55 protein-coding genes, 7 tRNA genes and 1 rRNA gene (1 of these 63 running past the window's edge) are annotated in these 57671 nt (G+C 50.6%); 33 read left to right on the top strand and 30 right to left on the bottom strand.

The features are described 5' to 3' along the window. Together prfA and hemA are read right to left on the bottom strand one after the other, a co-directional pair. On the bottom strand, nt 1–976 hold the 5' portion of the coding sequence (prfA, locus tag E4L36_RS15100) for a peptide chain release factor 1 (RefSeq protein ID WP_127694759.1). Its footprint begins 107 nt before the window's first position; only the first 976 of its 1083 coding nucleotides appear in the window; it begins with the start codon at nt 974–976; the stop codon falls past the left edge of the window. A 3-nt stretch (nt 977–979) separates the two neighbouring features. After that, the gene (gene hemA / locus E4L36_RS15095; protein WP_136681295.1) at nt 980–2242 is read right to left on the bottom strand and encodes a glutamyl-tRNA reductase; all 1263 of its coding nucleotides are present in this window, start codon (nt 2240–2242) and stop codon (nt 980–982) included. Nucleotides 2243–2437: 195 nt separating this feature from the next. Between hemA and E4L36_RS15090 the strand changes: the two genes are divergently transcribed. The 13 genes from E4L36_RS15090 to E4L36_RS15030 all read left to right on the top strand — a co-directional run bounded on the left by E4L36_RS15090 (nt 2438) and on the right by E4L36_RS15030 (nt 11204). After that, on the top strand, nt 2438–4144 hold the full coding sequence (locus E4L36_RS15090) for a tetratricopeptide repeat protein (protein WP_136681294.1): 1707 nt from the start codon (nt 2438–2440) through the stop codon (nt 4142–4144). Beyond that, nucleotides 4141–4755 (top strand): lipoprotein insertase outer membrane protein LolB, encoded by a 615-nt coding sequence (gene lolB, locus E4L36_RS15085; RefSeq protein ID WP_136681293.1) that lies wholly within the window; start codon nt 4141–4143, stop codon nt 4753–4755. The genes E4L36_RS15090 and lolB overlap by 4 nt, the downstream gene beginning before the upstream one ends. 97 nt (nt 4756–4852) lie before the next feature. Beyond that, nucleotides 4853–4927, top strand: a tRNA-Gln gene (locus E4L36_RS15080). A gap of 77 nt (nt 4928–5004) precedes the next feature. After that, nucleotides 5005–5937, top strand: a complete 933-nt coding sequence (locus tag E4L36_RS15075) for a ribose-phosphate pyrophosphokinase (protein ID WP_276606074.1) — start codon at nt 5005–5007, stop codon at nt 5935–5937. A gap of 118 nt (nt 5938–6055) precedes the next feature. Further along, complete coding sequence (locus E4L36_RS15070) at nt 6056–6649, top strand: 50S ribosomal protein L25/general stress protein Ctc (RefSeq protein WP_127694754.1); 594 nt, start codon at nt 6056–6058, stop codon at nt 6647–6649. Between the two features lie 23 nt (nt 6650–6672). Beyond that, complete coding sequence (gene pth, locus E4L36_RS15065) at nt 6673–7260, top strand: aminoacyl-tRNA hydrolase (RefSeq protein ID WP_127694753.1); 588 nt, start codon at nt 6673–6675, stop codon at nt 7258–7260. A gap of 13 nt (nt 7261–7273) precedes the next feature. Beyond that, nucleotides 7274–8365 carry a redox-regulated ATPase YchF gene (gene ychF / locus E4L36_RS15060; protein ID WP_136681291.1) on the top strand — a complete coding sequence of 364 codons (1092 nt, stop codon included), beginning with the start codon at nt 7274–7276 and terminating at the stop codon, nt 8363–8365. A 127-nt stretch (nt 8366–8492) separates the two neighbouring features. Beyond that, nucleotides 8493–8569: transfer RNA gene (locus tag E4L36_RS15055), tRNA-Met, on the top strand. Between the two features lie 12 nt (nt 8570–8581). Then, nucleotides 8582–8656 (top strand) — tRNA-Gln (locus E4L36_RS15050). Nucleotides 8657–8682: 26 nt separating this feature from the next. After that, a tRNA-Met gene (locus tag E4L36_RS15045) sits at nt 8683–8759 on the top strand. 11 nt (nt 8760–8770) lie between these two features. After that, nucleotides 8771–8845 (top strand) — tRNA-Gln (locus tag E4L36_RS15040). 35 nt (nt 8846–8880) lie between these two features. Continuing rightward, a tRNA-Gln gene (locus E4L36_RS15035) sits at nt 8881–8955 on the top strand. A 128-nt stretch (nt 8956–9083) separates the two neighbouring features. Next, complete coding sequence (locus E4L36_RS15030) at nt 9084–11204, top strand: EAL domain-containing protein (RefSeq protein ID WP_136681290.1); 2121 nt, start codon at nt 9084–9086, stop codon at nt 11202–11204. A 31-nt stretch (nt 11205–11235) separates the two neighbouring features. Here E4L36_RS15030 and serB read toward each other — a convergent pair whose 3' ends face one another. The 7 genes from serB to queA all read right to left on the bottom strand — a co-directional run bounded on the left by serB (nt 11236) and on the right by queA (nt 20659). Continuing rightward, on the bottom strand, nt 11236–12465 hold the full coding sequence (gene serB / locus E4L36_RS15025) for a phosphoserine phosphatase SerB (protein WP_136681289.1): 1230 nt from the start codon (nt 12463–12465) through the stop codon (nt 11236–11238). Nucleotides 12466–12557: 92 nt separating this feature from the next. Then, nucleotides 12558–15152 carry a ribonuclease R gene (gene rnr / locus E4L36_RS15020; protein WP_136681288.1) on the bottom strand — a complete coding sequence of 865 codons (2595 nt, stop codon included), beginning with the start codon at nt 15150–15152 and terminating at the stop codon, nt 12558–12560. A 101-nt stretch (nt 15153–15253) separates the two neighbouring features. Beyond that, complete coding sequence (gene secF, locus E4L36_RS15015) at nt 15254–16180, bottom strand: protein translocase subunit SecF (protein WP_136681287.1); 927 nt, start codon at nt 16178–16180, stop codon at nt 15254–15256. A gap of 12 nt (nt 16181–16192) precedes the next feature. Next, nucleotides 16193–18046: a protein translocase subunit SecD gene (gene secD / locus E4L36_RS15010; RefSeq protein ID WP_136681286.1), complete on the bottom strand. Its 1854-nt coding sequence runs from the start codon at nt 18044–18046 to the stop codon at nt 16193–16195. 63 nt (nt 18047–18109) lie between these two features. After that, nucleotides 18110–18445, bottom strand: coding sequence for a preprotein translocase subunit YajC (gene yajC / locus E4L36_RS15005; RefSeq protein WP_127694745.1), 336 nt, complete (start codon nt 18443–18445; stop codon nt 18110–18112). Nucleotides 18446–18476: 31 nt separating this feature from the next. Then, nucleotides 18477–19616 carry a tRNA guanosine(34) transglycosylase Tgt gene (gene tgt / locus E4L36_RS15000; RefSeq protein WP_206064597.1) on the bottom strand — a complete coding sequence of 380 codons (1140 nt, stop codon included), beginning with the start codon at nt 19614–19616 and terminating at the stop codon, nt 18477–18479. Beyond that, nucleotides 19613–20659: a tRNA preQ1(34) S-adenosylmethionine ribosyltransferase-isomerase QueA gene (queA, locus tag E4L36_RS14995; RefSeq protein WP_136681285.1), complete on the bottom strand. Its 1047-nt coding sequence runs from the start codon at nt 20657–20659 to the stop codon at nt 19613–19615. Before queA ends, tgt begins: the two co-directional genes overlap by 4 nt. A 123-nt stretch (nt 20660–20782) precedes the next feature. Between queA and E4L36_RS14990 the strand changes: the two genes are divergently transcribed. The 5 genes from E4L36_RS14990 (at nt 20783) to E4L36_RS14970 (ending at nt 23783) form a co-directional block, all read left to right on the top strand. Beyond that, nucleotides 20783–20869 (top strand) — tRNA-Leu (locus tag E4L36_RS14990). Between the two features lie 282 nt (nt 20870–21151). After that, the gene (locus E4L36_RS14985) at nt 21152–21943 is read left to right on the top strand and encodes a transporter substrate-binding domain-containing protein (protein WP_136681284.1); all 792 of its coding nucleotides are present in this window, start codon (nt 21152–21154) and stop codon (nt 21941–21943) included. 296 nt (nt 21944–22239) lie between these two features. Beyond that, a complete protein-coding gene (locus E4L36_RS14980) occupies nt 22240–22824 on the top strand; it encodes a hypothetical protein (protein WP_136681283.1) in 585 nt (194 codons plus the stop codon). A gap of 245 nt (nt 22825–23069) precedes the next feature. Continuing rightward, nucleotides 23070–23273, top strand: coding sequence for a hypothetical protein (locus E4L36_RS14975; RefSeq protein ID WP_136681282.1), 204 nt, complete (start codon nt 23070–23072; stop codon nt 23271–23273). Between the two features lie 204 nt (nt 23274–23477). Beyond that, nucleotides 23478–23783 (top strand): c-type cytochrome, encoded by a 306-nt coding sequence (locus E4L36_RS14970; protein ID WP_136681281.1) that lies wholly within the window; start codon nt 23478–23480, stop codon nt 23781–23783. Nucleotides 23784–23843: 60 nt separating this feature from the next. On the opposite strand, the gene E4L36_RS14965 is transcribed toward E4L36_RS14970, so the two are convergent. Next, nucleotides 23844–24788 carry a flagellar motor protein MotB gene (locus tag E4L36_RS14965; RefSeq protein WP_127694732.1) on the bottom strand — a complete coding sequence of 315 codons (945 nt, stop codon included), beginning with the start codon at nt 24786–24788 and terminating at the stop codon, nt 23844–23846. A 16-nt stretch (nt 24789–24804) separates the two neighbouring features. Then, nucleotides 24805–25563: a flagellar motor protein PomA gene (pomA, locus tag E4L36_RS14960; protein WP_127694731.1), complete on the bottom strand. Its 759-nt coding sequence runs from the start codon at nt 25561–25563 to the stop codon at nt 24805–24807. A 178-nt stretch (nt 25564–25741) separates the two neighbouring features. Here pomA and E4L36_RS14955 point away from each other — a divergent pair, with 178 nt between their 5' ends. The 9 genes from E4L36_RS14955 to E4L36_RS14915 all read left to right on the top strand — a co-directional run bounded on the left by E4L36_RS14955 (nt 25742) and on the right by E4L36_RS14915 (nt 36458). Beyond that, nucleotides 25742–25981 (top strand): exodeoxyribonuclease VII small subunit, encoded by a 240-nt coding sequence (locus E4L36_RS14955; protein WP_127694730.1) that lies wholly within the window; start codon nt 25742–25744, stop codon nt 25979–25981. Nucleotides 25982–25985: 4 nt separating this feature from the next. Beyond that, a complete protein-coding gene (locus E4L36_RS14950) occupies nt 25986–26864 on the top strand; it encodes a polyprenyl synthetase family protein (RefSeq protein WP_136681280.1) in 879 nt (292 codons plus the stop codon). Continuing rightward, nucleotides 26864–28615, top strand: coding sequence for a 1-deoxy-D-xylulose-5-phosphate synthase (gene dxs, locus E4L36_RS14945; protein WP_136681279.1), 1752 nt, complete (start codon nt 26864–26866; stop codon nt 28613–28615). The genes E4L36_RS14950 and dxs overlap by 1 nt, the downstream gene beginning before the upstream one ends. 261 nt (nt 28616–28876) lie before the next feature. Further along, the gene (locus E4L36_RS14940; RefSeq protein ID WP_169051557.1) at nt 28877–29779 is read left to right on the top strand and encodes a FlgT C-terminal domain-containing protein; all 903 of its coding nucleotides are present in this window, start codon (nt 28877–28879) and stop codon (nt 29777–29779) included. Between the two features lie 27 nt (nt 29780–29806). After that, entirely contained in the window at nt 29807–32491 is a 2685-nt protein-coding gene (locus E4L36_RS14935; protein WP_136681277.1) for a CsgG/HfaB family protein, read from the top strand. A 58-nt stretch (nt 32492–32549) separates the two neighbouring features. Next, the gene (locus E4L36_RS14930) at nt 32550–34094 is read left to right on the top strand and encodes a hypothetical protein (protein WP_136681276.1); all 1545 of its coding nucleotides are present in this window, start codon (nt 32550–32552) and stop codon (nt 34092–34094) included. A 10-nt stretch (nt 34095–34104) separates the two neighbouring features. Next, nucleotides 34105–34563 (top strand): DUF1425 domain-containing protein, encoded by a 459-nt coding sequence (locus tag E4L36_RS14925; RefSeq protein WP_127694724.1) that lies wholly within the window; start codon nt 34105–34107, stop codon nt 34561–34563. A 21-nt stretch (nt 34564–34584) separates the two neighbouring features. Next, nucleotides 34585–35115 carry a hypothetical protein gene (locus tag E4L36_RS14920; RefSeq protein WP_136681275.1) on the top strand — a complete coding sequence of 177 codons (531 nt, stop codon included), beginning with the start codon at nt 34585–34587 and terminating at the stop codon, nt 35113–35115. A 245-nt stretch (nt 35116–35360) separates the two neighbouring features. After that, nucleotides 35361–36458, top strand: coding sequence for a hypothetical protein (locus tag E4L36_RS14915; RefSeq protein WP_136681274.1), 1098 nt, complete (start codon nt 35361–35363; stop codon nt 36456–36458). A gap of 66 nt (nt 36459–36524) precedes the next feature. Here the strand turns inward: E4L36_RS14915 and ribA are convergent, their stop codons facing one another. From ribA to glyA, 14 genes are all read right to left on the bottom strand, one after another. Continuing rightward, nucleotides 36525–37142 carry a GTP cyclohydrolase II gene (ribA, locus tag E4L36_RS14910; RefSeq protein WP_127694721.1) on the bottom strand — a complete coding sequence of 206 codons (618 nt, stop codon included), beginning with the start codon at nt 37140–37142 and terminating at the stop codon, nt 36525–36527. 67 nt (nt 37143–37209) lie between these two features. Further along, entirely contained in the window at nt 37210–38553 is a 1344-nt protein-coding gene (locus E4L36_RS14905; protein WP_136681273.1) for an ATP-binding protein, read from the bottom strand. Beyond that, a complete protein-coding gene (locus E4L36_RS14900) occupies nt 38550–39218 on the bottom strand; it encodes a response regulator transcription factor (protein WP_136681272.1) in 669 nt (222 codons plus the stop codon). Before E4L36_RS14900 ends, E4L36_RS14905 begins: the two co-directional genes overlap by 4 nt. Nucleotides 39219–39231: 13 nt before the next feature. Further along, nucleotides 39232–39567, bottom strand: a complete 336-nt coding sequence (locus E4L36_RS14895; RefSeq protein ID WP_136681271.1) for a hypothetical protein — start codon at nt 39565–39567, stop codon at nt 39232–39234. 77 nt (nt 39568–39644) lie between these two features. Next, entirely contained in the window at nt 39645–39944 is a 300-nt protein-coding gene (locus tag E4L36_RS14890) for a hypothetical protein (RefSeq protein ID WP_136681270.1), read from the bottom strand. Between the two features lie 96 nt (nt 39945–40040). After that, nucleotides 40041–40517, bottom strand: coding sequence for a phosphatidylglycerophosphatase A (locus tag E4L36_RS14885; RefSeq protein WP_136681269.1), 477 nt, complete (start codon nt 40515–40517; stop codon nt 40041–40043). Further along, the gene (gene thiL, locus E4L36_RS14880) at nt 40514–41497 is read right to left on the bottom strand and encodes a thiamine-phosphate kinase (RefSeq protein WP_136681268.1); all 984 of its coding nucleotides are present in this window, start codon (nt 41495–41497) and stop codon (nt 40514–40516) included. The genes E4L36_RS14885 and thiL overlap by 4 nt, the downstream gene beginning before the upstream one ends. Before the next feature lie 8 nt (nt 41498–41505). Then, nucleotides 41506–41985 carry a transcription antitermination factor NusB gene (nusB, locus tag E4L36_RS14875; RefSeq protein ID WP_127694714.1) on the bottom strand — a complete coding sequence of 160 codons (480 nt, stop codon included), beginning with the start codon at nt 41983–41985 and terminating at the stop codon, nt 41506–41508. Then, nucleotides 41982–42464, bottom strand: a complete 483-nt coding sequence (ribE, locus tag E4L36_RS14870; protein WP_127694713.1) for a 6,7-dimethyl-8-ribityllumazine synthase — start codon at nt 42462–42464, stop codon at nt 41982–41984. The genes nusB and ribE overlap by 4 nt, the downstream gene beginning before the upstream one ends. Nucleotides 42465–42478: 14 nt before the next feature. Beyond that, nucleotides 42479–43600 carry a bifunctional 3,4-dihydroxy-2-butanone-4-phosphate synthase/GTP cyclohydrolase II gene (ribBA, locus tag E4L36_RS14865; protein WP_127694712.1) on the bottom strand — a complete coding sequence of 374 codons (1122 nt, stop codon included), beginning with the start codon at nt 43598–43600 and terminating at the stop codon, nt 42479–42481. A gap of 23 nt (nt 43601–43623) precedes the next feature. Continuing rightward, nucleotides 43624–44295 (bottom strand): riboflavin synthase, encoded by a 672-nt coding sequence (locus E4L36_RS14860; RefSeq protein WP_127694711.1) that lies wholly within the window; start codon nt 44293–44295, stop codon nt 43624–43626. A gap of 5 nt (nt 44296–44300) precedes the next feature. Then, nucleotides 44301–45404: a bifunctional diaminohydroxyphosphoribosylaminopyrimidine deaminase/5-amino-6-(5-phosphoribosylamino)uracil reductase RibD gene (gene ribD / locus E4L36_RS14855; protein WP_136681267.1), complete on the bottom strand. Its 1104-nt coding sequence runs from the start codon at nt 45402–45404 to the stop codon at nt 44301–44303. Continuing rightward, complete coding sequence (nrdR, locus tag E4L36_RS14850; protein ID WP_136681266.1) at nt 45405–45884, bottom strand: transcriptional regulator NrdR; 480 nt, start codon at nt 45882–45884, stop codon at nt 45405–45407. Between the two features lie 111 nt (nt 45885–45995). Continuing rightward, nucleotides 45996–47252 (bottom strand): serine hydroxymethyltransferase, encoded by a 1257-nt coding sequence (gene glyA, locus E4L36_RS14845; RefSeq protein WP_136681265.1) that lies wholly within the window; start codon nt 47250–47252, stop codon nt 45996–45998. A gap of 210 nt (nt 47253–47462) precedes the next feature. Between glyA and E4L36_RS14840 the strand changes: the two genes are divergently transcribed. The 3 genes from E4L36_RS14840 to E4L36_RS14830 all read left to right on the top strand — a co-directional run bounded on the left by E4L36_RS14840 (nt 47463) and on the right by E4L36_RS14830 (nt 50063). Then, a complete protein-coding gene (locus E4L36_RS14840) occupies nt 47463–47837 on the top strand; it encodes a glutaredoxin domain-containing protein (RefSeq protein WP_136681264.1) in 375 nt (124 codons plus the stop codon). A gap of 74 nt (nt 47838–47911) precedes the next feature. Next, nucleotides 47912–49570 carry an energy-dependent translational throttle protein EttA gene (gene ettA, locus E4L36_RS14835; protein ID WP_127694706.1) on the top strand — a complete coding sequence of 553 codons (1659 nt, stop codon included), beginning with the start codon at nt 47912–47914 and terminating at the stop codon, nt 49568–49570. A 118-nt stretch (nt 49571–49688) separates the two neighbouring features. Next, complete coding sequence (locus E4L36_RS14830; protein WP_240770784.1) at nt 49689–50063, top strand: PilZ domain-containing protein; 375 nt, start codon at nt 49689–49691, stop codon at nt 50061–50063. A gap of 151 nt (nt 50064–50214) precedes the next feature. Here the strand turns inward: E4L36_RS14830 and E4L36_RS14825 are convergent, their stop codons facing one another. Together E4L36_RS14825 and radA are read right to left on the bottom strand one after the other, a co-directional pair. Next, nucleotides 50215–51030 (bottom strand): hypothetical protein, encoded by an 816-nt coding sequence (locus tag E4L36_RS14825; RefSeq protein ID WP_136681263.1) that lies wholly within the window; start codon nt 51028–51030, stop codon nt 50215–50217. Between the two features lie 133 nt (nt 51031–51163). Next, nucleotides 51164–52531, bottom strand: a complete 1368-nt coding sequence (radA, locus tag E4L36_RS14820; RefSeq protein ID WP_136681262.1) for a DNA repair protein RadA — start codon at nt 52529–52531, stop codon at nt 51164–51166. A 140-nt stretch (nt 52532–52671) separates the two neighbouring features. Between radA and E4L36_RS14815 the strand changes: the two genes are divergently transcribed. Further along, a complete protein-coding gene (locus tag E4L36_RS14815) occupies nt 52672–53946 on the top strand; it encodes an aminotransferase class I/II-fold pyridoxal phosphate-dependent enzyme (protein ID WP_127694703.1) in 1275 nt (424 codons plus the stop codon). A gap of 82 nt (nt 53947–54028) precedes the next feature. Here the strand turns inward: E4L36_RS14815 and E4L36_RS14810 are convergent, their stop codons facing one another. After that, nucleotides 54029–54478: an acyl-CoA thioesterase gene (locus tag E4L36_RS14810; protein WP_127694702.1), complete on the bottom strand. Its 450-nt coding sequence runs from the start codon at nt 54476–54478 to the stop codon at nt 54029–54031. Nucleotides 54479–54582: 104 nt separating this feature from the next. On the opposite strand from E4L36_RS14810, the gene E4L36_RS14805 reads away from it, so the two are divergent. After that, the gene (locus E4L36_RS14805; protein WP_136681261.1) at nt 54583–55461 is read left to right on the top strand and encodes a LysR family transcriptional regulator; all 879 of its coding nucleotides are present in this window, start codon (nt 54583–54585) and stop codon (nt 55459–55461) included. Between the two features lie 53 nt (nt 55462–55514). Here E4L36_RS14805 and hemE read toward each other — a convergent pair whose 3' ends face one another. Next, a complete protein-coding gene (gene hemE / locus E4L36_RS14800; RefSeq protein WP_136681260.1) occupies nt 55515–56582 on the bottom strand; it encodes a uroporphyrinogen decarboxylase in 1068 nt (355 codons plus the stop codon). A 176-nt stretch (nt 56583–56758) separates the two neighbouring features. Here hemE and E4L36_RS14795 point away from each other — a divergent pair, with 176 nt between their 5' ends. Next, on the top strand, nt 56759–57487 hold the full coding sequence (locus tag E4L36_RS14795; RefSeq protein WP_136681259.1) for an AraC family transcriptional regulator: 729 nt from the start codon (nt 56759–56761) through the stop codon (nt 57485–57487). 102 nt (nt 57488–57589) lie between these two features. Here the strand turns inward: E4L36_RS14795 and rrf are convergent. Then, nucleotides 57590–57671, bottom strand: a 5S ribosomal RNA gene (gene rrf, locus E4L36_RS14790); the annotation flags it as partial.

Genomic DNA, 57671 nt, shown 5'->3' with positions numbered 1-57671 from the left:
AGTTGATGCGGTGATCGGTAACCCGCCCTTGCGGATAGTTGTAAGTGCGAATACGTTCTGAGCGGTCGCCACTACCGACAAGGCTCTTACGCGTGCTCGCTTGCTCAGCCGCCGCTTTCTCTAACTCAGCCGCTTGCAAACGTGAAGCTAACAGCGCCATCGCTTTCGCGCGGTTCTTGTGCTGTGAACGCTCCTCTTGGCACTCCACCACCACCCCAGTTGGGATATGTGTAATACGGATCGCCGAATCGGTTTTGTTAACGTGCTGACCACCTGCACCCGATGCACGGTAGGTATCGATACGCAGGTCTGCCTTGTTGATCTCAACCTCGGCGCTCTCATCCATCTCTGGCATCACCGCAACAGTGCACGCAGAGGTATGGATGCGGCCTTGAGATTCGGTTTCAGGAACACGTTGTACGCGGTGCGCACCCGATTCAAACTTCAAGCGCGAGTAAACAGCATCACCCACCACGCGGGCGATCACCTCTTTGTAGCCGCCGTGCTCGCCTTCGCTCGCACTGACAACTTCAATACGCCACCCCTGATTCTCCGCATACTTTGAGTACATACGGAACAGGTCACCCGAGAAGATAGCAGCCTCATCACCGCCCGTTCCGGCACGGATCTCGAGAAAGACGTTGGCGCCATCATTTGGATCTTTTGGCAACAAGTGGATTTGCAGCGCTTGCTCGAGCTCTTCGATCTGCGCCTGCGCACTGGCATGCTCATCTTTTGCCATTTCACGCATATCAGGATCGCTGTCCTGCATCATCAGCTGTGCTTCTTCAAGATCACCCTCAGCTTGCTGAAAGGCACTGTAAGATTGCACAACCGGCTCAAGCTCGGCGTACTCTTTGGAGTAATCACGGAATTTTTGCTGATCAGAAATGACATCAGCATCGCTCAGCAGAGCAGCAAGCTCTTCAAAGCGATCGGCTAGCTTTTCCAGCTTAGCGCGAATCGAATCTTTCATAATTTAATCGTCCGAATCAGACAGCTGGAAGAGCGTTGTGGCAGCGTCAATGAGCTCCACCTGCCCCTCGGCACTGGCTTTTCTTAATTGTATCGTCGGGTGGTGCAGGACTTTATTGGTCAGGCGACGCGCCATCTGCTCAAGCACGGCTTCAGGGTCTTTACCACTGCGCATCTGTTTAAGCGCTGCTTCTACTTCATCATCACGCAGCGTTTCGTAATGGCCGCGCAGTTTCGTGAGCGTAGAGACAGCACCGCGCGAGCGCAGCATGCCCATAAACTCATCAGCGCCACGCTGAATAATCTGCTCTGCCTCACGGGCAGCGGATTCACGGCTGCGCTGATTCTCTTCGATCACCTCGCGCAGGTCATCAACCGTATAGAGGTAAACATCATCGAGTTCAGACACTTGCGGTTCAATGTCGCGCGGCACCGCGATATCCACCATAAAGATCGGCTGATGGCGACGTTGTTTCAACGCCTCTTCGACGGCACCTTTACCCAAAATGGGTAACGGGCTTGCAGTGGAAGCGATCACGATATCGGCGTTCGGCAGCGCATCTGGAATATCACCCAACAGGATCGCTTGCGCATCAAACTCTTCAGCGACGCCCAATGCTCTGTCTAACGTGCGGTTAGCGACAGTCATTTGCTGTACGCCCGCATTGCGCAGGTGACGCGCAACGAGTTCAATCGTTTCACCAGCACCGATCAGCAGCGCACGGCTATCACGTAGATCAGAGAAGATGTGCTGCGCTAAGTTTACCGCTGCGTAGGCCACCGATACGGGGTTTTCACCGATCGCCGTTTCCGTGCGTACTTTTTTTGCCACAGAAAATGCTTGTTGAAACAACCTGCCGAGCTCTGCGCCCAGCACACTGTTTTCAAGCGAGACGGAATAAGCGGATTTCAGCTGTCCGAGAATTTGCGGCTCACCCAATACGAGAGAGTCGAGGCCACTGGCAACACGCATCATATGCTGCACAGCATGTTCATCAGCGTGAGCATAGATGTTTTGGTGTAACTCATCGGTGGGAATATCGTGGTAATCAGCAAGCCACTCCAACACCGTTTGTAGCTGTGGGCCATCGGAGGAGCAATACAGCTCCATCCGGTTACAGGTTGAAAGTATGGCAACCTCTTTGAGCTGCGCGCGAGCCTTCACCTCATCTAGCGCACTAGTGAGCTGGTCAGGACTAAACGCGACTTTCTCCCGTACTGCAACGGAAGCCGTCTTGTGATTGATGCCCAAAGCAAGGAGAGACATGAAACGAGACACTTCACCTGATAACAAATAAGCGCGTAATAATACACGCTTTTCAGCGCAAACGAAAAACCGCCAATAGTACTGATAAACTAATTTGAACCAATTCAGTCGCGGTTACACTAACTTTCCATAGTTTAGGCGGTGACAAGCCTGTCACGCCTCCTCTATATTGGTACCAAAGAGTCGTTTTCTAGGATGAAATCCATCGTGTTTAAAGTTTATATCCCACTGTTGATATCAGGTACGCTTCTCGCTGGCTGCAGTGGCCCGATGACGAGTCTAGTTCCCGCTGCACCTGAGCCGGAGCCTGTCGTATACAAAGAAGGGGAGCTAAACCGCGAAACCCTGTTCGATATCCTGACCGCAGAGATTGCTGGGCACCAAAAACGCTTCGATCTGGCACAAGAGAAATATTTAAAACAAGCAGAGCTGACAGGCGACCCAGCTGTCATAAGACGTGCAGTGCGCATCGCTCAGTACAACAAAGATCAGGTTGCACTCCAAAAAGCCGCTGATATTTGGATCAAGTACGAGCCTGACAACTTAGAGCCATTTGAGATCATGGCGAGCATCCTGCTTCACGAGCGCCAGTTTGAAGCCGCTCAGCCTTATATTCGCAAAGCTCTAACACGCCAAAGCCAACGTATATTACTGCTGATTAACGCCCAAGCCCCGCGCCTGCCAAGCGATACCGCGAAGGGGTACTTAAACGAGATCGGTGAGCTGTTGCGCGATAACCCTGAGCGGGCCGATCTTTGGATGACCAGTGGCCTGCTACAGCAAAAATTAGCCCGCAACGATGACGCCCTTGCCAGCTTTTCGAAAGCGATTCGTTACAACCCGAGTAACTACGACGCATACCTGCGCAAAGCCGATCTGCAGCGCGAAATGAAACGCTTTGATGAAGCACTCGTCACGCTCAAACCGGTCAAAAAACGAGCACCGCGTAACAAACAGGTGCTGCTCTCTGAGATGCAAGTGCTGTATGCAGCAGAGCGGAACAAAGAAGCGGCCGCGAAGGGAGCAAAGCTGATTGCTCAGTTCCCTGAAGATGATCAACTACAGCTTTACATCGCACTACTGGCTTTAGATCACGGCCAACTTGAACAGAGCGAGGAGCTGCTCAAAGCACTCCAGGCGCAGAAAGAGCGCTCTGACCTTAATTTCTATCTTGGCCTAATAGCTGAACAGCGCGACCAAAAAGAGACTGCGCTGGCGTACTACACCGCGACAGCCGAGGGCAACAATATTATGCAGGCATACGGTCGAGCCCTTGCCTTGCAAACCTCAATTCAACGACGTGATGATGTCGCCAACGCTATCAATAACGCCATTAAGCGTCATCCCGAATTGGCACCAGACCTTTACAATCTGCATGCTGATTGGCTGCGTACACGCGGCGACAAACAGGGCGCGATTAACGTACTCGATAAAGGCCTAAGTACTTACAGCCAAAACCCGACTCTCGTCTACGCGCGCGCTATGCTCAGGCCCCCTGAAGAGTTCTCAACGACCGAGAAAGAATTTCGCCTTGTGCTCGCACAGGATCCAGATAATGCATCGGCGTTAAATGCTTTGGGTTACACCCTAACCATCTACACAGAGCGTTACGACGAAGCCTTTGCGCTGCTTGACCGCGCTATCGTTTTGAAACCGGATGACCCGGCTGTGATCGACTCTTATGGCTGGATCCTCTACAAGCTGGGTCGCTACCAAGAAGCCCGCCAATATTTAGAAAAAGCATTCGGCATCTTAGAAGACCCAGAAGTGGGCGGGCATCTTGTCGTGGTGCTCATCGCGCTAGAAGAGCATGAGGCAGCACAACAACTCTATAACAAGTTACAAGCACAGTTCCCCGATAGTAGCCATCTAGAGGAAGCGAAGGAATTATTAGCATCATGAAACTTTCGCTTACACGAGTCATCGGCACCCTTTTAGTCGCCACCGTTTTTGCAGGATGTAGCTCGGCACCACCGCAAGTCACGGAGCCAAGTGTCAGCACTCCGCCACCGGGCTGGCAGCAGCAGTATGATCAGTTGTTAGCACTGGAGAGCTGGGCTTTACAGGGGAAAATAGGTATCCGCACAGCGGATGATAGTGCGTCTGCAGGCGTCAGTTGGAAACAGCAGCAAGACCGCTTCAATATCACACTCGCAGGCCCTTTTGGCCAAGGCGCGACCATCTCTGGTAGCCGCCGCGACGCAACGCTTGAAGTATCAGGCCAGCAGCCTATTTCGGCCGGCTCTCCTGAGGAGTTGCTGGCGTACCAGTTTGGCTGGGAGTTCCCCGTACAAGCAGCGCGTTACTGGGTAAAAGGAGCTCCCGCACCGGAGTCGAGCTACCAAGCTAAGTTTAATAGCCAAGGACTAGCGGAGTTAGACCAAAATGGCTGGCATATTCAATACCGCAACTATGTCGACAACGGCCAGTTAAAGCTTCCAACCAAAGTTGTTCTAACGCGGGATGAGCTAAAATTAACCCTTCTCGTGAGAAACTGGCAAAAAGGTCTCTGACACTGCGCCGCAATGGCGATTTTAACTTGACCAATTGACCACTTTTTAAGAGAATACGGGCCTCTTTTTTGGGAGATAGACCTTCCAGAGGATATACAGGGGTATAGCCAAGCGGTAAGGCAACGGGTTTTGATCCCGTCATGCGTTGGTTCGAATCCAGCTACCCCTGCCATATAATCAACGATGAACTCCCAGTCGAACATGAACCCCAATGCCGAACAATCCGAGAAGGTGCTCACCATGTCCAAAATGATGGTTTTCACTGGCAATGCGAACCCAGAGCTGGCTCTGAAAGTCGTCGAACGTCTTGATATTCCGATGGGTAAAGCCCATGTTGCTCGCTTTAGCGATGGCGAAGTGAGTATCGAAATTCAAGAAAACGTACGGGGCAAGGATGTTTTCATCATCCAGCCAACATGCGCACCTACTAACGACAACCTAATGGAGCTTATCGTTCTTGCAGACGCGCTGCGCCGAGCATCTGCTGCGCGTATCACCGCGGTTGTTCCTTACTTTGGCTATGCGCGCCAAGACCGCCGCCCACGTTCTGCACGTGTTGCGATCAGTGCCAAAGTGGTTGCAGATATGATGACTGCCGTTGGCGTCGACCGCGTACTGACCGTGGACCTGCACGCTGACCAAATTCAAGGCTTCTTCTCGGTGCCAGTAGACAACGTTTACGGCTCTCCTGTTCTTTTAGATGATATCGTCGATCAACAGTACGAGAACCCGATTGTTGTTTCTCCTGATGTTGGCGGTGTTGTACGTGCACGTGCTGTTGCAAAACAGCTAGACACTGACCTTGCGATCATCGATAAGCGCCGCGAACGCGCCAACGAATCACAAGTAATGAACATCATCGGTGATGTACAAGACCGTACTTGCTTGCTGGTTGATGACATGTGCGATACAGCTGGCACGCTTTGCAAAGCCGCTCAAGCGCTCAAAGATAGCGGCGCAGCTCGCGTTGTTGCATATGCAACGCACCCCGTACTTTCTGGCCCAGCGATCAATAACATTACATCGTCACAGCTTGATGAGCTGGTTGTTACGGATACGATTCCGCTATCACCACAAGCAAAAGAGTGCAGCAAAATTCGTCAGCTAACGCTGGCACCAATGCTGGCAGAAGCGGTCCGTCGCGTCTGCAATGAAGAATCTATCAGTGCGATGTTCCGTTAAGAACAACGCGCTGTAGCCTGCAAAGGCACATATCAGCTCAACTTTGTTGAGCTTTTTCAAAATACTGTAAAATCCTGGTCGCGGGGTTTTGCAGTTTTATTTATTAAAGGTAAGAAAAATGTCTAAATTTGTTGTAAATACTGTTGCCCGCGAAGATCAGGGGAAAGGTGCGAGCCGCCGCCTGCGTCGTGAAGGCCTAGTTCCTGGTGTTGTATACGGTGGTGACAAGCGCAAGAAGCCTGTTGCGATCTCTATGCAGAACCGTGAACTGGTTAAACTGATCGAAGACGAGAAGTTTTTCTCTTCTATCCTGACACTGAAAAACGGTGACAGCGAAGATCAGGTTATCATCAAAGACCTGCAACGCCACCCAGCAAAAAACCAAGTGCTGCACGCTGACTTCCAGCGCATCACTAAGTCCAACAAGATCAGCATCTCTGTTCCTCTACAATTCGTTAACTTCGAACAATCTGCAGTTGCAAAAGCTGCGGCTAAGTTCGCTGTTGAAGCTAACGTTGTTGAAGTTCTTTGTTTGCCAGAGAACCTGCCTGAAACTCTAACAGTAGACCTTTCTGCTGTAGAAGCAGGTCAGATCATGCACTTGTCTGACATCGAAACACCAGAAGGCGTTGAAATCGCTGCTCTACGTCGTGGCGCTGACCATGACCAAGGTATCGGTTACGTATACTCGCCACGTGGCGCGAAGAAGTAAGACGTTTTAGGACGTTTCCCAGCATGAAAGACTCGATTCAATTGATTGTTGGTCTGGGCAATCCAGGTAGCCAATATATGAATACGCGCCATAATGCTGGGGCTGATTTTGTCGAGCAGCTAGCTGCTCGACAAAATGCAGTTTTACAGCCAGAGAAAAAGTACTTTGGTTTGTACACCAAAACCCTGATCGACTCCCAACCAGTGCACCTACTCATTCCCACAACTTATATGAATCTCAGTGGTCAATCGGTAGCTGCACTAGCTAATTTTTTCAAAATCCCAGCAGAGCAGATCTTGGTCGCTCATGATGAGCTAGACCTCCCTCCGGGCATTGCACGCTTCAAGCAAGGCGGCGGGCACGGCGGCCATAACGGCCTGCGAGATATCATCAGCAAGCTGGGTAATAACAAACAGTTTTACCGCTTACGCCTCGGTATTGGCCACCCCGGCCATGCAAGCGAGGTTGCTAATTTCGTGCTCAAGAAAGCCCCCTCTAGCGAGTACACCAAAACTCAGGCGGCAACAGACGAAGCACTGCACCACCTGCCACTGGCGCTTTCAGGTGACTGGGCAAAAGCGATGAACAAACTTCACAGTTTTAAAGGCTAAAGGTAACCATACTATGGGTTTTAAATGCGGTATCGTTGGGCTTCCTAACGTTGGTAAATCAACGCTATTTAATGCACTGACTAAGGCAGGAATCGATGCAGAAAACTTCCCTTTCTGTACGATCGAGCCAAACTCCGGTGTGGTACCGATGCCAGATCCTCGCTTGGATAAACTATCCGCAATCGTGAACCCAGAGCGCGTTATCCCTACGACGATGGAGTTTGTGGATATTGCAGGCTTGGTAGCTGGTGCCTCAAAAGGTGAAGGCCTTGGTAACAAGTTCTTGGCGAACATCCGTGAAACGGATGCAATCGCACACGTGGTGCGTTGCTTTGAAAATGAAAACGTTATCCACGTTGCTAACCGCATCGACCCTATTTCTGATATCGAGACGATCAACCTAGAGCTTGCTTTAGCGGATCTAGAGTCTTGTGAGAAGCAGCTACAGCGTTTGCAGAAGCAAGCAAAAGGTGGAGACAAAGACGCCATCAAAGCCAAAGAGCTCCTTGAGCGCTTGATTCCTCACCTTGAAGAGGGGCAGCCGGCGCGCTCAATCGGCTTTGACGCTGATGACCTAAAGATTGTGAAGACATTCCACCTGCTGACGATCAAGCCAACGATGTATATCGCCAATGTGGATGAAGATGGCTTTGAAGACAATCCTCACCTAGATAAAGTACGCGAGCTAGCAGCCAGTGAAGGCGCAGAGTTAGTGGCAATCTGCAACAAGCTGGAAGCAGAAATCGCCGAACTAGATGACGAAGAGCGCACTGAATTCCTAGAAGACCTCGGCATGGAAGAAGCAGGCCTTGACCGCGTTATTCGCGCAGGATATGACCTCCTCGGTCTGCAAACCTATTTCACCGCAGGTGTAAAAGAGGTACGTGCTTGGACTGTGCGTATCGGTGCTACTGCTCCAAATGCAGCGGGTGTCATTCACACGGACTTCGAGAAAGGCTTCATCCGCGCAGAAGTTATCGCTTATAACGACTATATCGAATACAACGGTGAGCAAGGTGCGAAAGACGCCGGAAAATGGCGTCTAGAGGGCAAGGAATATATCGTTCAAGATGGCGATGTAGTCCACTTCCGCTTCAATGTGTAAAATCTAAGCTATTGAAAAGCCGGCAGATTAAGCCGGCTTTTTTATCGCCTATCGATGCGAAAACTTTCCCTTAACGGGTTGACATAAAAAAGAATAAAGAGAATAATACGCGCCTCAAATGCAGCGCGGCAATGTAGCTCAGTTGGTTAGAGCAACGCATTCATAATGCGTGGGTCGCAGGTTCGAGTCCCGCCATTGCCACCATTTGAAAGATACAGGGGTATAGCCAAGCGGTAAGGCAACGGGTTTTGATCCCGTCATGCGTTGGTTCGAATCCAGCTACCCCTGCCATCTCTCAAACGCTTGCACACTATGTTGGCAATGTAGCTCAGTTGGTTAGAGCAACGCATTCATAATGCGTGGGTCGCAGGTTCGAGTCCCGCCATTGCCACCATTTACAGATACAGGGGTATAGCCAAGCGGTAAGGCAACGGGTTTTGATCCCGTCATGCGTTGGTTCGAATCCAGCTACCCCTGCCATCTCTATATGCTCAATGCATCATATCTTGCTCTGTAGGGGTATAGCCAAGCGGTAAGGCAACGGGTTTTGATCCCGTCATGCGTTGGTTCGAATCCAGCTACCCCTGCCATCTTTGCGCTTACCATTGTCGCCTAAAACGACCGTTTATTTTCCCTGTAACTTTTCCCTAAACCCGTTACACTTATAGTGTTTTACTGACGTTCGTTTGAGCGGTGGATTGGCTTAAGGGGAAGCTTGATGGAAGAAGCAATAACGACATCTGACGCGCTACTACAGCGCTTATCAAATCGCAGAAAACAACGTCTCCGTAAAAATGTCCATCTTCTGTTCTTAGGGCTAAATCCTGAGGAAACAGACCCGATTATCTCACTGCTTCGCGGTGCTTTACTGGCACCTAGAGGACGCCAGATAAACTCTGAAGCTGAGTTTATCAACGCCCTTACCGAGCGTTCATGGGATCTGATCGTTTGCTCATCCGAGCGCCAAACATTTACCGCTAAGCAAGCGATGCATCAGCTCAAGCGTCTGGATAAAGACATTCCCGTTATTCAGCTAGTACCGCATGCCGATAGCCTATCTCTTCTTCAAGGACTTAAAGGGCAAATGCAGGCCGTTGTGCCTTTAGAAGAGAAGGAACTGCTGTTAATTACGATTCGTCGCGAGCTAGAGCACTTAGAAAATCGCCGCCGAATGCGTCAAGCAGAGTCACTTCTCGTTGAAATGGAAAAACGAGTCCAGCTGTTGATGGAGCGCTCCACGCTCGCGATAGCTTACTTTGATTCCAAACAGCTGCTACTTGCCAATACGGCATTTGCAAACCTCTACGGCTACGACAATGCCGAGCGTATACAAGGGCGTGGTCTGGAGCACTTTTTTGTTCAAGAAGATAAGGAAGAGCTGCGCGAACAGGTACAAACGTTCGCGACGGAAAACCTCAAAGATCTAATGTTTCAACTGACCGGTCGCCGTGCTGATAACTCAAACTTCACTGCCAATATCGAGATCCAAGAGAGTGTCTACCAAGGCAACCCTTGTATCCAATTTACAGTGCGGGCGGAGAGTTCACAGGCGAGCTTGAAAGGCTTTACAGAGCACGACCCCATTACCGGTCTATATAACACTGCATTTTTAACACGCCGTTTAGATGAAACAACACAGCTCGCCCTTAGCGGCGGGAACGATTGTAACTTTTTCCTTATTAGTATCGATAATTACGATACTATTCGCGCAACACATGGTGCAGATACCTGTGACCACATTGCTCGCGACATCGCTGATATCCTCAAGGCGAAGCTCAACCCAGTGCACATCAAAGGCCGTATCAGCGACTCAACCTTTGGCGTCATTTTCCATGACCCAAGCCCTGATAAAGCAGTCGCTTTTGCCGAAACACTGCGTGCAGCCATTGAAAGCACAGAGTTTGCCGATAATGTCATTAAAACCACCTGCTCTATTGGTGTCGCTAGCATTAACGACGCTACGCCAGGCTCATCGGAATTAATTGAACGGGCACAGTCCGCGGCAGAAAATGCAGGCTCGAAACAGGGCCCTGGCAACGCGGTTTTACTCTTCGTGCCAGAGAAAGAACCGAGCGACGAAGATCACGCCAAAGCGGTAGAAGCTCTGCGCTTAGCCGTTGAGAACGACCAGCTTAAGCTGCTCTTCCAACCCATTGTACCGCTGTCATATAACAGTAAAGTCTGCCACTACGAAGCCCTCGTGCGAATGCTGGATGATGATCAGAAAGAGATCACCCCAGATACCTTCATGAGTACCATGGAGATTGGCGACCTCACCTCAACACTCGACCGCTGGGTGATTAAGAAGAGTATTCGCAATCTACGCAATGAAATTAAGAAAGGCGCGAAGCACCGCTTGTTCTTAAATATCTCCAGCCAAACATGGCGCGATGAAAGCATATTGCCTTGGTTGTCTGATACGTTGCGAGAGTACCGTATTCCAGCCGATCACCTGGTCTTCCAAATGAGTGAAAGTGAATGCTCAAGTAACATGCTTAATGCCCAAGCCTTCGCTGACGGCTTAAAAGAGCTGCATTGCTTGGTTTGCGTCAAACACCATGGCGCTTCCAGCAATGCCCGCCAAGTGCTGCGCCAGATCCCAACAGATTACGTAAAAATAGATGGCTCTTATGTACAAGATCTGGCCAACCATACCAGCGACGAGAGCTTCATTGAGATGGTAGAAGACCTAAAGGCACAGGGTAAGATCACCATCGCTCCACACGTTGAGAGCCCTAAAGTGATGAGTAGTTTGTGGAAAACAGGGGTCGGCCTCATTCAAGGCTACTACTTACAGCCCCCTGCTGAAGAGATGAACTACGACTTCTTCGACCAATAATAAAAAAGGCTCCGTATGGAGCCTTTTTTATTTAGCGTGACTCGTTGAGCGCATCGCGATCTCTAAAACCGATAAGGTACAAGATGCCGTCTAAACCTAGCGTTGATATCGCTTGCTTCGCGCTCTGGCGTACCAGCGGCTTCGCACGGAACGCGATGCCTAAACCCGCAATAGACAGCATAGGGAGGTCGTTCGCACCATCCCCGACCGCAATCGTTTGTTCCAATGCGATCCCCTCTTTCGCTGCGATCTCGCGTAGCAATTCAGCTTTACGCTCGCCATTCACGACAGTGCCTTTAACTTCGCCAGTGACACGCCCCTCGGCATCGATATCCAATTCGTTCGCGTACACGTAGTCAAAGCCGAGCTTATTCTGTAGGTGCGAGGCAAAATAGTTGAAACCGCCCGAGAGGATGGCGGTTTTAAAGCCCAATGCCTTGAGGTTAGACACCAGCTCTTCACACCCCTCAGTCATCGGCAGGCGTTCAGCGATTTGATCAAGCACTTTAACATCCAAGCCTTTCAACAACGCCATGCGGCGCTTAAAGCTCTCGTTGAAGTCGATTTCGCCACGCATCGCCGCTTCTGTGATCTCTGCTACCTGATCGCCGACACCCGCTTCTTTCGCAAGCTCATCAATCACTTCGGCTTCGATCAATGTTGAGTCCATATCAAACACAACCAAACGGCGGTTGCGGCGGAAGATATTATCCTCTTGGAAAGCAATATCGACATCTAAGTCACTCGCCGCACGCAAGAACTCTTCACGCAACGGACCAGTGTCAGCATCAGCACCACGCACCGAAAACTCGACACACGCGCGCGTTTTTTCCTGCGGGCTCGTATCAAGTGGCAAACGCCCGGACAAACGCGTGATTTTATCGATATTAATACCGTGACGCGCGGCGATATCCGTAACCTTTGCAATATGCTCCGCGGTGATACGGCGCGCCAACAGCGTAATAATGTGACGCGATTTACCCTGCTCACTGACCCAATCCGTATATTCCTGCGCATCCACTGGCTGAAAACGGATCTTCATGTTCAGCTCATGCGCCTTGAAGAGCAGATCACGCAATAGTGGAGATGATTCCGCCTCGCGAGACACCTCAATCAAGATGCCTAACGATAAGGTGTTGTGAATAACCGCTTGGCCAATATCCAGAATGTTGATCTGGTAGCTCGCCAATATAGATGACATGCTGGAGGTCACGCCGGGTTTATCTTCTCCGGAGATAGTCAGCAGGATAATCTCTTTCATCGCCTCATTCGCTCAGCAGAGTGAGCCCTTTATTCATTAATGGTGCGCGGATTATAGCAGACAGCTAAGGCTATCCACGCACTCACCGCGGCTTATCCGCGTTTTTTTACCTTACTCTTCTTCGGCTTACGTGCAGCTACCGACTTCCCCTTTTTCGCTGCGGCACGCTTCTTCGCTTTCTTACTCTTCCCTTTACCGGCATAAGAGTAATCGGCTACCTCTTTTTCCGCAGCCGATAAGCTAGGCGCAGAATCAGAAGTCGCTGCACTCTTGCGCTTGCGAGGAGGTTTCTTAGCCTCCTCCACTTGATCACCACCTTTGCCTTTACGAGCCTGCTTTGCTGAGTATTCAGCCTTCTGAGCCTTCCTAGGCGCGCCTTTTACTGGATCACCTAACTTGCCTTCAGCTAATAATTGGCGCTTTGAAACCGCTTTTACCGCATCACGCTTTTTTAAGTGCTCAACTAAATCAAAGTCGATTTTCCGCTCATCCAGATCCACACGGGCAACGCGCACACGCAGGTTATCGCCAAGGCGGAATGATTGCCGGGTCCGCTCACCCACCAAACGCTGCTTGCCTGCATCAAAGTGGTAATAGTCGTTTGGCAAGCCGGTGATATGGACTAACCCTTCAACAAAGACCGATTTAAGCTCCACAAAGAGGCCAAAGCCCGTCACAGCAGAAACCACACCATCAAAGGATTCACCCACCTGATCTTGCATATATTCGCATTTCAGCCACGCAACTACGTCGCGTGTTGCGTCGTCTGCACGACGCTCTGTCATGGAGCAGTGCTCACCCAACTGCAAGATTTGCTCGGTTGAATAGGGATAAGAGAATTGCGGGTTCGCAGTAAAAGGCTCGGGTCGTTTAACGGTCCTTGCTGCTTTGCCAGCGTGAATTTGGGCACGAATGGCACGATGCACCAACAGGTCAGGGTAGCGGCGAATAGGCGATGTGAAGTGCGTATATGCCGTATAAGCAAGGCCAAAATGGCCGTTGTTTTCCGGTGTATAAACCGCCTGTGCCATGGAGCGCAGCATCATGGTTTGTATCACATGCCGATCAGGGCGCTCAGCGATCAACTCCGCCAGTGCCTGATAATCACTCGGCTCTGGCGTTTCCCCACCCGGCAAGTTAAGTCCTAACTCGCCAAGATAAGCACGTAGTGTTTCTAAGCGCGCGGTTTTTGGGCCATCATGCACGCGGTAAAGCGCAGGCATACCCGACTTACTAAGAAAGCGAGCCGTCGCGACGTTTGCGCACAACATACACTCTTCAATCAGTTTATGGGCATCGTTACGAGTGACCGGCACAATCTTATCGATCTTGCGCTCGTTGCTGAAAACAATTCGGCTTTCTGTGGTTTCAAAGTCGATGGCACCACGCACCTCGCGGGCTTCACGAAGCGCAAAATAGAGTTCATGCAGTGTCTCAAGATGCGGCACGACATCGCGATAAGATGCGCGTAGGGCCTGGCCAGATTCACTCTCAGGGGCCATCAACATATCGCCCACCTTGGTGTAGGTCAGGCGTGCTTTTGACTCAATGACCGCTTCATAGAACTGATAGCCTGATAGGTTACCCGCTGCACTGATCGTCATTTCACAGACCATCGCTAACCGGTCAACCTTAGGATTTAACGAACACAATCCGTTGGAGAGCAGCTCCGGCAGCATAGGAACCACATACTCAGGGAAGTAGACCGAGTTACCGCGTTTATGTGCTTCAATATCCAACGGGGTTTCAGGGCGAACATACCAAGACACATCCGCAATCGCGACCCAAAGCCGCCAACCGCCGCCGCGCTTACGCTCGGCATAAACAGCATCATCAAAGTCCCGTGCATCTTCACCATCGATGGTCACCAGCGGCAGATGCCGCAGGTCAATACGATTCGTTTTAGCTGACGCCTCTACCTCGGGTGAAAGCTCAGCAATCTGCTGGGTAACTTCAGTAGGCCACTCATTGGGAATATCGTAGTTGTGGATCGCGACCTGTATCTCCATGCCGGCAGCAAGGTGATCGCCCAGCACCTCGATAACTTTACCCTGCGCCATATTGCGCTTACCTGGCTGCTGTGTGATCTCGATCACCACCAACTGCTCGTTCTCATAAGACAGGCCAGATTCTGGATCGGCCAAAACCATCACTTGATTAGCGATTCGCTGGTTTTCAGGGCGCAGTTGACCAAAGCCCGCTTCACCTTGAAAACGCCCCACAAGCTTATGAGTATTGCGCTCGAGCACCTCAACGATCTTACCTTCACGACGGCCACGGTGGTCTTTACCCATCTCTTGTACGACCACGCGATCACCATCGAACACCTGACGCATCTGGCGCGATGAGAGAAATAGATCATCTCCCCCTTGATCAGGCACAACAAAACCAAACCCGTCTCGGTGGCCGATCACTCGCCCCGGAATCAAATCCATCTTCCGCAGCAGGCCAAACTCGTTGCGGCGATTACTCATGAGCTGGCCATCCCGGCACATCGCCTTCAAGCGAAACATCAGCGCATCTACCGACTCTTCATCGGTCACGCCCAGTTCTCGGCATAACTGCGGGTGGCTTATTGGAGAACCCCACTGCTCAAGAAACGACAACACCAGCTCGCGGCTGGGCACAGGGTTGGTATATTTCTGCGCTTCGCGTGAAGCGTGGGGATCGATCCAATCTTTACTCATCTAAACGGTCCGTTTTGTAGGCTATATTCACAGTATGAGGCACAAACGAACAGGCCGACAAGAAGTCGGCCCGTTTTTTACGTTTTATGGATTCAAGCGCCTTATGGCATCTCATCCAGCACTTCATCTTCCTCTTTTGGTGGTGGCATAAGATCCTCTTTACAGATCCCCATCATCACCAGCGCATTCGCTGCCACATAGATAGATGAATACGTACCGATCAACACACCCACCAGCAACGCAAGCGCGAAGCCATGGATCATCTCACCGCCAAACACTGCCAGTGCTATCAACACCAGTAAAGTCGTAACCGAGGTGATCACTGTACGGCTGAGTGTTTGGCTCAATGATGCATTAAGGATCTCAGTGGGAGAGCCTTTACGCATCATACGGAAGTTCTCGCGGATTCGGTCAGATACAACGATCGTATCGTTGAGCGAGTAACCAATAACCGCCAGTACTGCAGCCAATACGGTAAGGTCAAACTCCACTTGGAACAGCGCGAAAAAGCCAACTACGATCAGAACATCATGCGCGAGCGCAGCAACCGCACCAATAGAGAACTTCAGCTGGAAGCGGAACGCCACGTAAACCATGATCATAAAGAGCGCCAATAGCATTCCCAGACCACCCTGTTCACGCAGTTCCTCACCCACTTGTGCACCAACAAACTCATTACGGCGCAGCTCAATGCTGGTATCACCGCCAGCTTGCAACGCCGCAAGCACCTTGTCACCCAACTTCGGATCATGATCAGCGCCAAGGCGAATCAAAATATCGGTCGGTGCACCAAAGGTTTGTACGACCGCATCCTGAAAGCCCGCCGCTTCTAGCTGATCACGAATCTCGGTCAAATTAGCGTCTTGCTGATAACCCACTTCAACCAAGCTGCCGCCGGTGAAATCCAGACCGAGTTTCAAACCCTGAATGGCAATGGCACCAATAGAGATAACCAACAGAATCGCCGAAAACATCGTTGCGATCTTGCGGTAGCCCATGAAGTCATAAATTTTTGTATTCTCAGACATCGTTTATGCACCTCAAATGGACAGTTTCTTGAGCTGACGGCCGCCATAGGTCAAGTTGACCAGTGCACGCGTCACCCAAATTGCGGTAAAGACAGACGTTACAATACCCACCGATAGCGTTACCGCAAACCCTTTCACAGGGCCAGTGCCCATCGCGAATAGGATAACTGCCGCTAGCAATGTAGTGATGTTGGCATCAAAGATGGTTGTAAATGCGCGATCAAAGCCCGCATTGATCGCAGACTGTGGAGGCAAACCATTTTTCAGCTCCTCTTTAATCCGCGCAAATATCAACACATTGGCATCAACCGCCATACCTACTGTTAAAACGATACCAGCAATACCGGGCAACGTAAGTGTTGCCGACAGCATAGACATCACCGCCACCAGCAAAACGAGGTTGATACACAATGCAACGTTCGCCAGCAAACCAAAGACCCGGTAGGTGATGGCCATAAAGATCAATACTAAGGCAAAGCCGATCTGAACCGAGGTCACCCCAAGTTCGATGTTTTCCGCACCCAAGCTTGGACCCACCGTACGCTCTTCGACAAAGTAGATTGGCGCAGCTAGGGCACCCGCACGCAGTAGCAGTGCTAACTCAGATGACTCACCCGCACCATCCAAGCCCGTGATACGGAATTGGGAACCCAGCACTGACTGAATCGTTGCCAATGAGATGATCTTTTTCTCAACGTATGGCACGCGTTTTTCAACTTTCTCGCCATCAACCGTTTCGGTTACCATGCGCGATTTGTGCTCGACAAACAGCACAGCCATGCGGCGTTTCACCGCATTACGCGTGGTACGGTTCATCAGCTGTCCGCCTTTGCTATCAAGGCTGATATTCACCTGCGGCTGACCATTCTCATCGAACGACGCTTGTGCATTTGAAACGCTGGAACCTGTGATGATGATATCTTTCTCAAGACGTGCTTTACGACCAGGCTCACTGCGGAAATCATAGGTTTCTGTGAGTGCACTGTTCACGTCTGTTTTCGCTTCTAAACGGAATTCAAGGTTCGCCGTTTTACCGATAATACGCTTCGCTGCGGCTGCATCTTGAACACCCGGCAGCTGCACCACAATACGGTTACGCCCTTGGCGCTGGACCAGCGGTTCAGCTACACCCAGCTCGTTCACACGATTACGCAGCGTCGTTAAGTTCTGCTTGATAGCATAATCTTCGATCGAGCGAACAGTTGCTTCAGTGAGCATAATAGTGAGGAAGTTTGCACCATCAGCATCTTCAGCCGAGATCAGAAACTCTGGGTAGTCCTTACGCAGCAAAGATAGCGCTTGGTCACGTGTTTCTGGGCTGGAGAATTTCACCGACAAGCTACCATCGTCTAAGTGCTCCACAGCACGGTAACGCAGCTTGTCTTGACGCAGCTTGGTTTTGATCTCAGAGACATAAACATCCAAACGCTGTCCCACAGCTTGCGCCATATCCACCTCAAGCAAGAAGTGAACACCACCACGCAGATCAAGACCGAGCTTCATCGGGCCTGCGCCGATGTCTGTAAGCCAGTCAGGCGTCGTTGGCGCGAGATTCAGTGCAACCACATAATTCTCGCCAACGGCTTGGCTAACAATCTGCTTAGCTTTCAGCTGTGTTTCGCTGTCGGTAAAACGAATCAAGCCACTCTTATCGAGTAACTCCGACTCTTTAATCTCTAACCCGCCGTTCTCGATTGCAGCCGTTACTTTATCCATTAACGCCTGATCAACCTGATGTATATCTCGGGTTCCTGAGAGCTGAATGGCGTAATCCTCAGGATAGAGGTTAGGTGCCGCGTAGAGCGCGCCAAGCAACAAAACAAAAACGATTAGCAAATTTTTCCAGAGAGGATAACGGTTGAGCATCGTGCCCGTTCCTTTAACGAAATGAAAACGCCACTTATTAAGTGGCGTTTTTTAACAAAGCGCTTAGATACTTTTCAGCGTGCCTTTCGGTAGGGCTGCTGCTACGTGAGCTTTTTGGAAGGTCAGTTCAACGCCTTCGCTCACTTCAAGTACCACGTAGTCGTCATTTAGCTTAACAACTTTACCCAGCACACCACCGGCTGTTAGCACCTCATCACCTTTTGACAGGTTTCCTAGCAACTCACGGTGCTCTTTAGCACGCTTAGATTGCGGACGCCACATGAAGAAGTAGAAGATCAGACCAAAACCCACCAGGAAAATCACATTGAATAAACCTGGATCCATTTGGCCAGCTGCCGCAGCGCCTTCAGCGTATGCAGGAGAGATAAAAAAGCTCATTTCTATTCCTAACCTTTTGAAATTAAAGTAATCAGTTATCGCTCAACGGCGGTACTTCCATACCGCGTTTAGCATAAAATTCGGCTACAAAGTCGTCCAATTTACCTTGATCAAGTGCCTCGCGCAAACCTGCCATCACCTTCTGGTAGAAGTGCAAATTGTGGATCGTATTGAGTTGCGAACCCAGAATTTCATGGCACTTGTCTAAGTGATGCAGATAAGCACGGCTGAAGTTCTGACATGTATAGCAGTCACACGTTTCATCAACAGGACGAGTATCTGTTTTATTGGAGGCATTTCGTAGTTTTACAACCCCTGTATCAACAAACAGATGCGCGTTTCGTGCATTACGCGTTGGCATCACGCAGTCGAACATATCAACACCTCGGCGCACACCCTCGACCAGATCTTCTGGCTTACCAACCCCCATTAGGTAGCGTGGCTTATCTTCAGGCAGCTTATAGGCGACATGATCGAGTACTTTCATCATCTCATCTTTTGGCTCACCGACCGACAGCCCACCAATGGCATAACCATCAAAGCCAATGTCCACTAACCCCTCTAGAGACTCATCACGCAAGTGCTCATACATTCCGCCTTGCACAATACCAAATAGGGCAGACGGCGAGTCACCGTGCGCCTTTTTAGAGCGTTCAGCCCAGCGCAACGAGAGACGCATTGAATCGGCAGCTTCCTGTTCTGTCGCAGGATACGGCGTGCACTCATCAAAAATCATCACAATATCTGAACCTAAGTCACGCTGAACCTGCATCGACTTTTCTGGATCAAGAAAAACTTGCGAGCCATTCACAGGTGACTGAAAGGTCACGCCCTTTTCGGTGATCTTACGCATTTTACCAAGGCTGAAGACCTGAAAGCCGCCAGAATCCGTCAGAATAGGCCCCTGCCATTGCATGAAGTCGTGCAGATCGCCATGCAACTTAACGATTTCAGTGCCAGGGCGCAGCATGAGGTGGAACGTGTTCCCCAAAATAATCTGCGCACCAGTCTCTTTGATATCTTTAGGCAGCATCCCTTTGACGGTGCCATAGGTACCTACCGGCATAAATGCAGGTGTCTCCACCTCGCCACGCGGGAACGTTAAGCGGCCGCGGCGCGCTTTGCCCTGCTCAGCGAGCTTCTCAAACTTCATAAAACACGTTCGGCTCACGCAGCCTCTCCTTGATCGGTCTTGCGGCGAATACACATAGCATCGCCATAACTAAAGAAACGGTACTTTTCGGCTACCGCATCACGGTATGCCGCCATCGTATGCTCATAACCTGCAAACGCACTCACAAGCATCATCAATGTTGACTCAGGCAGATGAAAGTTGGTGATGAGCAAATCAACGCTTTTGAACTCATACCCGGGGAAGATGAAGATATCGCTATCACCTTGATAAGGCGCGATCTCACCTGACTTACTCGCGCTCTCTAGTGAGCGCACGCTCGTCGTTCCCACGGCAACAACCTTATTTCCGCGCGCACGCGCGGCTTTCACAGCGTCGCAGACCGACTGATCCACCTCGATATATTCCGAGTGCATCACGTGATCTTCGATTTTATCCACTTTAACCGGCTGGAACGTACCCGCCCCTACATGTAAGGTCACAAACGCCTTGTGAACGCCCTTCTCATCGAGTGCAGCCAACAACTCTTCATCAAAGTGCAGGCCAGCGGTCGGAGCCGCGACAGCGCCCGGTTGCGTACCATAGACAGTTTGGTAGCGCTCGCGATCTGATAACTGATCCTCACGCTTCATGTAGGGTGGCAATGGCATATGCCCATGCGCCTCTAGCAGCGAGAACACTGATGCTTCGCCCGCAAACCCCAATTCAAACAAGTTTTCATGGCGGCCAAGCATGGTGGCTTGAATTTCCCCCTCAAGCAGCAACACCGCTCCCTCTTTGGGAGAACGGCTAGAGCGCACATGAGCCAAGACACGATGAGAGTCGAGCACCCGCTCCACCAGCACTTCAACCTTGCCACCAGACGCTTTGGTACCAAACAAGCGCGCGGGAATAACACGCGTGTTGTTAAACACCACAACATCCCCCGGATCCAAATATTCCAGAATATCGCTAAACTGGCGGTGTTCTACTGCACCACTATTGCCGTCGAGGCAAAGCAAACGGCTGGCTGAGCGCTTATCTAACGGATAACTCGCAATCAGCTCTTCAGGCAGCTCAAAATGGAAATCTTTTACCTGCATATTACCCTTCAACATGCGTTAAAAAAGGCGAACGATTGTACAACAAAATGTATTTTTTATCAGTGTTATTACAAAACCGTTGACGCGGGAGAAAAGCGCTCTATAATACGCCCCACGTTTTGAGCCAGAGTGGTGAAATTGGTAGACACAGGGGATTCAAAATCCCCCGCCCTTAAAAGCGTGCCGGTTCGAGTCCGGCCTCTGGTACCATGCCTTTATCAAGTTGATAAAGAAGCGCTGAAAAGCGAACAGAAAGCGGCACGATAAGTGGCCGCTTTTTTTGTGCCCGTCGTTTAGATAACATAGCTACGTCTCCAGATTGAGTCACGGTTAGCCTCCCCTCCCGCGCCTATCATCGGTTGCTACACTCTTACAAAGAAAGCCCTGTTCCCTGATTTTTTGCCAAGGCATTACTTGCTTATCTCAAGCCAAAAAGTACTGAGTCACTGGTCTATAATCTGGGTAGGTGGACGACATAACAAAGAGGCGCCTATGAATCACAACAGCTTGGCTATTCTAGTTCCCTTAATGCTCATCAGCGTTGGTTCAAATGCAGGCGCACTCCTGCGAGTCTGCCATGAAAACCAGAACTACCCGCCCTACCTCAGCGCAACATTATCCACAGACTCAGATTCTCAGCATAAACAAGGCCTTCTTGCAGACTTACTCAACGCGTCGGCTCAACAGTTGGATATCGAAATCGAATACGTCTCGGCACCGTGGAAGCGCTGCATCCTGTTCATGAAAACGGGCTCGGTCGATGCGCTGCTTTCAGCCGTGCATGACCCTAGCCGAGAAGCCTGGGGGGTTTATCCCAGACAGGGCGGCCAAATCGACCACTCTCGTCGTCTGTGGACTGCTCATTATCGCTTATATCATCATCAAACATCCCCGCTAACATGGAACGGTGAACGGCTAAGCCATAACAGTCTGGGTGTAGACGCTCCACCGGGCTATAAAATCCATAAGCGTCTCAAAGAGATGGGAGCACTGCCGGAACTTAGTCATTTGCCAGAACATGGCTTTCGAATGCTGCAACATAAGCGACTAGATGGATATGTACTTGAAGAAGAAACCGCAAAACAGCTGATAAAACGCGAAGGCATGGATAAGATTGTGCCCGCTCAGAAGGTATTTTTAGAAGAGGATATATTCCTACCTTTCTCACATCACTGGTTTTCTGAGCATCCGCAACTAGCAAACCAGCTTTGGAATATCCTCGCCGCGCAGCGAAACGCTCAACAAAACCAGTTATCAAAAATTTACCAGATTTCAGCTCAATAAATAGGCGTTTATCAATGCTGCCCAGTACATCGAAGACGAGCCTTTTTCTACATTAGTTTTCACACACTTATCCACAGAAGTTGGGGATAGTTTTAGCCGACCACTTCCCAGCCACCAAGCCATAGCGTTTGAAACAAAGCGCAGCCTAGATCACCAAACGAATCCCGAGTAGTTCAACAAAATTCGTACAATCGTTTGAATTTAAATCTGGCTTTTTATTCATCTGTTAAGGATTTATTTGGCTAGAGGCCAATAATATGGCGCCCCAATGCGAATCAAGCCCTCAGGAGTCCAATATGTCTATTTTCAAAGGTCGTTTGAAAAACCTTAATGAAGAGCAAGGCTATGGTGTTATTTCAACACCCGATGCGGCAGGCGAGGTGCGTTTTGATTTGAAAGATTTGGAGCACTACGGCACGCCATGGATTGGAGAGAAACTCGTCTTCTCACTCAAACCCGGTGTTGATGGGCACTTTCGCGCTGTTCGAGTTAAACCCACCGCCACGGCGGTAGGGAACGTGCGAATCAACCGTATCAAAAGTAGCGAATACGCATATGTGATTATCCCCTTTATCGGTGCACTCATCGCTTGTACGTTCAGCGTTATCCCCTTGCTGCTGTATATCACCATGTCTTTACTCGCAGGATATGTGGTAACTCTGAACCAACACCACCAAAAGCGTCGTATTAATAAGCATTCTGTTGCACTGGCTGCGATTGAAACACTGGGTGGCTGGCCAGGCAGCGTACTATCCAAGCGAGCCCTGAACATCGGTTACCAGAATCGCAAATTCGCAATCTTCTCGTTAATCAATCAGCGCCTACACATCTTGTTATGGGCTGGCGTAGCAATCATGACTATTGTTTCAATTGTCAGTTAATTTCGGTCCCCGCATGGCTTGGTCTGATGGCTCCTTTCAGGCCGAGCCAGTTTTTTATCGAATTTAACTTTCCATGGAACTTTTCCCGCCTAAACAACCTCTTATAGTTACCCGCAACATCCCACAGGGTCGACAGAAGCAAGCAAATCGCGCCAGCTCGAAACTGAGTTTGCAACGCCGAGATGCCATAAAACTGTCATATTCATTGGGCAATATGTGAGAGTAAATTAACAGAGGATATAAAGATGGATCACCATCAATTAAGCGCACAGCTGAAGCAGTTGCTGAAGCGCGGCTACTCGATCGATGATGCCAAGCAAATGATAACTGCACCAACAACGATGCTAGAGCAAGTTGTTAGCGAGTATTTAGCAGAACAGGCTATCGAACAACGCAATATGGTTAGCCAACAAAACCAAGCTAACTATGCAATGGGATTACGCTACTAGCATGTAAGCCCCTCCTTTCACCGAAAAAAGCCTGCCCTTGCAGGCTTTTTTAATGCTTGTTGATTTCTATCAACCCATTCATGTGTGCCTTCATTCAGACTGCAAATGATAGCCTGCTAAGGTCGTTTGTATTTACATCATCCCAACGCACGACCTAAACTGTTACCAGTTGACACTGTGAGCATATATTAAGGAACAAGAACCATGAAAAAAATTATTTTAGCGGCAGCTGCCGCAGCAATGCTTCTTCCAGCAGCAGCGAATGCAGAACGTACTGGCGCTGAAGTGTATCAGTCTAAGTGCTTTGTTTGTCACGCATCTGGCGTTGCAGGCGCACCTAAACTAGGTGATAAGGCAGCGTGGGCACCGCGTATCGCTAAAGGTGAAGACGCTCTACTTGCAACAGCGATCTCCGGTATCGGCGCTATGCCTCCAAAAGGCACATGCATGGACTGCTCAGACGCTGAACTTAAAGCATCGATCACATACATGATTGAACAGTCAAAATAAGGCTCTCATGTGAATAAAAAAGCCGTCGTAAGACGGCTTTTTTGTTGGTTTCAATCCCTATTAAAAGATCTCATTCGGCGCCAGCCGCTCACCTTCAGAATCGTTTAGGCCTCGTGCTTGGATCTTCTCCAATAGCTCTTTATCTTTGCCTCGCTGGATCACGATCTCTACACGGCGGTTAGTGGCACGGTTCGCTGACGTATTATTTGGTACTAGCGGCTTCGTGTCAGCATGCCCAATGATCTGATAGCGCGCTTGGTCGATACGAGGGTCGTCAAATAGCTCTTCAGCTACGGCGAGCGCTCGAGCCATCGACAGATCCCAGTTAGAATTAAACGCACGCCCTGAGTACGGCACATTGTCCGTATGACCTTCGATAGATACGTTGCTATCTAAACCCAGCAATACGTCGCGAATCTTGGCCATAACGGGGATATAGGCAAACTTCAGCTCCGCTGAGCCAGATGCGAATGAACCTTTCTCTTTCACTCGGATAATGACTTTTCGCTCACTCGTTTCAACTTCCACACTGCCATCACCGATTTCGGTCGCTAACGCTGTTGCAAACTTCACCGCTTGCTCTTTAGCTTCTTGCTCAGCCTCCTGCTGCAGCTTTTGCAGTGCCTCAGCTTCACCTTCCCGTTTATCTTGGTTTTCCGCTTCCCCTTCCAACGAGCGTATATCCAACGTATTCATATCGTTGTTAACGGTCATTTGGCGGACTTCATTTAGCGGAGTAGGCTCGGGACGACCGGGGCTAAACTCCTGCGCAATGATCGATGTGCCTTTGGGGACATCTTCCACCTTAATCTGGTTTTGAACACCAAACGCTTCACGCATTGAACCTGCCAACTGCTTGAACTTCAGTACATCCATCTCAGAGAAAGAGAGCAGCAGTACGAAGAAGCACATGAGCAGTGACATCAAATCTGCGAATGTCGCAAGCCAGCCGGGGAGGCCGGCGGGACAGGGAGGACAGCCTTCGTCTTCTATATCGTCACTCATTACTCGTTATCCTTGCCTAGCCTTCTGACATGACGCGTTTTTTCTCTGGGAGGTAGTTACGCAGCATCTGCTCGATAACACGTGGGTTCTGGCCAGCTTGAATCGCCAACAGGCCATCGATGGTTAGCGCCTGATTGAGTGACTCCTCATCTTTACGTGCGGCCAGCTTATCGGCCATCGGCAATACAATCATGGTAGCGATCATCGCACCGTACAGCGTTGTCAGCAGGGCGACCGCCATCGCAGGGCCGATCGACTTCGGGTCACTCATGTTGGAAAGCATCTGTACCAGACCAACCAACGTCCCGATCATCCCCATCGCAGGAGCAACATCGCCCATCGCAGCAAATATTTTGGCGCCAAACTCATGTCGGTCGGTGGTGAGTTTCATCTCTTTGTTCAGCAGCATTCTGACAATATCTGGATCGTGGCCATCCACCAGCAATTGAATGCCCCGCTGCATAAAATCGGTGCTTACTGTTTTATCCTCAAGAGAGAGCAACCCACCTTTACGTGCAGCATCTGCTAACTCAACGGTTTCACTGATAATGTCTTCGGGGCTTACCGACTTGAACATAAACGCTTTACCCGCGATCTTTCCGGCCCCTAAAAACTGCGCCAACGTGAACTTCATCAGCACGACCAAAATGGTACCGCCGACAACGATCAATAACGAGGGAGGGTTAATGAAGACACCGATATCACCACCGGTAACCATCGCTGCGATGACAATACCAAATCCACCGAGCAGCCCAACGAGTGTGGCTATATCCACTTAAATCTCCTTTCTCACAACCAATGAATGCCTGTTGCTGAACGCGTTTTTCAAAGATAATACCAAAATAATCAGTAGGTTCACGCCGATAACTTTAGAGGTTATCGGCCGCGACTCCGATCAATTGACCCTATAAAGCTGATTCGTTAATTTACAGATCAGCTTTCAGGAAAACACTATGCCACGTAAAAAAAAATCCCCCGAACTCGAGCAATCGCTTGCTGATCTTGAAGCGCTCGTCACTCGTATGGAACAAGGTGACTTATCGCTAGAAGAGTCGTTAAGTGCCTTTGAAGAGGGTATAAAGCTCACGCGTGAGTGCCAAACAATTTTGGATCAAGCCGAGCAAAAAGTACAAATTCTGACCGAGCAAAACGGCCAACTTACCAGCGAAACGTTTCACGAAACACAGGATTAAATCGGTGTCTATCCAGCAACTCATCCGAACTTATCAACAACGCGTGGACCAGCAGCTGCAGGCAAAGCTCAGCCACAGCAGTATTGAACCGACCCTGCAAGAGGCGATGCGGTACGGTCTCTTCAATGGTGGTAAGCGCGTTCGCCCCGTATTGGTTTACCTCGTAAATCAGCTGCTAGATGGCTGTTTGGAGGATGCGGATGATGCCGCCTGCGCGATTGAGTGTATCCACAGCTACTCTCTGGTTCACGATGATCTACCCGCGATGGATGACGACGATTTGCGCCGCGGCAAACCCACATGTCATATCGCCTTCGATGAAGCCACCGCCATCCTTGCTGGAGATGGCTTACAGAGCTACGCGTTTGAGCTATTGAGCCAAAGCGCTTTAGCACCTCAAACACGTCTTGACCTGATTCGCACCCTTGCTCAAGCCGCCGGCGATCGCGGTATGGTGGCCGGTCAAGCGTTCGACCTGCGCCATGTGGGCCAAAGCCTCACCCTTGAGCAACTAGAAGCGATGCACAACCGCAAAACTGGCGCGTTGATCAATGCAGCCATCGAAATGGGCTACTACTCAGCCCCCGCTGCAAGCCCAGACTCGCTTGCAGCTCTACGACGTTTCGGCGATGCCATAGGCTTGGCGTTTCAGGTAAAAGATGACATCCTCGATATCGAAGGCGATACCGAAACCCTCGGTAAACCTCAAGGCTCCGACCTTGAGCAAAATAAGCCAACGTATCCCGCGCTACTCGGACTCACTGGCGCCAAAGAGAAACTTGCTGAGCTACACCAAGAAGCACACAGCATCGCCCAAAGCTTTGGTCCTAAAGGATCAGACCTTGCTTTGCTGGCTGACTACATCGTAAATCGAGATCATTGATGTTCACCGCCATTCCAACGCACCGCCCAGCGACACCGCTGTTAGATACCATTGACACACCTTGTGCGTTGCAGCCGCTCACAGCACAGCAATTAGCACAACTGGCTACCGAGCTGCGTGCGTATCTGCTGTATAGCGTTGGGCAAACAGGTGGACATTTCGGTGCAGGCTTAGGCGTTATCGAGCTAACCATCGCTTTGCATTACTTGCTCAAAACACCAGAAGACCACTTAATCTGGGATGTCGGCCATCAATGTTATCCACATAAGATCTTAACGGGCCGCCGCGAGCAGATGCTCTCCATGCGCCAACGCGACGGCTTAGCGCCTTTTCCAAAGCGCGATGAAAGCACATTTGACGACTTTGGCACAGGGCACTCGAGCACGTCGATCAGCGCAGCGTTGGGCATGGCGGTTGCTGATCAACTCTTAGGTAAAAATACACGATCTGTGGCAGTCATTGGCGATGGGGCGATGACTGCCGGGATGGCCTTTGAGGCGCTCAACCACGCCGCTCATACCCGCGCAAACTTACTGGTTATCCTCAATGACAACGATATGTCGATCTCCAAAAACGAGGGTGGGTTGGCAACTTATCTTGCCAAAAACTTGAAGTTAAAGGGCAGCCGCAGCGAAACATCGGCGGCGCTTTTTGAAGCGCTTGCTTTTGAATACCAAGGCCCCGTGGATGGCCATGATTTCGCGCAACTACTGCCAGCACTAGAAACCGCCTTAAAAAAAGAGGGGCCGCAATTTCTGCACGTTGTGACCCAAAAAGGTAAGGGGTTTGAACCCGCCGAAGCAGACCCGGTTGGCTACCATGCCATCACTAAGCTAGACCCGCCAAGCCAACCGAAAAGCCCCAAAAAGCCGACCTTTGCCAACCACTTTGGCCGCTGGCTACTCGCCACAGCGGAAAAAGACGCGCACCTGGTTGGTATCACCCCAGCGATGCGCGAAGGCTCCGATTTAATCGCCTTTTCTGAGCAATATCCCGAACGCTACTTTGACGTCGCTATTGCCGAGCAACACGCCCTCACTTTTGCCGCCGGTCTTGCTTGTGCGGGTACCAAGCCAGTCGTGGCGATCTATTCAACCTTTTTGCAACGCGCTTACGACCAGCTCGTGCATGACATCGCCATCCAAAAACTCGATGTTTTGCTGGCAATCGACCGGGCAGGACTGGTCGGTGAAGACGGCGCCACTCATGCAGGTGTCTTCGATATCGCCATGCTGCGTTGTATTCCTGAGATGATCATCATGACGCCCGCAGATGAGCAAGAGCAGTGGCTGATGCTCAATACCGGTTATCAGCATCAAGGCCCTGCAGCTGTGCGCTACCCGCGCGGAACAGGCTCATGCGAGACGGTGATAACCAACAATGAAACCCTTCCTGTGGGCAAAGCCCGCTTACTGCGCGCAGGAACTAGCGGTACAGCACTACTCAATTTCGGCCCCCTACTCCAGCAAGTACAGCAAATGGCAGAGAGCGGCGACCATACGCTTGTCGATATGCGCTTTGTTAAGCCATTAGATACTGAGCTACTAACGCACCTGCTGGCGCAGCATCAGCACATTGTGACCTTCGAAGATCATGCGATTCAGGGCGGTGCGGGTTCTGCCGTTGCCGAATGGTTAGCCCAACAGGCCTGGGGTGGGAAGCTCACTCTACGTGGCATTCCTGATCACTGGGTTGAGCATGGCAGCCGCGATGAGCAGCTTCGTGAGTGCGGTATTTTCGCCCCGGTATAGACGACGTGGTGGCCTTTCAGTTTTCTGTTGCTGCCCGTCAACTGATCGTTTGAAAAAAATAGTTACTAATAGCAAACGTCTCTACAAAGATGCACTTCCTGCTGTTATTCTTAGCAGCGCTAAATAAGGTTCATTCGCAGTTAATGATTAACTGCCGCTGCTTGGTCAGCAGAACGTAACAGGGAAGTATGCATTTAGCGCGTTCGCACTGCGATGCCATCTTCTCCTGCCCGCAAACTTTTAAGACGGATATTTGCAGAGATGGTCACGTTGCTTCGCCCCATTTGGCTTATCGCCACCGCACTCACCTTACTTTTTGCTACTCAACTCCATGCACAGGAGCGCGTTCAGCCCGCCGTGGCGATCAAAGAACCAACTGTTGGAGACGGCGTTAAAGGCAATGCAAAGAAGCGCCTTAAACTCGATATTATCTGGGATGAACTAGAAGCATCCTTCCGAGCAACACGCAAATTTCGCGTACTGAGCCGCAACAAAGCGGACTTAGCCGCTGTTTTAGAAGAACAAGAGTTCGCAAGTTCAGATCTTGCAAAAGGAGATGCCGCCGCATCAGGCGTGCTTAATAACGCGAACTACCTCATTCTGCCTACCATTCAAGACTTTAAGTTCTACAGCGCGCACAAAAAGCTGCCCAACTTCGACTCCAAATATAAGCGCACCGATGTAGGGTTTCTCCAGATCAGTGCCAAGATGATCGATACGGCAACGGGCCAGGTTGTTGCTAACTTCAGCCTGTCCGACAAATTTAATATCGGTCAGGGCGTCGTGAATGGACGCGGCGCAGTCCCTAGCAGTAAGCGTTTTACCAAGATGGCGAAGACCGTGGCCGGCCAGCTCGCAGACCAATTTGTTAACGCGGTTTATCCGATGAAAGTCGTTAAGCGTGACCGCCGTGGCAACGTCTTTATCAACCGTGGTAAAGATGGCGGACTCAAGGTTGGGGATATTTTCGATGTGTTCTACGCCGGCGAAGAGATGATCGACCCGGATACCGGCGAGTCGCTAGGTGCCTCAGAAGAGTATGTTGGCCAAGTCAAAGTAAGCCGTATCAACCCGAAATTCACCGTGGCAAAGGTTGTTAAAGAACTTGATGCCACCAACGCGCCCATCGGCGTTGGCGATATTCTGCGCACACCGCAAAAATAAACAGCTTGCCTAAGGAAAGAAGACACGATGAATAGGATTTTTCAGGCAGCACTGCGGCTGCGTGCGTTTGCAACACTGTTGGGGTTGCTCGTCAGCCTCATTACAACAAGCCTCTATGCTGCGCCAAAAGCACTTCAGGCTAGCCAGAATCGCGTTGTTGTTGCGGTGCTGGCACACAACGATTTTATCCCCGACGCCACAGGCGCGAATACGCCCAACGGCGTGCCCGAGGCGTTAGCGAGCCGTATTATAGAGAAGCTCAATGCCAGCCAGCGCTTCGATGTTCTAGATCGCACAGTGCTGCGCCGCAGTGTACTAGAACAGCGCTTCAATACTGACTCTGTTAGCCAACTCGATGCCGTATTAGATAAAGCGGTGGCCGACATGCCTAATGTGTCAGGAGGCACGGTAGCCGCCTCAGGCGCCTTTGCAGCCTACAGTGACCAACTGAAAGATTTTAAAGACCTTGGCCAGTTAGTGGGTGCTGACTACCTTATCTACCTAAAGGCCGAAGAGCTGTCTGCCAAGAGCGGTAACATGGCGCGTCCCTACAGTGATAGCGGCCAGAAAACACTGAAAAAGCAATTAAAAGCGCGCTTTTCAGTACGTATTATCGATGCGAAAACTGGCCGTATTGCGGGCGCAAAAACTCTGCGCGACGACTGGAGTGAACGTGGCAAACAAGCTAAAACCAGTGACCAGCTTGATGCGTTTGATCGCGTTGCCGGTTTAACCGCTGCAACCGTGATCGACACAGTCTTCCCGCTGCAGATTGTGAGCGCTTCGCCTTGGGTCCTCAACCGTGGCCGTTTTGATGGTGCAAAAGCTGGCGACCTCTACACAATCATCCGCTTTGGCGATGAGATCAAAAACAACGATGGTATCGTACTGGGTCAATTGGAAGAGAGCGTTGCAGAGGTATCGCTCACGAAAGTCCAAGATAACTTCAGCCTTTTCGATGTGGTATCGGGAACCCCTGCAAACGGAGACTCGGCTCGCCTAGCACAGGCTGCTGACTCCGCTCAGGCCACAGCAGGCAAAACAGCGCCACAATCTGTCTCTGCAGGCACTCCGGGACTGCCGCGCATCGCCATTGGGTTAGTAAAGGCTCACTCTACCGCGCGCACTGGCATCGATGCGAACGAGCATATCCCAGCCTTTACCGATACGTTGATGACCCGCCTCAGCCAAACACAACGCTTCACACTGATTGATCGCCAAGAGGTGGACCAACTGCTCAACGAACAGCTCGCGCAAGCACTGGCCGATAACCAAGACCTGCCTTCCGATATGGGTACCCTCACGGGTGCCGACTTCCTAGTCTATGGCAGCGTCTCTAGCTTTATGATCACAACCGAGCGCTCGCAGCTACCGGGGTCATCCCGCGTATTTAGCCGCCAAGTGGGCAAAGTCGAGGGCAATATGCGTATCGTCGACGCCCACAGTGGCGCCGTGCTGACCTCAGCACGCGTGAGCATCGATGAGAGCCTTGAAGCCAACGCATCGCAAGCGCGCGTCGTGACGTTATTAGCGGATGCTTACGCCAACCGCGTAACACGCGAGTTGATGGCCGCGATCTACCCCATCAAAGTTGCCGCCATTTCTGCCAACGGGGATGTGTATATCAACCGTGGTAACGATGGCCAGCTAAGAGCTGGGCAAACGTTAATCGCGCTGCGTGAAGGTGAGGAGATAAAAGACCCCGATACCGGTATCTCGCTGGGTAAAACCAACGTAACGCTCGGCTCAGTGACCCTTTCGCGCGTTGAAGCAGCTCGATCTATTGGCCGCTTCCAAGGTCAAGCGGAACTGCGCGTCGGTGACCTACTGCGCGCCGACATACAAATAGCGGGCACCAATCAAACTGAGAACACGCCAACAGCGAAAGGCGGCAAAATGACGTTGGCCATCGGCGATGTGCAGATCAACCGCCAAGGTCGAAACCGCCTACTGCGCGCAAACGGCGTCTCTCGTATTAGCAATGATTTCTACGTCAAACTCCAGCAGACCAACCGCTTTAATCTGTTGGAGCGCGACCAAGTTGATCAAGTGTTGGATGAAAAATCCTTTACTGCTATCGCCAAAGGCACAGATATGCCCCCGCAGCTTGCTGAGCTGTCGGGCGCTGACTACCTCATTCACGCCACAATCGATGACTTCTACATCAATACCGAGCGCAAACAGATCGCGGCGGTGAACCGGACTCAAGTTCGCCATGACGGCCGAGCCCTGGCGACACTGCGTATTGTAGATGTCCACTCCGGCGAGGTTAAAGCAGCGCAAAAGGTGAGCCAAGATATCCGCCTAGATAACGCGAGTGACTCGCAAGCGATGACCAACCAACTGATCGATCAATTCACATCGGCGCTTGTAAACAGCGTGACCACCTATCTTTATCCCGCCAAAGTGCTCGGGGTTGCTTCAGATACCCAGATCTATATCAACCGAGGTTCTGATGCTGACTATCGCACGGGTCAACAGTTCCGTTTGATGCGTCCGGGTGAGCCGCTCATCGACCCAGATACGGGCCTTAGCTTTGGCAGTATGGAGACAGAAGTGGGAACCATCGAGATATCCAGCGTAGAGGCGAACCGCTCAGTGGGCCGTTTTCTGAATGGCAGCCAAGCCAAACGTGGAGATATCTTACGCCCACTGGTTAAACCGGCACCCCATAAACGCAAAGCACCCAAGGTGAATAAACCAACCTTTTAAGCCAGAGGGGCAGACCTCTGTCTGCCCTAACTTCTACCGATAGATGGAGCGACGCCTGATGTCTGCCAGCCTTATGAAGAAGTTAGCGCTTGCTACTGCGCTAAGTATCAGTGCCACGCAACTTGCCGCGAATCCATTCGCCGAGTTGATCAATAATGTAACCAGCGCAAACCAGCAGCCTGCACAAGCTAAGCCCGTTGACCATGCGCGCCAAGAGAAAGTTACCAACGAGGGTGGACGCCAGTTTGCAGCCGGTTACAGCAAAGCGTTTTACCCCGTTAAAAGCCTGCTCAAGCAGGGGCAAACCGACCAAGCGCTGCAAGAGCATAAAACCATCTTTTTAGAGAAGGATGGCAAGAGCTTTCTTGCTCAAGTCGAGCATGGGCTTGTTGCACTCGATGCTAACCAAACCGATACCGCTATCAATGCATTTGCTGATGCCGAGCATATTTTGGGGCAAGAGTTCGCAGGCTCCAAATTGGGTTCCATGCTGCAAAGCTCCTCCTCCAATTTAGTATCCATGATCACCGGTGCTGGCGAAATTACTGACTATCCAGGTGAGTCTTTTGAGCGGATTTTAATGCTCAACTACAAGTCGATTGCTTATATGCTGCAAGGCGAGCGTAAAGCTTATAACGTTGCCCGCCGCTCCATCGATTGGCAAAACATCGAGAAGAAGCGCTTTCGTGACGAAGTAGAACTGGCTAAAAAAGAGCTGGCAAAAAAGGAAGCTGAGCAAAAAGAGCAAGGTAACGACCTCAGTGGTTTTGGTATCACCGACACCATCAACAAATACTACGGCAAAAGCCGCAAGGAAGCCGCCCAAGTCCCCAGCGCTTACGTTAACCCCTTCGGCTTTTACATGACCGGGATGGTGCAGGAGTTCGATAGTTACGATGATCGCTCTCTGCGCGATAATGCGCGTATCGCCTACCAGAAAGCACTTGAGCTAAATCCAAAGAGCAAGGTGATCAAAGCGGCTGCCGCTGCAATGAAGAAGAAGCCTCGCCGCGGCCGCAAACTCGTACATATCATCGTTGCAGATGGCTTCTCCCCCGAAAAACGCACGGTACAGTTTGACTACAATGCCGGCGGCGTTCCTCTGCCCATCAAACTACCGATCTATGAGGCTGAAACCTCACCAATACACCGCTTCGAAATCCAAACGGTTTCAGGCAAGCGTCTTGCACGGGTGCATAGTATCGCCGATATCAACAGCATTGCACTGCGCCATCAATATGACAGCTTACCGTTTCAGCAACTCAATATGACCGTCAATGTGGTGCGTAGCTACTTCGAGAATCGCGCACTGAGCAAACTAGGATTTCTTGGCAAAGTGGTCGGTGATGCCCGTCAGGAGATGGCCAATCCCGATATGCGTTCATGGATCTCGCTGCCAGAGCGCTTCTTAGCCGCCCGCATCGAAGCGCCAAAAAACCTATCTCGTATTCGGATCAAGGGCTTCGACCGCCGAGGCCGGACGCTCGTCAATCAGGTGGTGAAACTGCGAAAAGATAGTCACAACTTCGTTTACGCCCGCAATATCGGCAAGGTGATGAAGGTTGCTACAAACCAAAACAAAATGTGGGCCCCCATTAAATAAGGACATTCCGATGAATAAAGTGCTTTCCCGTATCGCGCTCTGCGCCCTAACGGCTTCCATGATCACTGGCTGTAATACGGTACGAACCGAAGACCAAGTGCAACGTGCGCTCGTCAATGATAGTCACCCACGCGCTCAGTTGGTGCTAGGGCATAAAAGTTTGCTCGACAACCTGATCTACCGCGACGTGAAGTTTGGCAAGGTGGGTAACTTTACTCGCGCTCAGTTCCAGCTGGAAAACCGCAGCGATCAACGCTTGAGCCTTGAATACCTGATCAAATGGCAGGATGAAGCTGGCTTTGATATTAACGACAACAACGTTTGGCATCGTTTCACCTTGGGCCCCCGCCAAGTCAAAACAGTGCAAAGCGTCGGGAAGTCTGACACTGCACATCAGATTCAGGTGATGGTCCGCTACCCCGACGATCTTTTTATCGAGTCCCACAAACAATCTCAAAAATCTCAGTAAAACAGCCTAGGAGCTATAAAGATGAAACTGCTTAACTTTGTCGGCGCAAGCCTGGTCGCTACAGCACTGGTTGGTTGTAACACAATGCCTGGGCCCGGCGGCCAAGCGGGTGTATCCGTACTGGACTCAAATACCCGTGCGCACCTTGATACTGAGCTTACTATGGCGGATTACACCGCGTTTGCAGAAAACGTGACCAATAAAATGCTCAGCTCCCGACTTGTGCAAAGCTGGGGCAACAAACGTCCACGTTTGATCGTAGCGCGTTTACAGAACAACACCGACAACGAAAATATCCGTATGCAGGATATTCACGACCGTATCACCGAGACGATCCTTAACTCAGGTGTTGCCCGCCTTGTGGACACTTCCGCAACACGGTTCGACTATGTTGTAAAAACAGAACTCTCCTCTACTCGCCAGTATGGCCAAGATGGCGCGGAGCTAGCGTTCTTTAAACTCGAGTTTAAGATGTTCAAAATCGACGGCGAGATGGTTGGCCAGTGGTCAGATGTTTTGCCGCTAGGTCGCGCAAAGCAGAAGTTTCTCTGATCTACATGCGCCGAGTCATGGGATAACCGATGACTCGGCCATGCGACACTATTTTAATTTTTAAACACTGTGCTAGTCTTGCCGATATCACATTGAGTGTGACAGAAAAGCTATTCCATCAAAACGTACGCATCTCCCTGGGCTGACCCGGCAGAAGCACTCTTTATGGATTACAATAACTATTCAAACCAGCAGGGAATGCTATCCCAGCTTCTTGAATCCGGTTCATTTAACAGGAGTATTAAATGAGATTTCCAGTACGGCCTCTTAGCTACCTAATTCTATGCGCGATGCTAACAGCCTGCGGTGGCGGAGGTGGTGATGACACCCTACTGACTAACCCGCCTACAGATAACTCTGGTGACAACGGCGGCGATAACAGCGGTGGCGATAACAATGGCGGTGATGGAGATGGCGGCGCTGTTGATCCAACACCTGATGATGATGGCGTTGTAAAGTCTAACGATGGCGATACCTTCAGCGTTAAAAACCAATTTATCGGTTTCTACATCGAAAGCCCTGACTATGACCGAGACGACTTTAGTGTGGGGCATATCTTTATGCAGCACCTAACGTCACCAGGCGCCCTAGAGGGTGGTGAACCGGGCGAAGCGATTGTTTCCTACAAATATAAAGATTGTCAGGACCGCAATACCATCACGCTTGCAGGGCGCTACAACGATAAAGACTCAACTTACGAAATCGGCTACGGCACAGGTGCAGTCGACCAAACTAGCCAAGTATTCTTTACTGACGTCGGCTTCAACGAAGAGCTTAGCGCATGGACAGGGCCGTACGATATCAATGGCTCCGACTACGTTTCCGTAGATGGTTGCATCAACCACCAGCTTGGTGCGCGCGGTAAAGTTGAAGTCTTCCCACTCAACACCACGTTCTACACCGATGGTAGCGCAGATTATGTAGTCGAGTTTGACTCTTCAAACCCACGCTCCATCAAGTGGAACTACGCCAACTTCTCTGCAGAAGCCACAAACCTAGAACATATCACGGTAAGTATCTTTGATAAGAGTAAGGTGGACAGCCTAAACCTCTTCGGTGATATCTACTCACTACAAAACCAATTATTACTCGCTGCGGATGACGAAAAAGACGCGCTTGAGGATCAGCTCAATACGGCTATTCTGACTTACTCGCCACGTATGACAAACGACCTGTTTGTATGGCAGGAGATTATTCCTGGGGATGCAAACAGCTTCACCTTACCAGACAGCGTTTCACTGGTGAAAGACAACTACTATATCCTGTCGATCACTGCATGGAGCTCAGAAGACCTAAGCAATAAGGTTTACTACTCGTCTAACCACGTATTCCGCGCTGACTGAGTTAGCCGGAAACACAAAAAAAGGGCTTCATATGAAGCCCTTTTTTATTGCGGTAACGACCAGAATTTAGTCTTTGTCTTCCGCATTGAAGTGGTGCTCTGTCATCATATGGCCAAGCTTGCCCATTTTGGTCGCCAAGTAGCCTTCATTATGACGGTTTTTGCCCACTTGCAACGGTACACGCCCAGCAACTTTCACGCCGTATGTTTCGAGCGCCGCCACTTTGCGCGGATTGTTAGTCATTAGCTGCACCGATGTAATACCTAAATGCTCCAACATCGGCTCGCACATAGAGTAATCACGCATATCCGCAGCAAAGCCTAACTGTTCGTTCGCCTCTACCGTATCTGCGCCTTGGTCTTGTAGGTGGTACGCCTTAATCTTATTGAGCAAACCGATTCCACGCCCCTCTTGGCGTAGGTAAAGCAAAACACCAGAGCCTGCTTCTGCGATACGTTGTAGCGCTTCCTGTAACTGGAAACCACAATCACAGCGTAAGCTAAAAAGCGCATCTCCTGTCAGGCATTCAGAGTGGATACGGGCTAGGACAGGTGTATCACCAGCTACATCACCGTAAACTAGCGCCACATGCTCTTTCCCCGTTTCGATATCTTCAAAGCCAACCATTGTGAAAACACCCCACGGCATCGGGAGCTTTGATTCCGCTACATACTTAACAGACACACATCTTTCCTCTAAAAAACAGGCACGATAGTTTACCAGCGCAGCGTTTCTAGCGTCACCTGAAATATCAGGATAACTGCGTATCCCGGTTGCGCGGCAAGCGTAAGTGCACTCGCAAACCACCTAGGTCGGAGTCAAGTAGTTCAAAGCACCCTTGGTACTGCTGGACAATATCGGTCACGATACTCAAACCAAGGCCATGCCCAGAGACTGACTCGTCCAAGCGTTCACCGCGTGATAGCAGCTGTTCACGCTTCTCGCTAGGGATACCGGGGCCATCATCTTCAATAAAGATCGTCAGGCAGGTTTCACTTAACACCCCGCTAATACGCACCGTGCTTTGCGCCCACTTACAAGCGTTGTCGATCAGGTTCCCCAACAGCTCGATCAGATCGTCACGCTCCCCCGGGAAAAAGGTTTTGCTTTTGATATCAACCTCAAACTGCAGCCCTTTCTCTTGGTGAATCATCCGCATCGCCTTAAGTAGCTTCTCTACCTCCGCATCAATCATCACGCGCTGCCCGGGCAGCGCAGTACCGGCAATCCGGGCCCGCGTGAGCTCACGCTCCATCAAGCCGCGCAGCTCAGCTGACTGCTGTTGTAGAGCTTCTGCACAATTCGGGCTATGCTGTTTTAATACTTCGATCTGCCGATCAATAACCGTTAGCGGAGTCTTGGCGGCATGGGCTAGGTTCCCTACAGCGTTACGCGAACGATCAAGCCGCATACACATGCTATCAACCATATAGTTGATTTCATCAACCAACGGCGACACCTCTGTCGTCTCCACACACGGCAGCGTCCGGATATCACCCTGTTTTAGCCGCGCGATATCTTGTCTAACCTGAGTAAGGCTTTTGAGGCCCCGTTTAATAATAAAAATCTGAGCAAGCAACAGCACAGCAATAAACACAACACCCACAGCACCAACCCACCAGCCAAGGCGTTTAAGCTCTGCTTCGATACCGCTAATATCTTCCGCTAAAACAATGCGAATCGTACCTTCCTGTTTCTGGAACGTGTGGTCATATACAAGCCAAGGCTCTTCGTTTTGGACATGCAACGCGATATGAAGTTGACCTACGCCGCGCCCAGCTTGGGTTGGAATTTCACCGTCCCATAGCGAACGAGAGTGCACCCACTCACCTTCATTAATCTGGTACTGATAGTAATGTCCCGACATCGGCTGATTATAAACAGGAGAAATTCGGCGTGTGTCTAGCTGCCATGCACGCTCATCTCGCTCCAGCGCTTGCAGTAGCGTGAACACATCACTACTTAAGCGAGTACCGACAAACTCATACGCAATACCACGCAGTGTAGAGCCTTGAATCACCCAAAGAATTGCGAAAATAGTGAGGGTTAGGCCGATAAACGCAATGTTTAAGCGGCCTTGGATGGAGCGAATCATGAGGTGTGACTCGTAAAGATATAACCTTGGCCGCGCTTGGTTTGAATACGCTCTTTGCCAATCTTCTTACGGAGCATCTTGATATATGCCTCGACGACATTGCTATCGTTCTCGGTGTTGTCGTCGTAGATGTGCTCAACAATCTGGAGCTTCGATAACACACGGCCGGGGTTGTGCATCATATAACGCAACAGCTTGTACTCCATGCCTGTGAGTTCGTGCAGCGTATCGCCGTCCACACGCACCGACTGGCTCTTTTCGTCGAGCACTAGCCCCGACTCTTCAAGCTGAGTCGTTGGCTGCTGGTTGGCACGGCGTAGCAACGCCGTCATGCGTGCTAGCAGCTCTTCAGTGTGAAATGGCTTAGCGAGATAATCATCTGCACCGGCATCGAACCCGTCTATTTTCTCTTGCCATGCAGAGCGCGCTGTCAGGATCAAGGTGGGGATATTGTTACTGCGTTGACGCCAGTTACGTAACACATCTAGCCCCGGACGCTCTGGAAGGCCAAGGTCAAGTATGCACAGGTCGTAGATATCTTCGTAACCCATCGCCTCGCCATCAATACCATCGGTGGCAAGGTCAACCGCGTAGCCTTGTTTTGCTAATTCATCTTTGAGTGATGGGCCAAGCACCGGGTCATCTTCAACCAATAAGATTCGCATGTTCGGTTTCTTCCTACGGCTTAACAGAGATACGTTCACCTGTTGTCGCATCGAGATAAAAAGTGCGAACAATCCCATCAACGCCAACAGACTCTATTAAGTAAATATAGTGTGTCTTGCTGCGAATGAGGAACGCATCCAAGATATGATCCGTAGTTTTGTGATCTGCAAGCTTCATTAGCTTGGACATCGGTAGAATCGTGCCCTCTTTAACAAGTACACGACAAGCCTGAGCATCTAAACGCTCTCCGCTCATATCCATTGGCTCTTGTTGCAGTTCTTTCGCGCTCACTAATGTGCTGAGTAAGCCGAATAGAAGCGTTGCAAAAATCCTATTATTTTTATTCATTGGCGCTCCTTAGCGATAAACGTAATACGGGCTCTTAACTCTGAGCCCGTATCACATACCGGCTACTACTAATTTCATTAACATTGCTTCCCAGCGAAGTGACCTTGTGTTGGGTGTTCTTCCAGTGCAACACTCAAACCTTGAACGACACAGTAATCAGACTGCGCGGCATTGATGCCATCAGTGAGGTGACGCTCGGTACCCACCAACGCGTTATCGTAGATTCCTGTAAACGCCACTGATGAATCCGCGATGGCATGGTGATGGCCTGCCATCAGTAGTGCTTCAGTGGATTGCTCGTTTGGCTCAAAAATCGCGAATGCGCTGCTTGAAAATACCAGAGTACCTATTGCTGCGGCTTGGATTAACGTTTTCATGATCTCTCTCCTGTTTTTATTTTCGAGTTCAGATTAATTGTTCAATCTGAAACGAAACTGAAAGAGCGATCATTTTTTAAACAAAAAAGATATGCCTTAAGAAAAGAGCGCTATAAGCAGATGCACGCTACCTAAGGCCATCAACCCCGCCAATATATCGTCAAGCATAATACCTAAACCACCACCGACTTGCTGATCAGCCCATTTTATTGGCCATGGCTTGAGAATATCAAAAAGGCGGAAGAGCAAAAATCCCAAGCAGATCGTACCAAAAGAGACGGGTACCGCAATCATCGTAATCCAAAAGCCTACGAACTCATCCCAAACAATGCCCGGATGATCATGAACCTTTAAATCGTCTGCAGCATATCCGCAGATCGCGATACCCAGCACACTGGCCGCAATGACAAAGCCAATATAAAGATCAAACGGCAGCAGACTTAAGAGTAAAAACAGCGGCACAGCGGCTAAGGTGCCGAACGTACCTGGGGCTTTAGGTGCCAACCCACTTCCCAAACCAAATGCCAAAAAGTTGACAGGCTGAGTTAGCACTCTTTTCGTTGTTACATTCATGAATTGCGTGTCTCATTCGCAAAATGATTAAAGCCAACAGCGGCCGCTGAAACGGTTCCCTCTGCGGTTTGTAGCCGCAGCCCGGGTTCTGCATCCACAACACCAATCGCGGTCAATTGTGCTGCTAAACTCGGTGCTTTCTCGCACAAAACTTGCCAACACTCCGGTGCTATGGTCAAGCAGAGCTCAAAATCCTCACCGCCGCTAAGCGCCCAGCGCTTGGCCGTCTCGTTATCAAAATGAGCAGCTAACTGCGTAGATATCGGCAGCAGATCTGGGTTAACAGTGGCACCGACGCAGGACGCCGTCAGGATATGTTGTAGGTCGGCAAGCAAACCATCAGAGATATCAGCCGCAGCGGTTGCGTAACGACGCATATGCTGGCCTAAGGAAACGCGTGCCGTTGGCCGGTAGAAGCGGTCGAGTAAATAATCGTTAGCGGCTATGTCCGCATTAAGAATACACTCCAACCCACCGCGGCTATCGCCCAATGTACCGGAGACACAGACAAGATCTCCCGCACGAGCACCTGAGCGCAGTAAAGCGGCGCCATGGGGCACAAAACCATGTACCTGTGCAGAGAGTGATAACGGGCCGCGTGTGGTATCGCCGCCGACGAGGTTAATACCGTAATACGCTAATCCCTCGCCTAGCGCCGCTGAAAACGGTTTAAGCCAGCTCTCATCAGCCGCTGGTAAGGTCAGCGCTAACGTGACCCAAGCAGGCTCAGCACCCATCGCAGCTAAGTCACTGACGCTGGCGCCCATTAGCCGCCATGCCAACTGAGCAGGATCGGTACCTACTACAAAGTGCGTTCCCTCCACGAGGGTATCGATAGACACCACGAGCGATTGCCCACTAGGTACCGATAGAACCGCGCAGTCATCACCGATACCCTGAATCACCGTATCGGCTTGACTGCCATGAGAGTGGCGCCCTAACGAAGTAAAAAACCTATTAATTAGGGCGAACTCATCCATAGCCGACTCTACTTGTTGCGTTTTGCTTGGATCTCAGCCATACGTACACGTTGCGCTAGCTTGTCTAGCACACCGTTAACGTAGCGGTGGCTGTCTGTTGCGCCAAACTTTTTGGCCAGATCAACGCTTTCATTGATCGCTACACGGTAAGGAACCTCTAAGCGATGGATCAACTCATAGCTACCGATACGTAGCACCGCTAACTCGATAGGGTCTAACTCACTCAAGTTACGGTCGAGGAAAGGCTGAAACGCTTCGTCAAGCTGTGACTTGGTGCCGGCCACGCCTTGGAGTAACTCACCAAACAAGCGGACATCCGTTCCCGACATATCGTTATCAACACGGAACTGTGCTTCAACCTCATGGACCGGATGGCTAGCAAGTTGCCACTGATACAGCGCTTGCAGTGCAAAGCTGCGAGCTGAGCGGCGCTGCTCTGTTAACGATGGCTTCTTTGGCTTGCGCGCTGGTGTGTTCTCTTCGCTCATTCCGGGGATGCCTCAAGATTTTTCAGCAGGCTAACCATCTCCAATGCAGACAATGCAGCTTCTGCACCTTTGTTACCCGCTTTGGTACCGGAACGCTCAATCGCCTGTTCGATGCTGTTTACCGTCAGGATGCCATTCGCCACCGGAATACCATACTCCATTGATACCTGCGCCACGCCCTTAGAGCTCTCAGCAGATACATACTCAAAATGAGGCGTACCGCCACGAATAACAGCACCCAAAGCAATAATGGCATCATCACGCTGCTGAGCCGCTACCTTTTGTACGGCCAACGGGATCTCAAACGCGCCCGGAACACGCACGACGCGGATGCTGTCTTCAGATACGCCATGGCGTTTCAGTGCATCTAGCGCGCCTTCCAGCAGGCTTTCAACAACAAATGCATTAAAACGGCCCACTACGATGGTGTATCGACCACCAGCGGAAACGAAATCACCTTCAATAATTTCAACTGACATACTAATTTTCCTGTTTATGACTCATCGCAGGGGATGTATTCAACGATCTCCAGATCAAAACCAGAGATCGCGTTAAATTTGATTGGGGAGCTCAGCAGGCGCATTTTACCGACGCCTAAATCACGCAGGATTTGCGAGCCAGTACCAACGGTTAAGTAAGCGCCGCTGGAACTGAAATTTGCCGCTCGCGTTGCCGGATGCTTACCCAGCACTCGGTGCAACGCACTCTCAAGATCTTCACGCTGGCCGTTATCAAGCAGCAAGACAACGCCTCGGCCCTCCTCAGCTACTTTCTTCAGTGCTCGGCGCATGGTCCACTTCGTTTCGCCGCCCGTATCAGCGCCCACTAAATCACGCATGATATCGCCACGTACATGAACGCGTACATAGGTCGGATCGTCGGCTGAGAACTCACCTTTCGTGAACGCCATGTGGGTCACGTTCTGAATAGTGTCGCGGTATGTTCGGTAGTTGAACTCACCAAATTCAGTGTCTAATGTACCCTCGTCGGATTTCTCCACCGTATGCTCGTTGGTCGTGCGGTAGTGGATCAGGTCGGCGATCGTACCGATTTTAAGACCGTGCTTCTCGGCAAACTTCTCAAGATCGGGACGGCGCGCCATAGTGCCATCATCATTCATAATCTCGACGATCACAGACGCTGGCGTCAGACCAGCCAACCGCGCTAGATCGCAGCCCGCTTCGGTGTGACCCGCTCGGCTTAACACACCACCAGGCTGCGCCATCAGTGGAAAGATGTGCCCCGGTTGAACGATATCTTCCGCTTTCGCATCGGCTTTAACCGCTGTGCGTACGGTGTGCGCACGATCAGCTGCTGAGATACCGGTTGTTACGCCCTCGGCCGCTTCAATCGATAGCGTAAAGTTGGTTGAAAACTGCGCACCGTTGCTCTGCACCATTAAAGGTAGCTTGAGTTGCTCACAACGCTCACGGGTGAGGGTCAGGCAGATCAAGCCACGTGCGTGGGTCGCCATGAAGTTGATATCCTCAGCGCGCACCATATCCGCGGCAATGACGATATCACCCTCGTTTTCACGATCTTCATCATCCATCAGGATAACCATCTTGCCCTGACGAATATCTTCGATTAACTCTTTTGGGCTATTTAGCTCCATTATGATTCCTGCCTTGCGCGCGTTTAGCGCTTCATAAAACCATGTTCTGCAAGCTTGCTCAGCGTTAAGCCCGATGACTGCTCAGATTCAGCATGATCATCTTGCCCTGCCAGCAATAAACGCTCCATGTAGCGTGCAATAATATCCACTTCAAGGTGCACTTGCGTGCCCACTTGGTACTGTTCGATCAATGTTTCCTGTGCGGTGTGCGGCACAATATTAAGCGCAAACGTGCGGCCTGAAACACTATTGACCGTCAGGCTTACACCATCCACCGTAATCGAGCCTTTGGCCGCAATATATTTTGCAATCGCCGCGGGGGCTTCAACGGAGAAATAGATAGAGCGCGCATCCGCTCTTCTCTCAACAATCGTGCCGATGCCATCCACGTGTCCTGTCACAATATGTCCACCTAGGCGGCTTGTTGGCATCAACGCCTTCTCTAGGTTCACGCTATCGCCGATTGCAAGTGCTTCAAGACGTGTATGAGCCAGTGACTCACGCGATACGTCCGCCCAAAAGCCATCGCCGGGCAGTTCAGTGGCGGTTAGGCACACTCCGTTTGTCGCGATACTGTCACCGAGTTGCACATCGGTCAGATCTAGCGCTCCGGTACGGATATACAAGCGCATATCCCCCTGAACGTCTTCACGTGCAGCAACCGTACCTACCGCCTCAATAATCCCCGTAAACACCCTGTCTAGCCCCTCTGTGCCAAGCGATATGTCAGCCGTAAGTCATCACCAAATTGGCGGACATCTGTTAATTCTAGTCGTTGTTGCTGCGCCATTGTTTCCAGTGGCAACTCCACTAGCGGACGCGCATGAGAACCCAGCAGCGTGGGTGCCATAAAGACCACCAGTTCATCAACTAAACCTGCGGCAACAAAGCCACCGGCTAATACGGCACCCGCTTCGATAAGGATCTCATTGCACTGTTCCTGTTGACCTAAATAGTCCAACACCCAGGCCAGATCAATCGACGCCCCCGATAGCTGCGCCGCGACACGCTCTGCGCCGCTACGTTCAGCGTCGCTAGTGGTTATCCACAAGGTGCGTCCGAGTTGCTGTAAAATGCGTGCATTCGCGCTCAATTGGCCTTGGCGATCTAACACCACACGCAAAGGTTGACGCTCAGCAACCTGCTCCGCGTTGGCTAAGCCAAGCTCGGCAGCGCGCACCGTTAACGCAGAGTCATCATGTAAAATGGAGCCAATGCCCGTTACCACTGCACAGCTACGCGCCCGCAAGCGCTGCACTGCTTGGCGCGCTGACGCGCCAGTAATCCATTGCGATTCACCACTGCGCATCGCCGTGCGGCCATCTGCGCTCATCGCAAGCTTCACGCGCACCCATGGGCGTCCCGTGGTCATGCGTTTAATAAATCCCGGGTTCAGTGCTCTTGCTTCATTCTCGAGCAAACCCACCTCGGTAGCGATACCCGCTTCGTTGAGCATCGCGATGCCGCGACCATTGACCTGTGGGTTTGGATCACCCATCGCGGATACCACACGGGCGATCCCAGCTTGGGTCAGTGCTACTGCACATGGCGGTGTGCGTCCAAAGTGGCTGCATGGTTCTAACGTTACGTAGGCGGTTGCGCCCTTTGCAGCAGCTCCCGCTTGGCGCAACGCATTGACCTCTGCGTGACCTTCACCCGCACGAACATGATAGCCCTCGCCAACGATTGTCTCGCCATGCGCAATCACACAGCCAACCCTTGGATTCGGCGATGTCGTATAAATACCTTGGCGCGCGAGCTGGATTGCTCTCGCCATTAGCTGTCGATCAAGATATGGATTCATTTAACGCTCTAGCTCCTCAGCGGCAGACTCATCACCGGCGAGGCGGTCAATCTCCGCTTTGAACTCATTAATATCTTGAAAGCTACGGTATACGGAGGCAAAGCGAACATAGGCCACCTGATCGAGTTTGCGGAGCTCTTCCATCACCGCCTCTCCCACTTGCCGTGAGGGCAACTCCCGCTCACCGGTTGCGCGCAACGAGTGTTTGATACGATTGATGCAGGCTTCTATGGATTCAATGCTGACAGGACGCTTTTCCAGCGCTCGTTGGATACCACCGCGCAGCTTATCCTCATCAAAGGGCTGGCGAGAGCCATCGGCCTTAATCAGCCGCGGCATCAGAAGTTCGGCAATTTCGAAGGTCGTAAAGCGCTCATGACAGGCACTGCATTCGCGGCGACGCCTGATCTGCTGGCCTTCAGCGACTAAGCGGGAATCAACGACTTTCGTTTCCGTTTTTCCGCAAAAAGGACAATGCATATCGATTTCCTGTCATAAAAGAGCGTTAGCGCCGTGCGCTGTAAATAAAGAGCGAGATACGAAAAAAGGCGACACCTAAGTGTCGCCTTATTATTCTAACCGATTCAGTGGTTATTTATAAACGGGGAAACGCGCACAGATATCGAGTACCTGACCTTTCACACGCTCAATCACTGACTCATCATTGATGTTATCAAGTACATCACAGATCCAGTTAGTCAGCTCAGTTACTTCAGCTTCTTTGAAGCCACGACGCGTCACTGCCGGTGTACCGATACGTAAGCCAGAGGTGACAAACGGAGAGCGTGGATCGTTAGGCACTGAGTTTTTGTTTACCGTAATGTTGGCACGGCCAAGCGCAGCGTCGGCATCTTTACCTGTGTACTCTTTATCGATGAGATCAACCAAGAACAGGTGGTCTTCTGTGCCTTCTGAAACGATTTTGATGCCACGCGACATGAAAGTTTCCGCCATCGCTTGAGCATTCTTAACCACTTGCGCTTGGTAAGCTTGCCACTCTGGCTCAAGTGCTTCTTTGAAGCATACCGCCTTCGCCGCGATGATGTGCATCAGCGGGCCGCCTTGAGATTCTGGGAAGACAGCAAAGTTAAGCTTCTTCTGCAGGTCTTCATCAGCACGAGCAGAAACGATCAAGCCACCACGTGGGCCGCCCAACGTTTTGTGCGTTGTTGTCGTTACCACATCAGCAAACGGTACCGGTGATGGGTAAACGCCTGCAGCAACCAAACCTGCAATGTGTGCCATATCAACAAACAGATATGCACCAACTTTGTCTGCGATATCGCGGAAACGCTGCCAATCAACGATACGTGAGTAAGCAGAGAAGCCTGCAACGATCATTTTTGGCTTATGCTCAACCGCTAAGCGCTCTACTTCATCGTAATCGATCTCACCCGTTTCTGGGTGTAGACCGTATTGAACTGCATTGTAGATACGGCCAGAGAAGGATACTGCAGCACCGTGAGTCAAGTGACCACCGTGCGCCAAGCTCATACCTAGAACTGTATCACCCGGCTTGCAAAGTGCCATGTAAACCGCTGCGTTTGCTTGTGAGCCAGAGTGCGGCTGAACATTAGCGTAGGTTGTACCGAACAGCTCATTAGCACGCTCAATGGCAAGCTCTTCTACCTTATCAACGTACTCGCAACCACCGTAGTAGCGCTTGTTGGGATAGCCCTCAGCGTATTTGTTTGTCAGTGCGGAGCCTTGAGCCTCCATTACACGTGGGCTCGTGTAGTTCTCTGACGCGATCAGTTCGATGTGCTCTTCCTGACGCGTGGCTTCAGCTTCCATCGCTGACCATAGATCAGCGTCAAAGTCGGCAATTGACATATCTTTGCTAAACATAGCTATCCCCTAAAATGACAGGCCCGACCGGTAAAAAGTGAGCGTTACCGGCCTTTGGAAAGGGGCGCATTATACTCTCTTTTGAAGGCAAAACGCACTTGAAACTCGGTCAATTTATCACGAATCCCATTCATAAATTCGCATCGGCTTAGCTCGCCCTGTGAAGAGTGCTAGAATATGCGCCTTTCTAACTAACCGAGATGGTAAAGCATGGCTGTTATTCGTTGGATTTTAGGCAAAATCATCTTATTGATCGACTTCATTACAACTCCTAAAGGGATCAAGCGCAGCGCCGAAGCTCAGCAAGCGGTTGATGCAGCGACCCAAGACTTAGCACTCTATCAGTTTCAAGCATGTCCTTTTTGCGTCAAAGTGCGCCGCCAAATGAAGCGTTTGTCACTCAATATCGCCCTACGCGACGCGAAGAAAGATACCCAGTACCGTGAAGAGCTGCTTCAACAAGGTGGCAAAGTGAAAGTGCCGTGCCTGAAGATAACTGATGCAGATGGCAGTGTGCGCTGGCTTTACGAGTCGAATGATATCAATGCGTACCTCACCGAGCGCTTTGGCCAAACCGAGGCTTGAAAGTCGCATTCGCAGGCGTGGACAGGTAAAATCCGCACTATCTTTTTAACCGATTTTCTATTTGCTGAGGGCTTATGGCACAGTACGTTTACTCGATGAACCGCGTGGGCAAGATCGTCCCACCAAAACGCGAGATTTTAAAAGACATCTCCCTCTCCTTTTTTCCGGGCGCCAAAATCGGCGTATTGGGTTTAAATGGCGCGGGTAAATCTACCCTTCTTAAAATCATGGCAGGCATCGATACCGATATTATCGGTGAAGCACGCCCGATGCCCGGCATCAACGTGGGCTACCTGCCCCAAGAGCCGGAGCTGGACGATAACAAAACCGTTCGTGAGATTGTTGAAGAGTCAGTTGCTGATGTAAAAGCGGCGCTGGATGGCCTTGAGCAAGTCTACGCAGCCTATGCAGAGCCCGATGCAGACTTTGACGAGCTAGCAAAAAAGCAAGCCGAGTTTGAGAACCTGATCCAAGCGAAAGATGGCCACAACCTAGAAACCGCGCTCGAGCGTGCTGCTGATGCGATGCGCCTACCAGCGTGGGATGCCAAAGTTGAGCACCTATCAGGCGGTGAGCGCCGCCGCGTTGCGCTATGCCGCTTGCTGCTTGATAAGCCAGATATGCTGCTGCTGGATGAGCCAACCAACCACTTGGATGCAGAATCTGTCGCGTGGATCGAACGTTTTCTACAAGAGTACCCGGGCACTGTGGTTGCGATCACCCACGACCGTTATTTCTTGGACAATGCAGCAGGCTGGATTTTGGAGCTGGACCGTGGCCGCGGCATCCCTTACGAGGGTAACTACTCCTCATGGCTAGAGCAGAAAGAGAAGCGGCTAGAGCTAGAAGCTAAACAGGAAGCGGCGCACCGTAAATCGGTTGCCTCCGAGCTAGAGTGGGTTCGCCAAGGCTCGAAAGGCCGCCAGTCTAAATCCAAGGCGCGTTTGAAGCAGTTCGAAGAGATGAACTCGAAAGAGTTCCAAACACGCAACGAGACGCAAGAGATCTACATTCCACCTGGCCCTCGCCTAGGCGATAAAGTGATCGATGCAAACAACATCTCTAAAGCGTACGGCGATAAAGTCCTCTTTGAAGACCTGAGCTTCTCAATTCCGCAGGGGGCCATTGTCGGCATCATCGGTGGTAACGGTGCGGGTAAATCCACACTTTTCCGTATGATCGCAGGTGAAGAGCAACCGGATTCTGGCACCATCGAGATCGGCTCTACCGTCGAATTAGCCTACGTAAATCAGTCACGTGACCTCAGCGGCGATAAGACTGTCTTTGAAGAGCTTTCTGATGGTCAGGACATTATCACCGTGGGCAATTATCAAACACCTGCTCGCGCATACTGTGGCCGTTTCAACTTCAAAGGTGGCGATCAACAGAAGCAGGTCAGCGAACTTTCCGGTGGTGAGCGCAACCGCTTACACATGGCTAAATTGCTGAAAGCGGGCGGCAACGTACTGCTGCTTGATGAGCCTACCAACGATCTTGATATCGAAACACTACGTGCACTAGAGGAAGCGCTGTTAGCCTTCCCGGGCTGTGCCGTTGTGATCTCGCACGACCGTTGGTTCCTTGACCGTATCTGTACACACATGCTGGCCTACGAAGGTAACTCACACGTCGAGTTCTTCGAGGGTAACTACACCGAGTATCAAGCGGATTACAAACGCCGTTACGGTAAAGAGCACCAGCCAGAGCGCATCAAATACAAGCGCATCAGCTAATTCGCTGATCTTGGCGGCAGCACGCATCGCTGCCGCCTCTCTCCCCTCTTTATATCGCCATTTTCCAATCTGCCTTCTATACTCAGTTGATAGAAACGCTATAGGTAGGAGAAGGAAAGTGACGGAACAGATTCCAGAACGCCGCCGTTTTACCCGTATTCACTTTGATGCACGCTGCATACTGCGCCGCGGCGCCGACGAATGGGATGTACGGCTTGCTGATATTTGCTTCAAAGGCGCCCTGACCGAAATACCAGAGGGAGGGATCGACTTAGCCGTCGGAGATGCCGCTGAGTTAATGATTCAGCTTGATCCAGAGGAAGCGGTGATCGATATGCCGGTGGTACTTAACCATAAGATTGGCAACTACCTAGGCTTTCAGCTCCAACGTATCGATATCTCGAGCATGACACATCTACGCCGCTTGGTTGAACTCAACCTTGGCGATCCAGACCTACTGGAGCGCGAGTTAGACCATTTATATCACGACTAAAACACAAAGCGGGGTATGGAAGATGGCGTCAGATAAACTGACGCCAAAAGGACTGAGAGTTGCTTAATTTAGCGCTCTGTTATCATCACCTTAACTAAGGCTTGCATGTCACCGATATCACTGAGGGTCATGCAGCGCTATCAGCTCAACCTTATTCGTAATAGCGTGCAAGCTCTGGTGGTACTTCAGTGGAAATTTTACCCACATTTCCAGTGTCACCATCAATACCAATAAAAGTTGTCGTTTTGCCATCACCCGGCACACAAACAAAGCTCGTGCCCAAGTCAGTGCTTGGATATTCTGGCATTCTAGTTATAGGTTCCCAAGAGTCGGTGGTTTCAGTTGCAACAAGCAGCGTGTAGCATCCTGCTAAAACCGACATATAAGCACCTTTGTTGCCATATTTTGGCCAGTAAGTCGACCCAACTTGTGTTCCGACAAAGTCATCTCCTTCATAGGAAACATGACTTAGCTCACCCTCTTCTCTGACCCGTTGGGCGGATTTCAAATACACGTTCGCGTGGTCAAAATCCGTACCACTCATTTTATAAACGTGCACGTTGCCTGAGGGAATCACAATTTCATGTTCATCACCTATTTCTGGAATATTCACCCACCCTGAAAACTCTTGTGTTGTGATATCACCATGCTCCCTAGTCACGACTAGTAACGCATCACCGCTTTTGGCTGTCTCATAACAAGTGTCGTACCAACCAATACCGTTGGTATAACGGTCATATGTCTCAGGGGCTGGGCTAGGCAGAACATTTAAGAGGCAGCCACTACTGCCTCCCGAATGGTACAACTTGGCGCGATAACGACCAAAGTCGTCACCGAACGGGTTACCCACATCAAAATAATTTTCGTGAGCGGCTAAACGAAACTTAACCGTTTTGCTAATGGAGTCCGCATCAGCAAAGCTTGAAAACATACCCATAACGGCTAGCCCAACTACAACGCTTTTCATTTTACATTCCTTGTAAACAATTGAATAACAAACTAATTTTCGAGTCGCAGATAATAGCGCAAGCCAAAGTACAATAAAATTTCGATAGAAATCACTCCGCTTTATCCAAAGCAGCTAGCTGTTAGCCCCTTTTTTAAAGCGCGTCCAATGCGTCTGCTAAGCGGCTAACGCCAACGATCTCAATGCCATCAATACCCTCTTTCGGGACGTTGCCTTTGGGCACAATCGCGCGCTTGAAGCCATGTTTAGCCGCTTCTCGAATCCGCTCTTGGCCGTTAGGTACTGGCCGAATCTCACCCGATAGACCCACTTCACCAAACACCATCAACGACTGCGAAAGTGCGCGATCACGGAAGCTCGACACAACGGCTAAGAGCAAAGCGAGATCGGCGCTTGTCTCCAGCACTTTGACGCCCCCTACCACATTGACAAACACGTCTTGGTCACCGGTATGCAGACCGCCATGACGGTGCAATACGGCAAGCAACATCGCTAGCCGGTTAGACTCAAGCCCGACGGCGACTCGGCGTGGGTTGTTCATATGTGACTCGTCCACTAGCGCTTGTATCTCAACCAGCAGCGGGCGCGTCCCTTCCCATACAACCATGACTACACTGCCAGGGCTCGGTTGCTCGCCGCGGTTCAAGAAGATGGAGCTTGGGTTTTTGACCTCTTTCAAGCCGTTTTCAAGCATTGCAAATACGCCCAACTCGTTCACTGCACCAAAGCGATTTTTGTGTGAACGAAGGGTACGAAAGCGGCTATCTGATGAGCCTTCAAGTTGCAAAGAACAATCGATCATATGCTCAAGCACCTTCGGCCCTGCCAAGCTGCCATCTTTTGTGACATGGCCTACCAGAAATAGCACGGTTCCAGTTTGCTTGGCGTAGCGGGTTAGGTCAGCGGCGGATTCACGTACCTGTGCAACGGAACCCGGTGCCGACTGTATCTCAGCCATATGCATCACTTGAATGGAGTCAATAACCATGATCTTTGGCTGCAGCTGCGTTGCTGTTTGGCAGATCACCTCAACGCTGGTTTCGGATAGCATCTGTAACGCATCGGCTGCTAATCCTAAGCGATGGGCGCGCATGGCAACTTGCTGCAGTGACTCTTCGCCTGTGACATAAAGAGCCGGCTGCGTTTGCGCCAGATAGCACATAATCTGCAGCAGCAGCGTACTTTTACCGGCACCTGGGTGACCACCAATTAAAATCGCAGAGCCGGGTACTAATCCTCCTCCGAGTACGCGATCGAGTTCTTGGGTACCGGTACCGATACGGGGCATATCTTTGAGATCAACATCAGCAAGTTTGACAACACGCTGGCTGGTCTCGCCAGCATAACCGTCAAAACGCGGTTTGACCGCTGCGGCTTTTGCGGGTGCCACGCGCATCTCAGTGAGCGTATTCCACTCTTTGCATGCACTACATTGACCTTGCCATTTGGTGTAGTCCGCTCCGCATTCGGTGCAAACGTAGGCAGTTTTGGCCTTTGCCATGAGGATCTCCTGATAACTATTATGAATAGCATTCTACCTAACCTGTATAGAAGTCATCTAGTTAAGCGTTTTTTTGATGCGGGATTACCATTACAATCGAAGACATCAATAAAAAAGACAGCCCCACCAAGGAGAGTTTAATGAAGCTGGAAACCATTGCCGTTCATGGCGGTTACTCACCAGACCCAACAACAAAGTCTGTTGCAGTGCCTGTTTATCAGACCACTTCTTACGCGTTTGACGACGCCCAGCACGGCGCAGATCTATTTGATCTAAAGGTGCCTGGTAACATCTACACGCGCATCATGAACCCAACCACCGACGTGCTAGAGCAGCGCGTGGCACAGCTAGAAGGTGGGGTTGCTGCATTGGCGGTTGCATCGGGTATGTCAGCCATCACTTATGCGATCCAAACATTGGTCGAAGTGGGCGATAACATCGTTTCTACGAGCGAGCTTTATGGCGGCACCTACAACCTGTTCGCACACACGCTACCTCGCCAAGGGATTACCGTGCGCTTCGCCAACAAAGATGACTTCGATGCGATCGAAGCTCAAATCGATGAAAAAACGAAAGCTCTTTACTGCGAATCGGTGGGCAATCCATCCGGCGGTATTGCTGACATCGAACGCCTTGCAGAGATCGCTCATCGTCACGGTGTACCACTGATTGTTGATAACACGGTACCAAGCCCACTCATGTGGCGCCCTATCGAGCACGGTGCAGATATCGTTGTACACGCTGCAACCAAATATATGGGTGGCCACGGAAACTCCATTGGTGGCGTCATCGTCGACTCAGGAAAATTCCCTTGGGCTGATAACGCGGAGCGTTTCCCGCTGCTCAACACACCTGATGTATCTTACCACGGTGTGGTATATACCGAGGCCTTTGGCCCTGCTGCGTTTATTGGTCGTTGCCGTGTCGTCCCTTTGCGTAACATGGGTGCTGCTCTTTCACCCATGAACGCATTCTTGCTACTACAAGGCTTAGAAACTCTGGCGCTGCGTATGGAACGCATCAACGAAAACACGCAAAAAGTTGCTGAGTTCCTAGCACAACACGATAAGGTCAGTTGGGTTAACTATGCCGGCCTTGAGAGTCATAAAGACCACGCGTTAGCTCAAAAGTACATGCAGGGTAAGGCGTCTGGCATCTTGAGTTTTGGTTTGAAGTCAGGCCGTGAGGGTACTCGCCAGTTTTACGATAAGCTGGAGGTATTCCTGCGCCTAGTGAATATCGGTGATTGTAAATCGTTAGCTTCGATCCCTGCAGAGACAACGCACCGCCAGTTGAATGATGAAGAGTTGAAGTCGGCAGGCGTGGCGCCTGAGATGGTTCGCCTATCAGTGGGTATCGAGCACATCGATGATCTGCTGGCAGACCTTGAACAAGCACTCGCAGCAGCAGGCTAAAAAAGGCTGGATTCGCAGGTGGCGATGCCTGCGAATCCAGACAAGCTTGGTAAGACAGCTATCTCACCAGGTAGAGATCTCGTTAATCAAATAGTTCTGGTGTCATCGGCTCATTGTTCAACATGAACTGTCGATATCTTTCGGGAATCTCAGCTTTCCCTCCCGCCTTATAGTTCACGCACACAACAACAGCTTCCCCTTCTGCAGCAACCGCTTGGTGCTCCACGCTGTAAACAATATGCTCCATCACAAATCGGTCCTGTTCAATGCGCGTAACACGCGTAGCGCTTATCACATTGCCGGGAAACGTGAGTGGAATCCGATAACGGATACGGGAGTCCCTTAAAATTGGGCCTACGCCTTCCTCATCCTTGATCGCGACATAATCACATGCTTCGAAATACGCCATGCGAGCACTTTCAAACCAACGTAGGTAAACCAAGTTGTTCACATGCTGAAATGCATCCATTTCGCCCCAAGCGATGGGTATCTCTAACCGGACAGGAAAGCGTTCTAAAATTTCTTGGCCCATACTCACCTCGAGCAGCTGATTGCATGAGCTCTTATTAAGACGTAACCTGTAAAATAAAGGAAATCTTTTAATCTTATCCAAAGAATAAAAATAATTTATACACTATGGAAATCAGACAGATTCGCTATTTTCTAGCCGTTCAAGAAACGGGCAGCTTCACTGGCGCTGCAGAGAAACTCTTTGTTACCCAGCCAGCACTTTCGGCAGCCATTAAATCACTTGAAGAGGAGCTAGGTGCCCAGTTGCTGCGCCGTGGCCACAAGAAAGTGACCTTAACCCCTGAAGGTCTGCGCTTTCGCGATAGAGCGTTCGCTATTATTGCCGAGTGCAATGCGGCCAAGAGCGAGCTGTCTAGCGAGCCTGCGCAGCGCATGTTACGTATGGGTGTCCTCAATACACTTAATACTAAGCCGATCAATCAGTTAATCTATCATTTCACGACAACCTATCCTGACATCGAGCTGCACCTAGAAACAGGCACTAAAGACATCCTCGCGCACAAACTCGGCCAAGGAAAAGTCGATGTACTGCTTACCTCACTCTCAGGGGAGGAAGCATCAGAAACAATCATGCCAATCTATCAAGAACGCTTTCAACTGCTGCTGTCTCGCCAACACCCTTTGGCCAACCGCTCTAGCGTCCGGCTCGCCGACTTACATAAATTACCTTTTGTATTGCGCAAAAACTGCGAGGTACTCAATGAAGGGAAGCGGGTGTTTTTAGCAGAGCAAGCGCAGCCGCATATCACATGTCGTACTGATGACGATGCGTGGACCCTCATGATGGTTAGAAATAACCTTGCTGCGGCGATTATGGCAGAGACCGTTTTACAAGATGGTTTAGTATCCATCCCAATCATCGATTTTGGCTTAGTACGCAATGTGGGATGTCTGTGGCGTATGCACAGTGATCAAGAGACCGTTCGCTGCTTCACGCAGTTCGCGGCGCAATCTCTAGCACAACTGGATCTTCAGGCGAGCTAAAATAGAAAGGGTTGCAGCAGCTATCAGTGGCAGCCGCTGCAATGAGGTGCTTATCAGTTCTGGTGGTACTTCGCACTCAGCTCATGCACAGCATCTACGAAAACCTTTGCATGTTCTGGATCGACAAATTGGTGGATACCATGGCCGAGGTTAAATACATGACCATTTCCTGTACCGAAGCGGCTCAGGATATCTTCAACTTCCGAGCGAATACGGCTCGCTGGTGCGTACAGTACCGAAGGATCCATATTACCTTGCAGCGCTACTTGGCTACCAACGCGCTCACGTGCATTACCAATATCAGTGGTCCAATCAAGACCTAGCGCATCAGCGCCGGCATTGGCCATTGTTTCCAGCCATTGGCCGCCGTTTTTCGTGAACATGATCACTGGCACTTTACGACCATCGTACTCACGAATAAGACCTGCAATAATTTTTTGCATGTAGGCCAGCGAAAACTCCTTGTACATTTCGCCGCTCAACACACCACCCCACGTATCGAAAATCTGTACAGCTTGCGCGCCGCTGCGAATCTGCTCATTCAAGTAGTCCGTCACAGAGATCGCAAGCTTATCAAGCAAGGCGTGCATCACTTCTGGCGTAGCAAACATCATCTTCTTGATATGGCGGAAATCTTTAGAAGAGCCGCCTTCCACCATATAGGTTGCCAGAGTCCACGGACTACCGGAGAAACCAATCAATGGTACACGTCCCGACAAAGCACCGCGGATCTCTTTAACCGCATTCATTACATAATCAAGATCGGTACTCGCATTCGGAATCGGCAACGCTGCCACATCTTCCTCTGTACGAATGATCTTTTTGAATTTGGGACCTTCACCTTGTTCAAAGTAAAGCCCGAGATCCATTGCATCTGGAATAGTCAAAATATCAGAGAAGAGAATCGCGGCATCCAGTTCATAACGCTCTAAAGGCTGAATCGTGACTTCGCACGCCAACTCTCTGTTCTTACACAGGCTCAGAAAATCTCCGGCTTGCGCACGTGTCTCGCGGTACTCTGGTAAATAGCGCCCTGCTTGACGCATCATCCATACAGGCGTTACGTCAACCGGCTCGCGCATCAATGCACGTAAGAAACGATCATTCTTCAGTTCTGACATCAATCAAACCCAACATCTAATTAGCGTAAATAACGGATGATTCTACCGATTTTTGCGCAGAAAAGCGCCCAAATTCCTTGCAGAAGATCAAGCAAGGGCCGCAAAATTCACCCTTAAAAGCTGATGAGTAATACTTTTTTCTGTACAATTCTCGATCAATTCGAAATACTTGAATTATGCAAACAGATACATCACTGATCTCATTACCCGAAACAGCAAACCAGCATGATCACCGCTATCACCAGCTCGTGTTTGGTTTCGAGGGAAATACAGAGTTTGATATCCAAGGACAAGGCCGTAAGGTCAGCCTAGGTCAAGGCTGCTTAGTGCCCTCGACAACGGGTCATGCATTTTGTGGTGTGGGCAATAATCGTATCGTTGTGATTAACGTGCCAGAAGCTCTAGCTGAAACTCAGCAATTATTCGATAAGGCTAGCTATTTCACGCTAGATAGCCAACGCACCATTCTTTTACAAGCAGTAGCACAAGAGATGCAGCAAGCACACGCCATGTTGCAAAATGTATGTGGGCAAATGCTCTTGTGCGCCACACACAACTTACTCAGCAATCGAACTCATATACGTGCAACTCAAGCATTAAATCTCGATATCATCGATCAACACATTGCTCTGAATTTACATCGCAAAATCAGTGTTGAGGAGTTAGCAGCTTTGGTTTTTTTAAGCAGCAGCCACTTTCATCACCGCTTTAAGCAGCTGACACACGTCACTCCTCTCCACTACATTACGACAAAGCGAATAGAAAGAGCCCAAGCCTTATTGAAAGAAGGCATGTCTGTAGCCAATGTTGCGGCAGCGACCGGCTTCCCCAATCAGAGCGCCTTCACTCATACCTTCAAGCAACACGTTGGCATCACACCTGCTCGTTATCGCCTGTCAGCATAAACAAACTCAACACTTACACATTGAGCGTTTGACGCCCACTTTATTTTTTCTAGACAATATAAGAAGCCCTGACCGTAACCGATCAGGGCTTCCTAATTAAAAGCTTGGCGATGTCCTACTCTCACATGGGGAAACCCCACACTACCATCGGCGCTAAATCGTTTCACTTCTGAGTTCGGGATGG

The sequence above is a fragment of the Neptunomonas sp. XY-337 genome, from assembly GCF_004959845.1.
Taxonomy (GTDB): Bacteria; Pseudomonadota; Gammaproteobacteria; order Pseudomonadales; family Balneatricaceae; genus Neptunomonas; species Neptunomonas marina.
The sequence above is the reverse complement of the archived record's forward strand: the minus strand, read 5'-3'. Positions and strand labels throughout refer to the sequence as shown.

Coding starts and splice junctions, on each gene's coding strand:
- hemA (WP_136681295.1), bottom strand. CDS start 2,242: ATGTCTCTCCTTGCTTTGGGCATCAATCACAAGACGGCTTCCGTTGCA.
- E4L36_RS15090 (WP_136681294.1), top strand. CDS start 2,438: ATGAAATCCATCGTGTTTAAAGTTTATATCCCACTGTTGATATCAGGT.
- lolB (WP_136681293.1), top strand. CDS start 4,141: ATGAAACTTTCGCTTACACGAGTCATCGGCACCCTTTTAGTCGCCACC.
- E4L36_RS15075 (WP_276606074.1), top strand. CDS start 5,005: ATGATGGTTTTCACTGGCAATGCGAACCCAGAGCTGGCTCTGAAAGTC.
- E4L36_RS15070 (WP_127694754.1), top strand. CDS start 6,056: ATGTCTAAATTTGTTGTAAATACTGTTGCCCGCGAAGATCAGGGGAAA.
- pth (WP_127694753.1), top strand. CDS start 6,673: ATGAAAGACTCGATTCAATTGATTGTTGGTCTGGGCAATCCAGGTAGC.
- ychF (WP_136681291.1), top strand. CDS start 7,274: ATGGGTTTTAAATGCGGTATCGTTGGGCTTCCTAACGTTGGTAAATCA.
- E4L36_RS15030 (WP_136681290.1), top strand. CDS start 9,084: ATGGAAGAAGCAATAACGACATCTGACGCGCTACTACAGCGCTTATCA.
- serB (WP_136681289.1), bottom strand. CDS start 12,465: ATGAAAGAGATTATCCTGCTGACTATCTCCGGAGAAGATAAACCCGGC.
- rnr (WP_136681288.1), bottom strand. CDS start 15,152: ATGAGTAAAGATTGGATCGATCCCCACGCTTCACGCGAAGCGCAGAAA.
- secF (WP_136681287.1), bottom strand. CDS start 16,180: ATGTCTGAGAATACAAAAATTTATGACTTCATGGGCTACCGCAAGATC.
- secD (WP_136681286.1), bottom strand. CDS start 18,046: ATGCTCAACCGTTATCCTCTCTGGAAAAATTTGCTAATCGTTTTTGTT.
- yajC (WP_127694745.1), bottom strand. CDS start 18,445: ATGAGCTTTTTTATCTCTCCTGCATACGCTGAAGGCGCTGCGGCAGCT.
- queA (WP_136681285.1), bottom strand. CDS start 20,659: ATGCAGGTAAAAGATTTCCATTTTGAGCTGCCTGAAGAGCTGATTGCG.
- E4L36_RS14985 (WP_136681284.1), top strand. CDS start 21,152: ATGAATCACAACAGCTTGGCTATTCTAGTTCCCTTAATGCTCATCAGC.
- E4L36_RS14980 (WP_136681283.1), top strand. CDS start 22,240: ATGTCTATTTTCAAAGGTCGTTTGAAAAACCTTAATGAAGAGCAAGGC.
- E4L36_RS14975 (WP_136681282.1), top strand. CDS start 23,070: ATGGATCACCATCAATTAAGCGCACAGCTGAAGCAGTTGCTGAAGCGC.
- E4L36_RS14970 (WP_136681281.1), top strand. CDS start 23,478: ATGAAAAAAATTATTTTAGCGGCAGCTGCCGCAGCAATGCTTCTTCCA.
- E4L36_RS14965 (WP_127694732.1), bottom strand. CDS start 24,788: ATGAGTGACGATATAGAAGACGAAGGCTGTCCTCCCTGTCCCGCCGGC.
- E4L36_RS14955 (WP_127694730.1), top strand. CDS start 25,742: ATGCCACGTAAAAAAAAATCCCCCGAACTCGAGCAATCGCTTGCTGAT.
- dxs (WP_136681279.1), top strand. CDS start 26,864: ATGTTCACCGCCATTCCAACGCACCGCCCAGCGACACCGCTGTTAGAT.
- E4L36_RS14940 (WP_169051557.1), top strand. CDS start 28,877: ATGGTCACGTTGCTTCGCCCCATTTGGCTTATCGCCACCGCACTCACC.
- E4L36_RS14935 (WP_136681277.1), top strand. CDS start 29,807: ATGAATAGGATTTTTCAGGCAGCACTGCGGCTGCGTGCGTTTGCAACA.
- E4L36_RS14930 (WP_136681276.1), top strand. CDS start 32,550: ATGTCTGCCAGCCTTATGAAGAAGTTAGCGCTTGCTACTGCGCTAAGT.
- E4L36_RS14925 (WP_127694724.1), top strand. CDS start 34,105: ATGAATAAAGTGCTTTCCCGTATCGCGCTCTGCGCCCTAACGGCTTCC.
- E4L36_RS14920 (WP_136681275.1), top strand. CDS start 34,585: ATGAAACTGCTTAACTTTGTCGGCGCAAGCCTGGTCGCTACAGCACTG.
- E4L36_RS14915 (WP_136681274.1), top strand. CDS start 35,361: ATGAGATTTCCAGTACGGCCTCTTAGCTACCTAATTCTATGCGCGATG.
- E4L36_RS14905 (WP_136681273.1), bottom strand. CDS start 38,553: ATGATTCGCTCCATCCAAGGCCGCTTAAACATTGCGTTTATCGGCCTA.
- E4L36_RS14900 (WP_136681272.1), bottom strand. CDS start 39,218: ATGCGAATCTTATTGGTTGAAGATGACCCGGTGCTTGGCCCATCACTC.
- E4L36_RS14895 (WP_136681271.1), bottom strand. CDS start 39,567: ATGAATAAAAATAATAGGATTTTTGCAACGCTTCTATTCGGCTTACTC.
- E4L36_RS14890 (WP_136681270.1), bottom strand. CDS start 39,944: ATGAAAACGTTAATCCAAGCCGCAGCAATAGGTACTCTGGTATTTTCA.
- E4L36_RS14885 (WP_136681269.1), bottom strand. CDS start 40,517: ATGAATGTAACAACGAAAAGAGTGCTAACTCAGCCTGTCAACTTTTTG.
- thiL (WP_136681268.1), bottom strand. CDS start 41,497: ATGGATGAGTTCGCCCTAATTAATAGGTTTTTTACTTCGTTAGGGCGC.
- nusB (WP_127694714.1), bottom strand. CDS start 41,985: ATGAGCGAAGAGAACACACCAGCGCGCAAGCCAAAGAAGCCATCGTTA.
- ribE (WP_127694713.1), bottom strand. CDS start 42,464: ATGTCAGTTGAAATTATTGAAGGTGATTTCGTTTCCGCTGGTGGTCGA.
- ribBA (WP_127694712.1), bottom strand. CDS start 43,600: ATGGAGCTAAATAGCCCAAAAGAGTTAATCGAAGATATTCGTCAGGGC.
- ribD (WP_136681267.1), bottom strand. CDS start 45,404: ATGAATCCATATCTTGATCGACAGCTAATGGCGAGAGCAATCCAGCTC.
- nrdR (WP_136681266.1), bottom strand. CDS start 45,884: ATGCATTGTCCTTTTTGCGGAAAAACGGAAACGAAAGTCGTTGATTCC.
- glyA (WP_136681265.1), bottom strand. CDS start 47,252: ATGTTTAGCAAAGATATGTCAATTGCCGACTTTGACGCTGATCTATGG.
- E4L36_RS14840 (WP_136681264.1), top strand. CDS start 47,463: ATGGCTGTTATTCGTTGGATTTTAGGCAAAATCATCTTATTGATCGAC.
- ettA (WP_127694706.1), top strand. CDS start 47,912: ATGGCACAGTACGTTTACTCGATGAACCGCGTGGGCAAGATCGTCCCA.
- E4L36_RS14825 (WP_136681263.1), bottom strand. CDS start 51,030: ATGAAAAGCGTTGTAGTTGGGCTAGCCGTTATGGGTATGTTTTCAAGC.
- radA (WP_136681262.1), bottom strand. CDS start 52,531: ATGGCAAAGGCCAAAACTGCCTACGTTTGCACCGAATGCGGAGCGGAC.
- E4L36_RS14815 (WP_127694703.1), top strand. CDS start 52,672: ATGAAGCTGGAAACCATTGCCGTTCATGGCGGTTACTCACCAGACCCA.
- E4L36_RS14810 (WP_127694702.1), bottom strand. CDS start 54,478: ATGGGCCAAGAAATTTTAGAACGCTTTCCTGTCCGGTTAGAGATACCC.
- E4L36_RS14805 (WP_136681261.1), top strand. CDS start 54,583: ATGGAAATCAGACAGATTCGCTATTTTCTAGCCGTTCAAGAAACGGGC.
- hemE (WP_136681260.1), bottom strand. CDS start 56,582: ATGTCAGAACTGAAGAATGATCGTTTCTTACGTGCATTGATGCGCGAG.
- E4L36_RS14795 (WP_136681259.1), top strand. CDS start 56,759: ATGCAAACAGATACATCACTGATCTCATTACCCGAAACAGCAAACCAG.